This window comes from Streptomyces sp. NPDC002463, assembly GCF_042889835.1.
In the GTDB taxonomy this organism is placed as follows: Bacteria; Actinomycetota; Actinomycetes; order Streptomycetales; family Streptomycetaceae; genus Streptomyces; species Streptomyces nymphaeiformis.
This window is the reverse complement of the sequence record NZ_JBIARL010000004.1, coordinates 113519-168452: the sequence shown is the minus strand read 5'-3', so window position 1 is coordinate 168452 and position 54934 is coordinate 113519. Positions and strand designations below refer to the sequence as shown.

At 71.3% G+C, this 54934-nt stretch carries 55 protein-coding genes, 1 tRNA gene and 5 pseudogenes (1 of these 61 only partly in view); 37 read left to right on the top strand and 24 right to left on the bottom strand.

Going from position 1 to position 54934, the window contains the following annotated elements; genetic code table 11:
• A protein-coding gene (locus ACFYX3_RS10980) for an MFS transporter (RefSeq protein WP_389010945.1) crosses the window boundary here: on the top strand, window positions 1–275 show its final stretch. The gene continues 997 nt to the left of window position 1, outside the view; 275 of the gene's 1272 nt are visible here — the last part of the coding sequence; its start codon lies beyond the left edge, outside the window; it ends in the stop codon at window positions 273–275.
• Between the two features lie 51 nt (window positions 276–326).
• On the opposite strand, the gene ACFYX3_RS10975 is transcribed toward ACFYX3_RS10980, so the two are convergent.
• Complete coding sequence (locus ACFYX3_RS10975; RefSeq protein WP_389010942.1) at window positions 327–1079, bottom strand: alpha/beta fold hydrolase; 753 nt, start codon at window positions 1077–1079, stop codon at window positions 327–329.
• A gap of 87 nt (window positions 1080–1166) precedes the next feature.
• On the opposite strand from ACFYX3_RS10975, the gene ACFYX3_RS10970 reads away from it, so the two are divergent.
• Complete coding sequence (locus tag ACFYX3_RS10970) at window positions 1167–1703, top strand: PadR family transcriptional regulator (RefSeq protein WP_389010939.1); 537 nt, start codon at window positions 1167–1169, stop codon at window positions 1701–1703.
• 7 nt (window positions 1704–1710) lie between these two features.
• On the opposite strand, the gene ACFYX3_RS10965 is transcribed toward ACFYX3_RS10970, so the two are convergent.
• Window positions 1711–2544: a hypothetical protein gene (locus tag ACFYX3_RS10965; RefSeq protein WP_389010936.1), complete on the bottom strand. Its 834-nt coding sequence runs from the start codon at window positions 2542–2544 to the stop codon at window positions 1711–1713.
• Between the two features lie 109 nt (window positions 2545–2653).
• On the opposite strand from ACFYX3_RS10965, the gene ACFYX3_RS10960 reads away from it, so the two are divergent.
• A tRNA-Trp gene (locus tag ACFYX3_RS10960) sits at window positions 2654–2727 on the top strand.
• Between the two features lie 14 nt (window positions 2728–2741).
• On the opposite strand, the gene ACFYX3_RS10955 is transcribed toward ACFYX3_RS10960, so the two are convergent.
• Together ACFYX3_RS10955 and ACFYX3_RS10950 are read right to left on the bottom strand one after the other, a co-directional pair.
• Window positions 2742–3866: a MerR family DNA-binding transcriptional regulator gene (locus ACFYX3_RS10955; RefSeq protein WP_389010933.1), complete on the bottom strand. Its 1125-nt coding sequence runs from the start codon at window positions 3864–3866 to the stop codon at window positions 2742–2744.
• Window positions 3867–3939: 73 nt separating this feature from the next.
• Window positions 3940–4719 carry an NAD(P)H-dependent oxidoreductase gene (locus ACFYX3_RS10950; RefSeq protein WP_389010930.1) on the bottom strand — a complete coding sequence of 260 codons (780 nt, stop codon included), beginning with the start codon at window positions 4717–4719 and terminating at the stop codon, window positions 3940–3942.
• Window positions 4720–4874: 155 nt separating this feature from the next.
• Between ACFYX3_RS10950 and ACFYX3_RS10945 the strand changes: the two genes are divergently transcribed.
• Entirely contained in the window at window positions 4875–5717 is an 843-nt protein-coding gene (locus ACFYX3_RS10945) for a helix-turn-helix transcriptional regulator (protein WP_389010926.1), read from the top strand.
• 75 nt (window positions 5718–5792) lie between these two features.
• Window positions 5793–6413: a phosphoribosylanthranilate isomerase gene (locus tag ACFYX3_RS10940; RefSeq protein WP_389010923.1), complete on the top strand. Its 621-nt coding sequence runs from the start codon at window positions 5793–5795 to the stop codon at window positions 6411–6413.
• 94 nt (window positions 6414–6507) lie between these two features.
• Here ACFYX3_RS10940 and ACFYX3_RS10935 read toward each other — a convergent pair whose 3' ends face one another.
• Window positions 6508–7017 carry a hypothetical protein gene (locus ACFYX3_RS10935; protein ID WP_389010920.1) on the bottom strand — a complete coding sequence of 170 codons (510 nt, stop codon included), beginning with the start codon at window positions 7015–7017 and terminating at the stop codon, window positions 6508–6510.
• Entirely contained in the window at window positions 7017–7262 is a 246-nt protein-coding gene (locus tag ACFYX3_RS10930; protein ID WP_376583977.1) for a helix-turn-helix transcriptional regulator, read from the bottom strand. The genes ACFYX3_RS10935 and ACFYX3_RS10930 overlap by 1 nt, the downstream gene beginning before the upstream one ends.
• Window positions 7263–7653: 391 nt before the next feature.
• Between ACFYX3_RS10930 and ACFYX3_RS10925 the strand changes: the two genes are divergently transcribed.
• Window positions 7654–8520, top strand: a complete 867-nt coding sequence (locus ACFYX3_RS10925) for a D-alanyl-D-alanine carboxypeptidase family protein (RefSeq protein WP_389011521.1) — start codon at window positions 7654–7656, stop codon at window positions 8518–8520.
• A 251-nt stretch (window positions 8521–8771) separates the two neighbouring features.
• Here the strand turns inward: ACFYX3_RS10925 and ACFYX3_RS10920 are convergent, their stop codons facing one another.
• Window positions 8772–9320, bottom strand: coding sequence for a GNAT family N-acetyltransferase (locus ACFYX3_RS10920; RefSeq protein WP_389010915.1), 549 nt, complete (start codon window positions 9318–9320; stop codon window positions 8772–8774).
• A gap of 144 nt (window positions 9321–9464) precedes the next feature.
• On the opposite strand from ACFYX3_RS10920, the gene ACFYX3_RS10915 reads away from it, so the two are divergent.
• The 7 genes from ACFYX3_RS10915 to ACFYX3_RS10885 all read left to right on the top strand — a co-directional run bounded on the left by ACFYX3_RS10915 (window position 9465) and on the right by ACFYX3_RS10885 (window position 18164).
• A complete protein-coding gene (locus ACFYX3_RS10915) occupies window positions 9465–9929 on the top strand; it encodes a GNAT family N-acetyltransferase (protein ID WP_389010912.1) in 465 nt (154 codons plus the stop codon).
• A gap of 359 nt (window positions 9930–10288) precedes the next feature.
• Complete coding sequence (locus ACFYX3_RS10910; RefSeq protein WP_376586758.1) at window positions 10289–10540, top strand: hypothetical protein; 252 nt, start codon at window positions 10289–10291, stop codon at window positions 10538–10540.
• Window positions 10541–10692: 152 nt separating this feature from the next.
• Window positions 10693–11499, top strand: a complete 807-nt coding sequence (locus ACFYX3_RS10905; RefSeq protein WP_389010909.1) for an HlyD family efflux transporter periplasmic adaptor subunit — start codon at window positions 10693–10695, stop codon at window positions 11497–11499.
• Complete coding sequence (locus ACFYX3_RS10900) at window positions 11496–13754, top strand: NHLP family bacteriocin export ABC transporter peptidase/permease/ATPase subunit (protein ID WP_389010906.1); 2259 nt, start codon at window positions 11496–11498, stop codon at window positions 13752–13754. Before ACFYX3_RS10905 ends, ACFYX3_RS10900 begins: the two co-directional genes overlap by 4 nt.
• A 1-nt stretch (window position 13755) precedes the next feature.
• Window positions 13756–16680: an NHLP bacteriocin export ABC transporter permease/ATPase subunit gene (locus ACFYX3_RS10895; RefSeq protein WP_389010903.1), complete on the top strand. Its 2925-nt coding sequence runs from the start codon at window positions 13756–13758 to the stop codon at window positions 16678–16680.
• Between the two features lie 99 nt (window positions 16681–16779).
• Window positions 16780–17709 carry a class A beta-lactamase gene (gene bla / locus ACFYX3_RS10890; protein WP_389010900.1) on the top strand — a complete coding sequence of 310 codons (930 nt, stop codon included), beginning with the start codon at window positions 16780–16782 and terminating at the stop codon, window positions 17707–17709.
• Between the two features lie 44 nt (window positions 17710–17753).
• Window positions 17754–18164, top strand: coding sequence for an SRPBCC family protein (locus ACFYX3_RS10885; protein ID WP_389010897.1), 411 nt, complete (start codon window positions 17754–17756; stop codon window positions 18162–18164).
• Between the two features lie 128 nt (window positions 18165–18292).
• On the opposite strand, the gene ACFYX3_RS10880 is transcribed toward ACFYX3_RS10885, so the two are convergent.
• Window positions 18293–18949 carry a TetR/AcrR family transcriptional regulator gene (locus ACFYX3_RS10880; RefSeq protein ID WP_389010894.1) on the bottom strand — a complete coding sequence of 219 codons (657 nt, stop codon included), beginning with the start codon at window positions 18947–18949 and terminating at the stop codon, window positions 18293–18295.
• A gap of 148 nt (window positions 18950–19097) precedes the next feature.
• Between ACFYX3_RS10880 and ACFYX3_RS10875 the strand changes: the two genes are divergently transcribed.
• A complete protein-coding gene (locus ACFYX3_RS10875) occupies window positions 19098–20108 on the top strand; it encodes a hypothetical protein (protein WP_389011518.1) in 1011 nt (336 codons plus the stop codon).
• Window positions 20109–20272: 164 nt separating this feature from the next.
• Here the strand turns inward: ACFYX3_RS10875 and ACFYX3_RS10870 are convergent, their stop codons facing one another.
• The gene (locus ACFYX3_RS10870) at window positions 20273–20956 is read right to left on the bottom strand and encodes a class I SAM-dependent methyltransferase (RefSeq protein WP_389010891.1); all 684 of its coding nucleotides are present in this window, start codon (window positions 20954–20956) and stop codon (window positions 20273–20275) included.
• A 153-nt stretch (window positions 20957–21109) separates the two neighbouring features.
• On the opposite strand from ACFYX3_RS10870, the gene ACFYX3_RS10865 reads away from it, so the two are divergent.
• From ACFYX3_RS10865 to ACFYX3_RS10850, 4 genes are all read left to right on the top strand, one after another.
• Window positions 21110–22504, top strand: a complete 1395-nt coding sequence (locus ACFYX3_RS10865; RefSeq protein ID WP_389010888.1) for a rhodanese-like domain-containing protein — start codon at window positions 21110–21112, stop codon at window positions 22502–22504.
• Between the two features lie 113 nt (window positions 22505–22617).
• Complete coding sequence (locus ACFYX3_RS10860) at window positions 22618–23202, top strand: rhodanese-like domain-containing protein (RefSeq protein WP_389010885.1); 585 nt, start codon at window positions 22618–22620, stop codon at window positions 23200–23202.
• Window positions 23199–24077 carry a sulfite exporter TauE/SafE family protein gene (locus ACFYX3_RS10855; protein WP_389010882.1) on the top strand — a complete coding sequence of 293 codons (879 nt, stop codon included), beginning with the start codon at window positions 23199–23201 and terminating at the stop codon, window positions 24075–24077. The genes ACFYX3_RS10860 and ACFYX3_RS10855 overlap by 4 nt, the downstream gene beginning before the upstream one ends.
• Before the next feature lie 69 nt (window positions 24078–24146).
• The gene (locus ACFYX3_RS10850) at window positions 24147–24389 is read left to right on the top strand and encodes a metal-sensitive transcriptional regulator (protein ID WP_220378607.1); all 243 of its coding nucleotides are present in this window, start codon (window positions 24147–24149) and stop codon (window positions 24387–24389) included.
• 69 nt (window positions 24390–24458) lie between these two features.
• Here the strand turns inward: ACFYX3_RS10850 and ACFYX3_RS10845 are convergent, their stop codons facing one another.
• Window positions 24459–24890, bottom strand: a complete 432-nt coding sequence (locus ACFYX3_RS10845) for a hypothetical protein (RefSeq protein WP_389010879.1) — start codon at window positions 24888–24890, stop codon at window positions 24459–24461.
• A 121-nt stretch (window positions 24891–25011) separates the two neighbouring features.
• On the opposite strand from ACFYX3_RS10845, the gene ACFYX3_RS10840 reads away from it, so the two are divergent.
• Window positions 25012–25779 (top strand): helix-turn-helix transcriptional regulator, encoded by a 768-nt coding sequence (locus ACFYX3_RS10840; RefSeq protein ID WP_389011515.1) that lies wholly within the window; start codon window positions 25012–25014, stop codon window positions 25777–25779.
• On the opposite strand, the gene ACFYX3_RS10835 is transcribed toward ACFYX3_RS10840, so the two are convergent.
• From ACFYX3_RS10835 to ACFYX3_RS10825, 3 genes and pseudogenes are all read right to left on the bottom strand, one after another.
• Window positions 25769–26458, bottom strand: a complete 690-nt coding sequence (locus ACFYX3_RS10835; protein ID WP_382661380.1) for a DUF4232 domain-containing protein — start codon at window positions 26456–26458, stop codon at window positions 25769–25771. The genes ACFYX3_RS10840 and ACFYX3_RS10835 overlap by 11 nt on opposite strands.
• Before the next feature lie 558 nt (window positions 26459–27016).
• Window positions 27017–27382: a hypothetical protein gene (locus ACFYX3_RS10830; RefSeq protein ID WP_389010875.1), complete on the bottom strand. Its 366-nt coding sequence runs from the start codon at window positions 27380–27382 to the stop codon at window positions 27017–27019.
• A 31-nt stretch (window positions 27383–27413) separates the two neighbouring features.
• Window positions 27414–27566: pseudogene (locus ACFYX3_RS10825) on the bottom strand (cation transporter); the annotation flags it as partial.
• Here ACFYX3_RS10825 and ACFYX3_RS10820 point away from each other — a divergent pair.
• Entirely contained in the window at window positions 27510–27791 is a 282-nt protein-coding gene (locus ACFYX3_RS10820; RefSeq protein WP_389010872.1) for a hypothetical protein, read from the top strand. The pseudogene ACFYX3_RS10825 and the gene ACFYX3_RS10820 sit on opposite strands and share 57 nt — an antisense overlap.
• Here ACFYX3_RS10820 and ACFYX3_RS10815 read toward each other — a convergent pair.
• Window positions 27698–30073 carry a helix-turn-helix domain-containing protein gene (locus ACFYX3_RS10815; RefSeq protein ID WP_389010869.1) on the bottom strand — a complete coding sequence of 792 codons (2376 nt, stop codon included), beginning with the start codon at window positions 30071–30073 and terminating at the stop codon, window positions 27698–27700. The two genes, ACFYX3_RS10820 and ACFYX3_RS10815, sit on opposite strands and share 94 nt — an antisense overlap.
• A 123-nt stretch (window positions 30074–30196) precedes the next feature.
• Here ACFYX3_RS10815 and ACFYX3_RS10810 point away from each other — a divergent pair, with 123 nt between their 5' ends.
• Window positions 30197–30394, top strand: a complete 198-nt coding sequence (locus ACFYX3_RS10810) for a hypothetical protein (RefSeq protein ID WP_389010866.1) — start codon at window positions 30197–30199, stop codon at window positions 30392–30394.
• A 490-nt stretch (window positions 30395–30884) separates the two neighbouring features.
• On the top strand, window positions 30885–31136 hold the full coding sequence (locus ACFYX3_RS10805; RefSeq protein WP_389010863.1) for a hypothetical protein: 252 nt from the start codon (window positions 30885–30887) through the stop codon (window positions 31134–31136).
• Between the two features lie 166 nt (window positions 31137–31302).
• Here the strand turns inward: ACFYX3_RS10805 and ACFYX3_RS10800 are convergent, their stop codons facing one another.
• The 3 genes from ACFYX3_RS10800 to ACFYX3_RS10790 form a co-directional block, all read right to left on the bottom strand.
• Window positions 31303–31698, bottom strand: a complete 396-nt coding sequence (locus tag ACFYX3_RS10800; protein ID WP_389010860.1) for a hypothetical protein — start codon at window positions 31696–31698, stop codon at window positions 31303–31305.
• 83 nt (window positions 31699–31781) lie between these two features.
• Entirely contained in the window at window positions 31782–32168 is a 387-nt protein-coding gene (locus tag ACFYX3_RS10795; protein WP_389010857.1) for a hypothetical protein, read from the bottom strand.
• Between the two features lie 9 nt (window positions 32169–32177).
• Complete coding sequence (locus ACFYX3_RS10790; protein WP_389010854.1) at window positions 32178–32321, bottom strand: hypothetical protein; 144 nt, start codon at window positions 32319–32321, stop codon at window positions 32178–32180.
• A gap of 309 nt (window positions 32322–32630) precedes the next feature.
• On the opposite strand from ACFYX3_RS10790, the gene ACFYX3_RS10785 reads away from it, so the two are divergent.
• Entirely contained in the window at window positions 32631–32942 is a 312-nt protein-coding gene (locus ACFYX3_RS10785) for a hypothetical protein (RefSeq protein ID WP_389010851.1), read from the top strand.
• 61 nt (window positions 32943–33003) lie between these two features.
• Here the strand turns inward: ACFYX3_RS10785 and ACFYX3_RS10780 are convergent, their stop codons facing one another.
• The gene (locus ACFYX3_RS10780) at window positions 33004–33801 is read right to left on the bottom strand and encodes an IS5 family transposase (RefSeq protein WP_389010848.1); all 798 of its coding nucleotides are present in this window, start codon (window positions 33799–33801) and stop codon (window positions 33004–33006) included.
• 110 nt (window positions 33802–33911) lie between these two features.
• Between ACFYX3_RS10780 and ACFYX3_RS10775 the strand changes: the two genes are divergently transcribed.
• The 6 genes and pseudogenes from ACFYX3_RS10775 to ACFYX3_RS10750 all read left to right on the top strand — a co-directional run bounded on the left by ACFYX3_RS10775 (window position 33912) and on the right by ACFYX3_RS10750 (window position 45018).
• Window positions 33912–35363, top strand: coding sequence for a hypothetical protein (locus ACFYX3_RS10775; RefSeq protein WP_389010845.1), 1452 nt, complete (start codon window positions 33912–33914; stop codon window positions 35361–35363).
• A gap of 452 nt (window positions 35364–35815) precedes the next feature.
• Window positions 35816–36319 (top strand): CU044_2847 family protein, encoded by a 504-nt coding sequence (locus tag ACFYX3_RS10770; RefSeq protein WP_389010842.1) that lies wholly within the window; start codon window positions 35816–35818, stop codon window positions 36317–36319.
• Between the two features lie 16 nt (window positions 36320–36335).
• A complete protein-coding gene (locus ACFYX3_RS10765) occupies window positions 36336–38501 on the top strand; it encodes a serine protease (protein ID WP_389010839.1) in 2166 nt (721 codons plus the stop codon).
• A gap of 125 nt (window positions 38502–38626) precedes the next feature.
• The gene (locus tag ACFYX3_RS10760; protein WP_389010836.1) at window positions 38627–39637 is read left to right on the top strand and encodes an AAA family ATPase; all 1011 of its coding nucleotides are present in this window, start codon (window positions 38627–38629) and stop codon (window positions 39635–39637) included.
• Window positions 39634–41958: pseudogene (locus tag ACFYX3_RS10755) on the top strand (SAV_2336 N-terminal domain-related protein); the annotation flags it as partial. The gene ACFYX3_RS10760 and the pseudogene ACFYX3_RS10755, both read left to right, overlap by 4 nt.
• Window positions 41959–42015: 57 nt before the next feature.
• Window positions 42016–45018: a BTAD domain-containing putative transcriptional regulator gene (locus ACFYX3_RS10750; protein ID WP_389011512.1), complete on the top strand. Its 3003-nt coding sequence runs from the start codon at window positions 42016–42018 to the stop codon at window positions 45016–45018.
• A gap of 59 nt (window positions 45019–45077) precedes the next feature.
• On the opposite strand, the gene ACFYX3_RS10745 is transcribed toward ACFYX3_RS10750, so the two are convergent.
• Together ACFYX3_RS10745 and ACFYX3_RS10740 are read right to left on the bottom strand one after the other, a co-directional pair.
• The gene (locus ACFYX3_RS10745; protein WP_389010833.1) at window positions 45078–45425 is read right to left on the bottom strand and encodes a VOC family protein; all 348 of its coding nucleotides are present in this window, start codon (window positions 45423–45425) and stop codon (window positions 45078–45080) included.
• Window positions 45426–45613: 188 nt separating this feature from the next.
• Window positions 45614–46192, bottom strand: coding sequence for a YybH family protein (locus tag ACFYX3_RS10740; protein ID WP_389010830.1), 579 nt, complete (start codon window positions 46190–46192; stop codon window positions 45614–45616).
• A gap of 51 nt (window positions 46193–46243) precedes the next feature.
• On the opposite strand from ACFYX3_RS10740, the gene ACFYX3_RS10735 reads away from it, so the two are divergent.
• On the top strand, window positions 46244–46534 hold the full coding sequence (locus ACFYX3_RS10735; RefSeq protein ID WP_389010827.1) for a hypothetical protein: 291 nt from the start codon (window positions 46244–46246) through the stop codon (window positions 46532–46534).
• A 13-nt stretch (window positions 46535–46547) separates the two neighbouring features.
• Here the strand turns inward: ACFYX3_RS10735 and ACFYX3_RS10730 are convergent, their stop codons facing one another.
• From ACFYX3_RS10730 to ACFYX3_RS10720, 3 genes are all read right to left on the bottom strand, one after another.
• The gene (locus ACFYX3_RS10730; RefSeq protein ID WP_389010824.1) at window positions 46548–46928 is read right to left on the bottom strand and encodes a nuclear transport factor 2 family protein; all 381 of its coding nucleotides are present in this window, start codon (window positions 46926–46928) and stop codon (window positions 46548–46550) included.
• A 118-nt stretch (window positions 46929–47046) separates the two neighbouring features.
• Window positions 47047–47178, bottom strand: a complete 132-nt coding sequence (locus ACFYX3_RS10725) for a hypothetical protein (RefSeq protein ID WP_389010821.1) — start codon at window positions 47176–47178, stop codon at window positions 47047–47049.
• Entirely contained in the window at window positions 47171–47449 is a 279-nt protein-coding gene (locus ACFYX3_RS10720) for a MarR family transcriptional regulator (protein WP_389010818.1), read from the bottom strand. Before ACFYX3_RS10720 ends, ACFYX3_RS10725 begins: the two co-directional genes overlap by 8 nt.
• Before the next feature lie 6 nt (window positions 47450–47455).
• Between ACFYX3_RS10720 and ACFYX3_RS10715 the strand changes: the two are divergent.
• The 5 genes and pseudogenes from ACFYX3_RS10715 to ACFYX3_RS10695 all read left to right on the top strand — a co-directional run.
• Window positions 47456–47613, top strand: a pseudogene (locus tag ACFYX3_RS10715) (12-oxophytodienoate reductase); the annotation flags it as partial.
• Window positions 47614–47636: 23 nt separating this feature from the next.
• Window positions 47637–48491, top strand: a pseudogene (locus tag ACFYX3_RS10710) (sigma factor); the annotation flags it as partial.
• Between the two features lie 242 nt (window positions 48492–48733).
• Window positions 48734–49042 (top strand): hypothetical protein, encoded by a 309-nt coding sequence (locus tag ACFYX3_RS10705; RefSeq protein ID WP_389011571.1) that lies wholly within the window; start codon window positions 48734–48736, stop codon window positions 49040–49042.
• Window positions 49043–49644: 602 nt separating this feature from the next.
• The gene (locus ACFYX3_RS10700) at window positions 49645–50121 is read left to right on the top strand and encodes a transposase (protein ID WP_389010815.1); all 477 of its coding nucleotides are present in this window, start codon (window positions 49645–49647) and stop codon (window positions 50119–50121) included.
• A gap of 216 nt (window positions 50122–50337) precedes the next feature.
• A complete protein-coding gene (locus ACFYX3_RS10695; RefSeq protein ID WP_389010812.1) occupies window positions 50338–51180 on the top strand; it encodes an IS5 family transposase in 843 nt (280 codons plus the stop codon).
• An 18-nt stretch (window positions 51181–51198) separates the two neighbouring features.
• On the opposite strand, the gene ACFYX3_RS10690 is transcribed toward ACFYX3_RS10695, so the two are convergent.
• Window positions 51199–51963 (bottom strand): maleylpyruvate isomerase family mycothiol-dependent enzyme, encoded by a 765-nt coding sequence (locus tag ACFYX3_RS10690; RefSeq protein WP_389010809.1) that lies wholly within the window; start codon window positions 51961–51963, stop codon window positions 51199–51201.
• Between the two features lie 239 nt (window positions 51964–52202).
• Here ACFYX3_RS10690 and ACFYX3_RS10685 point away from each other — a divergent pair.
• A pseudogene (locus tag ACFYX3_RS10685) lies at window positions 52203–52886 on the top strand (SPFH domain-containing protein); the annotation flags it as partial.
• A complete protein-coding gene (locus ACFYX3_RS10680) occupies window positions 52863–53846 on the top strand; it encodes a serine/threonine-protein kinase (RefSeq protein WP_389011509.1) in 984 nt (327 codons plus the stop codon). The pseudogene ACFYX3_RS10685 and the gene ACFYX3_RS10680, both read left to right, overlap by 24 nt.
• Window positions 53847–54934: the final 1088 nt, after the last annotated feature.

Genomic DNA, 54934 nt, shown 5'->3' with positions numbered 1-54934 from the left:
TCCGGCAGACGATCGTCCCCGCCCACCTGATGGGCCGGGTGGCCTCCACCTCCCGCATGCTCGCCATGTGCGCCGCCCCGTTCGGCGCCTTCCTCGGCGGCTGGCTGGCCACCACCTACGACGTGCGCACCCCGCTCTACACCGCCGCCGGCCTCCTCCTCACCATGACCGCCGTCACCGCGACCATGACCAGCAACCGCAGGGTCGAGGCGGCGCTGCGAGCGGCCGCCCCGGCTTCGGAAACCCGGGATCCCGTCCAGGAGCCTGCTCTCTAGGGCTCCGCAAGGTCGTCGAGACAGTGCTCCGACGGGTGGCGCGGGCTGCCGCTAGCCGGCCACCGCAGCGGCGAAGGCGTCGGGGTTGTCGAACATGATGTTGTGGCCGGCGCCGGGGACGTTCACGACGTCCACGCCGGCCTCCCGGAGCCCGTCCGCACCCGGCAGTTCGCCGCTCAGTTCGCCCTGCAGGTACACCCGCGGAACGGAAGAGCGGATCAGCATCTCCCGCATCACGGGATCGGTGCCCTGTACCAGGTGCACGGCGGACCGGTGCAGCGCGAGCGGGTCGGCGAGACGCATGGTGGCCGCCCAGGTGGGGCCGACGCGCTCCAGGACACGGGCGAAGCCCCCGCCCCGTACGAACTCCTCCTCCGTGTACGACGCGATCCCGCTGCTGCCCGCCGTGGGCGCCGGGAACGGGTCGAGGTTGCCCTCGGTGACGACGAGCCGCCCCACCAGGTCGGGCCTGCGGTGGGCGAGCACGATGGCGACCGCACCGCCCATGCTGTGCCCGGCGATCACTCCGCCGCGCACCCCGGCCGCGTCGAGCGCGGCGGCGAGGGCGTCCGCGTGGTCCTCGAGGCGGTAGGCGAAGTCGTCGGGCCGATCGCTGATGCCGTGTCCCGGCAGGTCGACGAAGAGAACCTGCCGGCCGGCGAGTTCGGGCCGGGCCGCGATGTGCGCGTGGTACACGGTCGACGCGGCGCCCAGGCCGTGCACGAACACCACGGCGGGCCCTTCGCCGGCCGCCTCGGTCCATCGGATGACACTGCCCCGCTCGTCGAATCGCGCCTCGCGCACAGTCCACTCCCCTCTCGAATACATCGGCATCACAGTACTACGTCACCGTAGTACTACGGCAGCGTCATCGTGGGAGAGAATGCGGGGATGCTGGAACTGTCGATCCTCGGTTTCCTCTACGAGACCCCGCTGCACGGCTACGAGCTGCGCAAACGCATCACCGCCCTCACCGGCCACGTACGCCCGGTCGGCGAGTCCACGCTGTACCCGGCGATCAAGCGCCTGGAGAAGGCCGGCCTGCTGGTCCGCGAGACCCGGCCCGGCCCGGCCGCCGCCCCCCGCCAGGTCCTCACCCTGACCCCCGCCGGCCGGGACGAACTCCGGCGCCGCCTCGCCGACGCCGAAGGCCCCGACGTGACCGACGAGAACCGCTGGTTCACCCTCCTGGCCTTCCTGCGCCACCTGGACGACCCCACCGCCCAGGCCACCGTCCTGCGCCGCCGCCTCACCTTCCTCGAAGAACCCACCAGCTTCTTCTACGCCGGCGAACACCCCCTGCGCGCCGAGGACCTGGACGACCCGTTCCGCCAGGGCGTCCTGACCATCGCCCGCGCCACCACCCGCACGGAACTCACCTGGCTCCGCACCACGCTCACCGACCTGGAGAACCACCTGGTGCCGTGACTCGGATTCACATGCCGTTCGTCCGGGCCGAGCGGGGTCGCGTGCGCAGGGTCGGCAGTCGCGCGTGGTCCTCGGCCCCTGCCAGGCCCTCGCCCAGGGCCAGGAGCGAGAGCAGCTGCACCGGGCGGCCCGTGGTGGCCGCGGCCTCCAGTTTGTGGTGGCCGTCGAGGAGGAAGTGCGTCAGGCCCCAGTGGCGGTAGTGGTCGGCCGACCGGGCGGAAGCGGGTTCGCACACGTCAAGCGTCGAGACCGCCACCGCCGTCGGGACGGTTCCCCGGGCCATGAGTTCGGCGTACTCGTCGACACGCCGCCTGTCGTTCCACGTCGGGGGCACCATGGGCACGACGAACTCGTAGAGGTGCGCCGATGCGTCCACTGCCGTCTCGAAGGTTCGGTAGTACGGCGTGTGCGGGTACTGCGGGAGGCCCCAGAAGTCGTCGAGTCCCCACGTGGCCACCTGCTCGCCGCTGAAGTAGTCGCCTTCCTTGCCGGGAACGACCGGTCGCGGCTCGATGCGGAGCAGCACAGGGAGGTACTCCCCCGCCGGCAGCAACGCACCGAACGCGTCGATCACGCCTCCCGCGTCCGGATCGTCCAGCGTGCCGGCGAGCTGCTCCTGCACGCCTGCCGACGACAGCGTCTGCGTGGCGGTCTCCAGCCGGGAGAACAGGAACGCGCACGTGCCGCACCAGGCACTGAGTTCGAAGGCCGGTTCGCCGTCGACGACGAGCAAGCGGCGCCCCGGGCCGCCACCCGCTTCCTGCCGCTCCGCCGCGAAGCGCAACCGCGCCTCGGCGTCCGGAACACCGAGCCTGCGCGGCTCGCCCCATGTGATCACCATGGACCGACCGTAGAGGACGTCAGGGAACACGGCACGTGGCCCGTGCGCCGGAGCGCGGCGAAAACGGGTGGCGCACGCATCCGGCACCGTGCCAAGCTGCACGCACCGAAGGGGTGTAGCTCAGCTGGCCAGAGCGCCGGTCTCCAAAACCGGATGCCGCAGGTTCGAATCCTGTCGCCCCTGCTGTCGACGTCCTGTCAGGCTCTCCAGGCCACGAGCAGGCGGAGGCCCAGCTCCGCTGCGTCGAGGCCGGCGAGTTCCGGGTTTCGTTCGGACCATCGGCCTGAGGCAAGGTCCTCGCGCAGGCTGTTCACCGCGCGGTGCTCGGCCTGGGCTCCGACCCTGGTCCATACCGAGACCGCGCGGCGTACATGGTCGTCCAGGTACGCCTCGGGTCGGCGCCAGTAGGCCTCGAAGAAGCCGTCGGCGCAGTCCCACGGGATGAGGACCGGCTCCAGGCGGGCCCCGATCGCGCCGGCCAGCTGGTCCACCGAGGGCCGGCCGGCGACCAGGCCGGCGACCTCGGGGAGGTAGTCCCGGGTGAGCCAGAAGCGGTGACGCCAACCGGTGTCGCCGGCGTCGTGCGTGAACACCACCACGCGCTTGGCCACCCGCCGCATCTCCCGCAGCCCGGCGATCGGGTCCTGCCAGTGGTGAACGGTGCTGAACGCCATCGCGGCGTCGAAGGACCGGTCCTCGAACGGCAGGCTCTCCGCGGCGGCCGCCACGCACGGCGCCGCGCCCGCGGGACGCTGGGCCCGCATCACCGCCGACGGCTCGACCGCCGTCACATCGCGGTCCGGGGGCTCGTACGAGCCGGTTCCTGCACCCACGTTCAGTACCGTCCGCGCGTCCCCGAGCGCCTCCCAGACCCTCTCGGCGATCCGCGGCTCGGTGCGCCGCGTCGCCGGGTACGCGGCGCCGATGGTCTCGTACAACTGCGTTTCGAACAGCTTGAGTTGTTCCTCGGGCGTCGTACGGATCCCCATTGCCCGTGCCTCCAGTTCCCTGTCGATGGCCGTCACCATGGCGGCAGCGCGGTCGCGCTGGTCGAGCAGCAGGCCGCGCAGCCGGTGCAGGTGCGCGACCGCGTCGGTGGTCGGGTCGTCGACGAGATCCGCGATCTCGCGCAGTCCGAAGCCCAGCCGCCGGTAGGCGAGCACCTCCCGCAGGCGTTCCACGTCGCCCGCCGCGTAGGCCCGATATCCGGCCGAGGTGCGCGCGGACGGCTGTACGAGGCCGATCTCGTCGTAGTGATGCAGGGTGCGGACGCTCACACCGGCCAGTTCGGCGACGCGTCCCACGGTCAGGTGCTCTTCCACGCCGCCGACTATGTGGCATCACGTCACGTGAGGGTCAAGCGTCATCCCCGGGGGGCAGCGGACCGCGCCGGTGTCAGTCGCGGACGTGCAGGGCGAATCCCGTGCGGCCGTTCGGCTCCAGCCCCTCCTTCAGGTGCAGCGAGGGGATCTCGTAGTCGCCGAAGTTCTGCCGGCGGAAGGGGATCGGCTCCGTCGACTCCAGCGTGAGCAGGCGCTGCCGCCAGGCCTTCGCGACGCCCCGGTAGTCCTCGTCGGTCATCCGGTCGCTGCCGTACTGGACGAACGGCGGCAGCGGCTCGATGCCGGGGTAGTAGAGGATGCCGTGGTGGATCGGGAACAGCAGGTCGTCGATGGGACCGTTGATCCCGCGTGCGGCGTAGTGCGACTGCGGGCCGCCGACGGTCACCGACAGCAGCGCCTTCTTGCCCGCGAGGGTGCCTTCGCCGAAGCGCTCGCCGTACTTGGTGTCGCTGTGCTCGCCGACTCCGTAGGCGAAGTGGTAGGTGAACACCCGGTCCACCCAGCCCTTGAGGATCGCGGGCATCGTGTACCACCAGAGCGGGAACTGGAAGATGATCGTGTCGGCCCACAGGAGCTTCTCCTGCTCGGCCGCGACGTCCGGGGTGAGCGTCCCGGCGTCGAAGGCCCGGCCGGAGTCGAGCGCGACCTTCAGCGGGCTGGAGGCGGCGGGGCCGTAGTCGGCGGCGTCCACGACGGCCTTCCAGTTCATCGCGTACAGATCGCTCACCCGTACCTCGTGCCCCGCGGACTCCAGGGTGGACACGGCGAGGTCCTTCAGCGAGCTGTTGAGCGACTTGGGCTCCGGGTGGGCGTGGACGATCAGCGTCTTCATGGGGGACTCCTTCGGATCGGATGACTTCGATGCGGACGTCTTCGATCCTGGGCGCCGCGGCGGCCGGTGTTCAGGGACGCTTCTTCCGTCGGACCGCGCTTCCTGGTAACGGCAGGGCCACCTTCGCGGGAGCCGCCGCGGCCATACTGGGGGGCATGGACGATCTTGCGGGCTTCCTGCGGACCAGGCGTTCCCGTATCGACCCCGCCGCCGTCGGCATCCCGACCGACAGCCGCCGCCGGGTCGAGGGGCTGCGCCGCGAGGAGGTCGCGCACCTGTCGGGGGTCAGCGTCGACTACTACGTACGCCTGGAGCAGGGCCGCGCGACCCAGCCGTCGGCCCAGGTGCTCGACGCGCTCGCCCGTGTCCTGGGCCTCGACGAGACCGAGCGCGGGCACCTCCACCGGCTCGCCGGGCAGCGCCGCCGCCCGGTGAAGGCGCCGGCGGGGCGCCTGAGGCCCGAGGTGCTGCGCGTCCTGGACCTGGTGGGCGGCGCACCCGCGCTGATCATGAACCACCGCCTGGACATCCTCGCCGGCAACCGCCTCGCCAAGCTCCTCTACGGCCGGCCGATCCCCGGCCTGAACACCGCCCGGCACATCTTCCTGGAGGAGGCCGAGCGCGGTCTCTACGCGGACTGGGAGACGTGCACCCTCGACGTCGTCGGGCATCTGCGCCTGGCCGCCGGCAAGCACCCCGACGACCCGCGTCTCGCCTCCCTCGTCGGCGAGCTCGCCATGGGCAGCGAACGCTTCCGCCGCCTCTGGGCGCGTGCCGACGTGCGCGCCCGCACCCATGGGCGCAAGGCGTACCGGCATCCGCTCGTCGGCCTGCTCGAACTGCACCACGAGAACTTCGCGCTGCCGGACGAGTCCGGCATGGAGCTGTTGGTGCTGTCCGCGGCCCCCGGCAGCTCCGCCGAGGACGGGCTGCGCCTCCTGGCGGGCCTGGACACGGACGGCGCCGACGCGCGGACCGGGGGCGACGTCCAGGTCTGAGCCCTGCGGTTTCGGCTGGTGCGCGGAGGTTGAGTAGGCTCGGGGTGCCGCGCCGGGCCAGCAGAGGAGAGACACGTGTTCGTGAAGGTGTGCGGGCTCAAGACGCCCGCCGACATCGATGCGGCGGTCGCGGCCGGGGCGGATGCCGTCGGTCTGGTGATCAGCGGGACCAGCGTCCGCGGACTCGACCGGGACCACGCGGCACGGCTCGCCGCCCACGTGCCGGAGAGCGTCCTCTCCGTCCTGGTGGTCAACGACACCCCTGCCGCCGAAGCCGCCCGCATCGCGAGTGAGCTCGGCTTCGGGGCCCTCCAGCTGCACGGGAAGGCGTACGGCGAGGAGGACTTCGCGGCCGCCGTCGGGATCTTCCCGCGACTGTGGCGTGCCACGTCCTTGAGCGACCGGCCCGATACGCGGGTCGGCGCCTACGGCGAGGAGGTCCTCCTCCTCGACTCGCCGCGGGCGGGTTCCGGCGAGCCGTGGGACCTGTCCCTGCTGGAGACGGCCCGGCCCGACGGGACCTGGCTGCTCGCCGGCGGGCTCGCGCCGCACAACGTCGGCGAGGCGATCGGCCGTGCCCGCCCCTGGGGCGTCGACGTGTCCAGCGGCGTCGAGTCCGCCCCGGGCGTCAAGGACCACGATCTGATCCGTACGTTCGTCACGGCGGCGAAGTCGACCGCCCCGCACGGGGCCTGAGCTCCGCACGGGGCCTGAGCCCCGCAAGGGGCCTGAGCCCCGCAAGGGGCCTGAGCTCCACGCGGGCCTGAGCCCCGCCCCGGAGCGGCCGGTGTCAGTCCTCGTCGTCGCCCAGGTCGTCCTGGACCCGCAGCCCCGCCACCCACAGCGGCATCATCCAGTGCGCGGCGAGCACGCCGACGAGGACCGGGGCCACGGCGGACTGGAGGGGTGCGTCCGCCAGGACGCCGTAGGCCCCGACGCCGAACGCCGTGGCGACGAGCAGCCACAGGGTGATGCGGTGGGCCAGGGCGCGCACCCGGTCGCGTTCGACCAGCTGGCGCTCGTCGAGCATCCGGCCGCGCAGCTCCAGGAGTCCGCGCGTCGAGCCGTTGAGCAGGCCGGTGAGCAGCATCCAGGGGAGCAGTACCGCGGCGACCAAGGCCAACAACCCGTATCCGGACCCGAACACCGTGCCGATCCAGGCGCCCACTCCGGTGACGGTGAGGGCGATGTGCGCCCCCACGATCAGTCGTCGCCTGGGCACGGTGGCATAGGCCGCGGCCGCCCGGCGGTCGTTCATCACGGCGTACATCCGTCGGTCGTAGCGCGTCGTCGCGGTCATCACTGCTTCCTCCCGTAGACCTCGTCGGTGAGCGGCTGGAACGGCTCCAGGGAGAACAGCGCCTCCACCGGCAGTCCGAAGTACCGGGCCACTTTCAGGGCCAGGTCGAGGCTGGGGTTGTACTGGCCGCGTTCGATGTAGCCGATGGTCTGGTAGTGGACACCCACTGCCTCGGCGAGTGCCTGTCGCGACACTTTCCGCTCTGCCCTGACAACCGCCAGCCTGTTGTGCACCTGCTCGCTCATGTATAAGAAGTACTACATTCGAGCACAGGAGCACAACATCACGGCGGGCCGTCGACGGCTTGACCACTCGCCTGGCGCGCACCGCACGCAGCCACCGCTTCGACTCTCGTCGCGGCGACTTTTCGGACTTTCCCTGCCTATGCAGCCCTGAGCGCTGATTAGCGACCGACCCCGAGTCAAACGAAGAAGAGCATCGGAGTGCTCGACTCCGACGGCGACCTGCGCATCGCCGATCTCAGCGGCCTTCCCGGACGGTCCCGGAGGCGTGTCGGGGAGCGCGAGAAAGATCACGGCCTCTTCAGTGCATCCTTGGAGCCCTTTCGTACGTCTCCCACGGGAAGACGTCCATCTCTACCAAGGACAGAAGACTTTGCTGACTCCGACACTCGGCCTGCGCAGCGCCGTGACCGTCTCGCTGACGGCCTCGGCCGTGCTGGCCGGCGGCTTCTTCGCCGGCCAGGCGCAAGCCGCCACGCCCGCCCCGTCGATCACCGCACCGGGCGGGTTCGTCATGAACAACGGGACGGGTACGACCCTGTACGGGAAGGCCGCGGACACCCGCCGGTCGACCGGGTCCACCACGAAGATCATGACCGCGAAGGTCGTGCTCTCCCAGCCGAACCTCAACCTCGACGCCAAGGTCACGATCCAGAAGGCCTACAGCGACTACATCGTCGCCAAGAACGCCTCCTCCGCCCGGCTCATCGTCGGGGACAAGGTGACCGTCCGCCAGCTCCTCTACGGCCTCATGCTGCCCTCGGGCTGCGACGCCGCGTACGCGCTGGCCGACAAGTTCGGCACCGGCACCACGCGGGACGCCCGGGTCAAGTCGTTCATCGGGAAGATGAACGACGAGGCGCGGCGGCTCGGCCTGCGCAACACCCACTTCGACTCGTTCGACGGAATAGGGAGTGGGCAGAACTACTCGACCCCGCGTGATCTGACGAAGATCGCCAGCAGCGCGATGAAGAACTCCACGTTCCGCACCGTCGTCAAGACGAAGTCCACGCAGCAGAAGGTGACCACCAAGAGCGGTGGTTACCGGTACATGTCGTGGACCAACACGAACAAGCTCCTGAGCACGTACAGCGGCGCGATCGGCGTGAAGACCGGTTCGGGTCCGCAGGCCAAGTACTGCCTCGTCTTCGCCGCCACCCGTGGCACGAAGACGGTCATCGGCACGGTGCTCGCCTCGCCGTCCGAGGCGAACAGGGCGGCCGACGTCAAGAAGCTCCTGGACTACGGCTTCGCGAGGTAACCATCCCGGTACGCCCCCGGCCGTCTCCCGTCTCCGGCGGGAGACGGCCGGGGGCTTCCGCGTTCCCGGAGGTGAACGGCTGCGGCGGGCGGGGGCGTTGGGACGGACTTCGGACCGGGGCGTCGTGCCGGACGCCTGCGGACGAGGGGATCTCGCCGAGCGAGGCGCTCAGGGAGCCGGCCGCGACAGCCTCGCGATCACGCGGCGCGGCATGCCGGACGACGACCCGCCGTCGGACCGACCGCCCAGGATCAGCCCGCCGGCGTCCCCGCCGACCACACCCCGAACCACTGCTCCGCGCCGTACTCCTCGAACCGCTCCACCTCGGTGAAGCCAAGCTTCGCCGCGAGGCGCATGGCGCGGGTGTTGGCGGTCCGGGTGGAGAGGACCACCGGCTCGCCGGGGTGTGCGTCGGCGAACCAGGTGAGTGCCGCCGCGCACGCCTCGGCGGCGTACCCGCGCCCCCAGGCCTCCGGCAGGAACATGTAGCCGAGCTCGGCCTCTTCGGCTTCCGGACGGACGTGCCCCCGGCGGTCCGCGCCGCGCCGGTCCAGCGTGACCATGCCGATCATCGCTCCGTCGAGTTCGATCACGAAGAGGCGGGGGCGCCGCCCGGGCACCTCGGGCATCGCGCGGTCGACTTCGTCGCCGGGACGGTGGCCGCCGACGTAGGTGCCCACCTCCGGCGACGAGAAGAGTGCGACGAACGCCGCGCGGTCCCGGGCCTCGGACTCTCGGAGCACGAGCCGTTCGGTCTTCATCGGGGCGGGTGGCCAAGCGGCCGGGCCGAGTTGAGTCATGGTCGGGAACCTATCGCACGCCCGTGCGAGTGCCCTCCGGGAGAAGCCCGCCGTGGCGGCGCCCGGACCGAACTCCGCAGGTCATCCCCTGCGTGATCCACTTGGTCCGCACCGCAGGGAGCGGTGCGTGAGGAGCGTGAAGACATGTCCGACACCGCCGCCGTCTCGATCCGTCCGGTCCGGGAGGGCGACTTCGACCAGTGGTGTGCCCTCTACCGGGGCTACGCCGACTTCTACCGGGTGGAGCAGACCGAGGAGGCCGCGCGGCTCGTCTGGTCCTGGATCCACGACCCGGGCCACGAGGTCGAGGGGCTCGTGGCCGAGGCCGCCGACGGACGGCTCGTCGGGCTCGCGCACTTCCGGCCCTTCGCCCGCCCGCTGTCCGCGACCGTCGGCGGCTGGCTCGACGACCTCTTCGTGGATCCGGCCGAACGCGGCTCCGGCGTGGCGGACCTGCTGCTCGGTGCCCTGCGCGGGATCGGGGCCGAGCGCGGCTGGAGCGTCGTCCGCTGGATCACCGCCGACGACAACCACCGCGCCCGGTCCAAGTACGACCAGGTGGCCACGCGCACGATGTGGGTCACGTACGACATGGCTCCCGAGGCCTGAGTCCGGCCGGAGCGTCCCGGGGAGGGGCGCCGCGCCTGCCGGAAACCTGCACAACGTGTGCGTGTCGGGGAGCGGCGCCTTCACCGTTCCCCGACAGCCAGGGGCACCGGGCCGCCCGGACGGAACCCTTCTGTCCGTTTAAGTTCCTCGCGCGAGGCGGGGGTGCCGAATCTGTTACTCGGTTCCGAGGAGAAGGTGTCGCCATTCGGTGAATGTGGGTGCACGGCCGCTTCCCGCAGTGCAGAAACACCCGCGCGGAAACGCCGACCGAATTTCTCCGGCCAACCGTTCACGTGATTTGATCAATCCCGCTGCGGCCGCAGAAGACGGATTCCCCCCATGAACGAAGGGTGCGCATCATGCGTCACGACCTTGAGACCGTTGAGATCTCCGACGCCGACCTCGACGCCGTCTCCGGCGGCCTCGTCACCATCTCCGGCGGTCTTGCCGGCGCTGTGACCAGCGACGTCACCAACCTCCTCGGCACCGTCGGCTCCCTGCAGACGGTCCAGGGCGTCGAGGGCCTCGTCGCCGGCGTCCCGGGCCTGGCCTCCGGCATCACCGGCGTCTCGGTGAACACCGCGGGCGTCACCGGTATCGCCGGTATCTGATTCGGCAACCGGATCGGTATCTGATTCGGTATCCGGCAGAACACTGTCCGTGAACCCCGGAACCTCTCCGGTTCCGGGGTTCACGGACGCCCGAAAAAGGCCCCGACGGCCCGACAGTGACAATCGAGAGAATGCAGCCGAAGGAATAGTCCGTGCAGTTCCGCCGCAATGCGCTTTCCAAGCTGCAATCGCCCGAAGAACTCGACGTCCCCGTGCGTTTCGCGCGCCCCCAGGGCCGTCTCGTGCTCGCCGTCACCGTCGTCGTCATGGCCGCCGCGGGCTTCTGGGCCCTCACCGGCACGGTGACGTCCAAGGTGAACGCGCCCGGCCTCCTCACCCACGCCGAGGGCACCTACCTGCTGCAGAGCCCGGTCGCCGGGCAGGTCACCGAGGTCCTCGTCGAGGAGGGGCGGCCCGTCGCCCCCGGCACGCCGCTGCTGACCGTCCGCACGGAACAGGGCGACCGGCCCGTCCGTGCCGTGGCCGGCGGTCGCGTCACCACGCTGTACGCCAGGCTGGGTTCGGTCGTCACCACCGGCGCCGATGTGGCGACCGTCGAGCGCGTGACCGACCGGGACGCCCCGTTGAGGGCCGTCCTGTACCTGCCGGGGGACACCGCCGCCGCGCTCCGCGTGGGCGCCCCCGTCGACCTGGGCGTCCAGTCCGTCCCGCGCGACCGGTACGGCGTGCTCCGCGGCCGTGTCGCCGCCGTCGGCCGCACCCCGCAGACGCAGGCGCAACTCGGTGCCTTCCTCGGCGACGCCGGGCTCGCCGCGCGGTTCTCCCGCGCGGGCGATCCGGTCGCCGTCCTGGTGGCCCTGGACCGCTCCCCCGCCACCGCCTCCGGATACGCCTGGTCGTCCTCGGACGGGCCGCCGCACGCCCCCGAGTCCGGCACGCCCGTCACCGGCGCCGTCCACCTGTCCGCGCAGCGCCCCGTCGACTGGCTGCTGCCGTGAGCGCGGCACGGGCGGCCGCCCCGTCCCGGGCCAGGTCCACGGACCGCCGGCTCCCACCGGCGGGCCGTTCCCGGCGCCGTACACCCGCCGCCAAGGGCCGACGGCCCCGTACCGTCCGTACCCCCACCGTGCTCCAGATGGAGGCGGTCGAGTGCGGCGCCGCCGCGCTCGCGATGGTCCTCGGACACCACGGCCGGTTCGTCCCGCTGGAAGAGCTCCGGATCGCCTGCGGCGTCTCCCGTGACGGGTCCCGGGCCGGCAACCTCCTGAAGGCGGCGCGCGGTTACGGCCTCCAGGCCAAGGGCATGCAGATGGACCTGGCCGCGCTCGCCGAGGTGACCGCTCCGGCCGTGCTCTTCTGGGAGTTCAACCACTACGTCGTGTACGAGGGCACGGGGCGCCGCCTCGGCCGGCCAGGGGTGTACGTCAACGACCCCGGCAGCGGGCGCCGTTTCGTCCCCATGGACCAGTTCGACACCAGCTTCACCGGCATCGTGCTGACCTTCGAACCGGGCGCCGGCTTCCGTCGCGGCGGCACCCGGCCCGGTGTCCTCGCCGCCCTGCCCGCCCGGCTGCGCGGTACTTCGGGCACGATGGCCGCAGCGGTCGTCGCGAGCCTCCTCCTGGTGGCCGTCGGCGCGTGGGTGCCCGCCCTGAGCCGTACGTACATCGACATGTTCCTGATCGGGAACCAGACGTCCCTGCTCGGTGTGGTCTTCGCGGCGATGGCGACCGCCCTCGTCCTCACCGCGACCCTCACCGCCCTCCAGCAGGCCAATCTGCTGCGCGGGCGGATCATCGCCTCCACCCTGGGCAGCGCCCGTTTCCTGCGGCATCTGCTCCGGCTCCCGCTCGCCTTCTACGCCCAGCGGAACCCGGCCGACCTCGTCCAACGCCTGCAGACGAACGACGCCGTCGCCGAGACCCTCGCCCGCGACCTGGCCGCGGCGGCCGTCGACGCCGTCGTCGTCCTGCTCTACGCCGTGCTGCTCTGGACGTACGACCCCCAACTCACCGTCGTCGGCGTGCTGATCGCCCTGCTCAACGTCGTCGCCCTCCGGATCGTCGTCCACCTGCGGGCCACCGGCACGCAGAAGCTGCGCGCCGAGAGCGCCCGGCTCACCAACACCGCGTACAGCGGACTCCAGCTCATCGAGACGATGAAGGCGACCGGCGGCGAGGACGGCTTCTTCCGGCGCTGGGCAGGACAGCACGCCACCACCCTCGACGTTCAGCAGCGGCTCGGCGTGCCCAGCGCCTGGCTCGCTGTCGTCGCACCCACCCTCGCCGCGCTCAACAGCGCGCTCATCCTCATGATCGGCGGCATGCGGGCGGTGGAGGGGCATCTCACCGTCGGCCTGCTCGTCGCCTTCCAGGCCCTCGTGACCGGCTTCACCGCGCCGATCACCCGGCTCAACGGCGTGGCGGGCCGCGTCCAGGACTTCGCCGCCGACATCGCCCGCCTCCGCGACGTCGAGAACTTCCCCGTCGACCCGGTCCACACCCGGCGCGCCCCGGGCGCCGCCACCCGCCGCCTCACCGGCCACGTCGAACTGGAGGGCGTCACCTTCGGTTACAGCCCTCTCGACGCCCCGCTGCTCAAGGACTTCCGGCTCACCGTCGGACCCGGGCAGCAGGTCGCCCTGGTCGGCGGCTCCGGCAGCGGCAAGTCCACCGTGTCACGGCTGATGTCCGGGCTCTACACGCCGTGGGAGGGCGCGATCCGCATCGACGGGATGCGCCTGGAGGACATCCCGCGCAGTGCCCTCGCCGCCTCCGTCTCCTTCGTCGACCAGGACGTCTTCCTCTTCGAGGGCACGGTCCGAGACAACGTGGCGCTCTGGGACCCGTCCGTCCCCGACGAGGCCGTCGTCGCCGCCCTCCAGGACGCCGCCGTGTACGACGAGGTGGCCCGCCGCCCCGGCGGGATCCGCTCCCGCGTCGAGCAGGACGGCCGCAACTTCTCCGGCGGCCAGCGGCAGCGCCTGGAGATCGCCCGCGCGCTGGTGCGCCGCCCGAGCGTCCTGATCCTCGACGAGGTGACCAGCGCGCTCGACGCGGCGACCGAGCAGATCGTCATCGACAACCTGCGGCGTCGCGGCTGCGCCTGCGTGGTCATCGCCCACCGGCTGAGCACCGTGCGCGACAGCGACGAGATCGTCGTGCTCGACCGGGGCACGGTCGTGGAACGCGGGCGCCATGAAGAACTCCTCGCCGCGCGGGGCACGTACGCCGGTCTGGTCAAGGAGCACTGAGGTGAACGTCCCCCATCCGCCCATCGGCGGGCACGACGGCCTCGCCCCGGACCCGGTCGTCGCCGCCCTCGGAGCCCTCGGCACCGCGGTCGACTGCGCCGGCCTGCGCAGCTTCGCCCTGGAAGGCCCGCACGTCCTCTGGCTCGTCGTCGGGGGTGCGCTCGACCTGTTCGCCGTCGACGCGGCGCGGCTCGGCCCCTGGCACTTCCTGGGCCGCCTCGAACCGGGCGCGCTGCTGCTCGGCCCGGTCGACGGGCCCACGCGCACCCTGATCGGCCGTCCCGCACAGGGCTGCCGGCTGCGCCGCGTCGAGCTGAGCGAACTGCCTTACGCGGTCGGCCAGTCGTACGGGGAGCAGGGATTCGGCGGCCAGTGGTACGAGGATCAGAGCGGGTACGGCATGGGGACCGAGGTCCCGCTCAGCCCCCTGGAGCACGCCTTCAGCCTCGGCATCGGCCGCGGGCTGCGCGTCCTGTACCAGGCGGTCCTGGACGGCAGCCCCGGCGACGCCCCCGGCGCGGCCGACGACGACGTCCTCTGGATGCGGATCACTCCCGGCAGCATCGCGTACGGAGCCGCCTACGCGACGGGTCACCAGGGCCACGCGGCGTACGACGGCTACGGAACGTACGACAGTGGCCATGGCGCCGGGACCCTTCTCGTCGACCCCGCGACCTGGCAGGGCATGGTCGACCAGCAGTACCGGCTGCTGTACGCCCTGGACGACCGGATCGAGCAGCTCGAACGCGACCACGAGGACCGCGCGGCCGCCGGGATCGAGGCCGGGCACGCCGCCCGTACGCGCGCCGACCACACGCTGCTCGCCTCCATCGGCCGCTCCGGCGGCGTCCCCCGGGACCGTGCCGACGACACGACCTACGCCGTGTGCCGGGCCGTCGCCCGCGACGCGCGCATCACCCTCGCCGAGCCCGGCGGCATGGCCGCGGACCCCGGACACCCCGACCCCGTCGAACGCATCGCGCTCGCCTCCCGGATCCGCACCCGGGGCGTCCGGCTCGGCGACCGGTGGTGGCGCGAGGACAGCGGGCCCCTGGTGGGCCACCGCGCGGAGGACGGGACGCCCGTCGCGCTGCTGTGGCGACGTGGCCGGTACACGGCCTTCGACCCCGCCACCGGTGAGCGGGAGCGCGTCGACCGGACCGGCGCCGCCGCGTTCGCGCCGCGCGCCGTCATGTTCTACCGGCCGCTGCCCGACCGCCCCCTGGGCCTGCTGCGGCTGCTCCGGTTCAGCGCCCGGGGCACGCGGGCGGAGCTCCGCGACCTGCTCCTCGGAGGGCTGGTCGCGGTCGCCCTCGGCGCGCTCGTCCCCGTCGCCACCGGCAAGGTGCTCGGCGCGTACGTACCCGCGGCCGAGACCGGGCTCATCGTCCAGGCCGGCTCCGCGATCATCGCGACCAGCATCGTGTCGGCCGCCTTCATGCTGCTGCAGAACACCGCGATCCTCCGCATGGAGGGCCGCATCGAGGCCACTCTCCAGCCGGCCGTCTGGGACCGGCTGCTTCGCCTGCCGACGACGTTCTTCGCCGGGCGGTCCACCGGTGAACTGGCCAGTGCGGCCATGGGCATCAGCGCCATCCGCCGGGTGCTGTCCGGCATCGGCCCGGTGGTCGTCCAGGCGGGCACCGTCGGCACGGTGAACCTGGTGCTGCTCCTCGTCTACAGCGTGCCCCTGGCCCTGGTCGCGCTCGCCCTGCTGCTCGCCACCGCCGTGGTCTTCCTGGGCCTGGGCCTCTGGCAGCTGCGGTACCAGCGACAGCTGATACGGCTCGGCAACAAGCTCGACAACCAGGCCTTCCAGACCCTGCGCGGTCTGCCCAAGCTACGCGTCGCGGCGGCCGAGAGCTTCGCGTACGCCGCGTGGGCGGGGCAGTTCGCGCGGACCCGGGGGCTGCACCGGCGCATCGGGAGGATCAAGAACGTCCTCGCGGTCCTCGGCGCGGTCTGTCTGCCGCTGTGCACCCTCGTGATGTTCGCGCTCCTGGCCGGCCCGGCCCGGGGCACCCTGTCCGCGAGTGAGTTCCTCACCTTCAGCACCGGCGTCACGATGATGCTGTCCTCGGTGACGCAGCTGACCGGCGCGCTCCTCTCGGCGGCCGCCGTACAGCCCATGTTCGAACAGATCAGGCCGGTGTTCCGGGAGACGCCCGAGGTACGCGCCTCCAGCGCCCCGCCGGGTGAGCTGACCGGGGCGATCGAGGCCGAGGATCTGTCCTACCGCTACACCGAGGACGGCCCGCTCGTCCTCGACGGGGTCAGGCTCCGGGTGCGTCCGGGCGAGTTCGTCGCGATCGTCGGGGCCAGCGGGTGTGGCAAGTCCACGCTCCTGCGGCTGCTCATCGGCTTCGACCGGCCGTCCTCCGGCACCGTGCGGTACGACGGTCAGGACCTCGCGGCCCTCGACCAGGCGGCGGTGCGCCGCCAGTGCGGTGTCGTCCTCCAGAACGCCCAGCCGTTCTCCGGTTCCGTCCTCGACTGCATCCGGGGCGCCGGATCGTATCCGCTGGAGGACGCGTGGGCCGCAGCCGCGATGGCAGGCCTGGCGGAGGACATCAAGGCGATGCCCATGGGCATGCACACGATGCTGTCGGACGGCGGAGGCAGCGTCTCGGGCGGCCAGCGCCAGCGGCTGATGATCGCTCAGGCGCTCATCCGCAGGCCTCGTGTCCTCTTCTTCGACGAGGCGACGAGCGCTCTCGACAACGAGGCGCAGCGGACGGTGATCGAGTCGACCCGCGCGCTGAACGCGACCCGTGTCGTGATCGCCCACCGTCTGTCCACCATCATGGACGCGGACCGGGTGATCGCCCTGGCGGACGGCCGCGTCGTCCAGGAGGGCACGCCTGCCGAGCTTCTCGCGGACACGAGCGGGCTCTTCCATGAGCTGGTCCGGCGCCAACTGGGCTGACACGTCTGTTCCCTGTGCCGTGCCGGCCCGCGTGGCTGAGGCTGCCGGGGCGTCGGGCGGTGTACACGTACGACAGTGGTCACTGCGGAAGGGAACACCGTGCACGCCGACGTACCCGACCTGTCCCGCCGTTCCGCGCTGGCCCTGGGTGCCGGTACGGCGCTCACGGCCGCGCTCGCCGTGGGCGGCGGCACCGCCCAGGCCTCGTCGCAGGGGACGGGCGGAGTCGTGGCGGGGCTGCGACGGCTTGAGCGCGAACACAGCGCACGGCTCGGCGTGTTCGCGCGCGACATGCGCTCGGGCAGGACCGTGGCGTACCGGGCGAACGAGTGCTTCCCCATGGCCTCGGTGTTCAAGATGCTCGCCGTCGCGGCCGTGCTGCGTGACGTCGACCACGACGGGGAGTTCCTCGCCCGGCGCGTCCGCTACTCGACGGCGTACGTCGCGAGGTCGGGCTACTCGCCGATCACCGGGCGCGCCGAGAACGTCACGGGCGGCATGACCGTCTCCGCCCTCTGCGACGCCGCGCTCCGCTTCAGCGACAACACCGCCGCCAACCTGCTCCTCGGGGAGCTCGGCGGCCCCACCGGCGTCACCCGCTTCTGCCGCTCGATCGGAGACCGTGTCACGCGGCTCGACCGGTGGGAGCCCGAGCTCAACTCGGCGGAGCCCTGGCGGGTCACCGACACCACCACTCCGTACGCCATCGGCGTCGGCTGCGCGCGTCTCGTGCTCGGTGACGCGCTGGAGCGCCACGACCGGGAACGGCTCACCGGCTGGCTGCTCCGCAACACGACCAGCGCCGAGCGGTTCCGGCGCGGACTGCCCGCCGGCTGGCTCCTCGCCGACAAGACCGGATCGGGGCGCCACGGCGGCGCCAACGACGTGGGCGTGGCCTGGCGGCCGGACGGCACGCCGATCGTCCTCGCGGTCCTCACCACCAAGGCCGAGGAGGACGCCCCCGCCGACGATCCGCTGGTGGCCGGGACGACTGCCCTGCTGGCCGGGGAACTCGGCACCGATGTCTGATTCGTTCAAGCGGAAGGCCACGCCCGGCCACTAGCGTCGACACCATGAACGTCACCGACAAGGAATCACGCCACGTCAGCATCTCCATCGACCGCTCCGTCGCCGACGTCTACGCCTACGCGTCGGATCCGGTGAACCTTCCCGCCTGGGCCCATGGCCTGGGGAAATCCATCGAGAAGGTCGGCGACGAATGGGTCGCGGACTCCTCCCCGCTGGGGCGTGTCACGGTCAGGTTCGTGCCGCGCAACGACCTGGGCGTGCTCGACCACGACGTCACGCTCCCCTCCGGACAGACCTTCTACAACCCGGTCCGGGTGATCGCCGACGAGACGGGGAGCGAGGTGGTGTTCACCCTCCGCCGCCGGCCGGAGATGAGCGACGCCGAGTTCGAGCGTGACGCCGACACGGTCGCCGCCGACCTGACCCGGCTCAAGGGGCTGCTGGAGTCCGCCTAGTACTCCGGCCATGGCTCACGACCCGGCGTGGCGTCATCTCCGGTGGATCGGCCACCGAGGACGGTGGCCGATCCAGCGGCGTGTTCCGGATCTGCTGTCCGTCCAGCGGACGCACCGGTCGGGTCGGTTCACGGCTGGGTGTGCTGCTGGGCGGCGTCGAACGCGGGCGCGAGCGGGGCCAGCGCCGTGCGGAGCTGGTCGGGCAACGAGCCGGAGGGCACGACCAGTCCTCCGGCGGCGAGACCGTCGGCGGCCTCCGCGTTCCCCGCCGGCCGGAGCCAGCCCTCCAACGCGATGCGCACCGCCGCGGCCACGCTCGCCGCGAGAACTCGGGCTGTGTGCGCTCCGGCGTCACCCACGCGTTCGGCGATCACCGCCGTGAGGGGAAGCTCGATACCGGCGGCGGTATCGAGGAACGCGTCACGCAGTGCCGTCTGGGTGGTGATCAGCAGCAGCGCCTTGTGTTCACGCTCGCCGGTGTTCGTGTACTGCTCGACCACCGCTTCGGTGACGGCGTCCGCCAGGCGCACTCCTGCGGGCCGGGCCGCGACCGCCGCCGCGATGCGCGCCTCCCGGTCCTCGGTGACAGCGGAGACGATCGCCTGCTCGCGGCTGGCGAAGTAGTTGTTGTAGGTGCGCGGCGAGACCCCGGCCGCCGCAGCGATGTCCTCGACCCGCACCTGGTCGGGTCCGCGCTCCACGGCCAGACGCAGGGCCGCCTCGCGTAGCGCCTCGCGCGTGGCCTGCTTCTTCCGCTCCCGCAGCCCTGATGGTGGTGTCGTCACGGTGTCAGCGTTCCACACAGGGCTGCGTACGCACAAAGTTGCGGTAGCGCAAAATTACTTTCACGCAAACTTGCGTGCACGCACTTTTCCTGTCAGCCTCGACCCGGCCGAGACCGACAGAGAGGACATCGCCATGCGAGCAAGAGGAATGACCTACGACACCGGATTCGTCGTGCACGGCCGGCTGTCCCGCGAGCTCTTCGACCCCGCGGTGGTCCGGCGCGAGCTCGCCATCATCCGCGACGACCTGCACTGCAACGCGGTCCAGATCATCGGCGGCGACCCGGACCGACTGGAACTGGCCGCCGGCGCCGCCGCCGAGCTCGGCATGGAGGTCTGGTTCTCGCCCTATCCGCTGGAACTGGACCCGGAGCAGATCCTCACGCTCTTCCGCGACTGCGCCGAGCGCGCGGAACGACTCCGGCAGCAGGGGGCCACAGTCGTGTTCGTCGCAGGGGTCGAGCTGAGCGTGATGAACCGCGGGTTCCTGCCCGGCGAGAGCCCCGAGGAGCGGGTCGAGCAGCTGATGAGCCCACCCGAGCGGCGGGGCGAAGCGATGCGCGAGCTCGGCGTGCGCATCAACGCATTCCTCCGCGAGGCCGCGGCCACGGTCCGCGAGCACTTCCAGGGCAGGCTCACCTACGCGTCCATCCAGTTCGAGCAGGTCGACTGGACCCCCTTCGACATCGTGACGTTCGAGCTGATCCGCTCCGCCGAGGTCGCCGACCGGTTCCGGGACGCGGTGCGCACCCTGGCCCGAGGCCCGAAGCCGCTCGCCATCACCGGGTTCGGCACCGCGGCCTACCGCGGCGCGGGAGACCGCGGCGGGCGGGTGCTGGAAGTGGTCGAGTACGACCCGGAGACCAAGGCTCCCGTACGACTGGACGGCACGTACGAGCGCGACGAGGCCGGCCAGGCCGCATATCTGAGCGAACTGCTGGAGATCTTCGAGACCGAGGGCGTGGACAGCGCGTTCGTGTTCTTGTTCGCCCTGCCCGGCTATCCGCACCGCCCGGACGGCGACCCCAGGAACGACTTGGACCGGGCCGGCCTGGGCATCGTCAAACTCCTCGAAGGCCGCCGGGGACAGACCTACCCCGACATGGAATGGGAACCCAAGGCCGCCTTCGCGGCAGTGGCGCAGCGGTACCGGAGCTGACAGGCCCCGCGCACGGTGACCACGGCCCGGGATCCGCACTGCGCCTCGGTGCAGCCCGCCGACACCACTACCGGGCCCGACTCACCCTCGATGAATGACACTGCGTCAGGTCGCGGTCCACGACCGGGGCACCGGGGCCCCGGCCGGGAAACAGGCTTCGGCCTTCAGCGCAGTCGGCGGGCGCGGAGCACCACGTCGTGGGTGTGGTGCGCACCGGCTCCGCCCTCGGGGATCACGCGGGCTCGTTCCTCGTCGACCTCCACCGTCCAGCCGTCGTCGAGCAGGGCCGCGACCATCGAGGGCCAGACGTAGTCGGCCGGGTCGAAGTCACCCTCGTCCGCCTGCCGGGTCTCCATCCCCGCGTGGTGGACGAGCAGCAGTACGCCGCCGGGCGCGACGGCCGAGATCAGCGCACGTTCGGCGGCGGCGTCGGGGGTGCGCAGCAGCGCCGGGTACTGGGCGGAGACCAGGTCGAAGGAGGCCGGCGGGAGCGCCGCCTCCGCCAGGCCGGCGTGGACCCAGCGGACGGTGACGCCGGCGTCCCGGGCATGCCCGGTCGCCCGTTCAAGGGCCACCCCCGACACTTCGAGCGCGGTCACGTCCCAGCCGCCGCGGGCGAGCCAGACGGCGTCCGCGCCCTCGCCACAGCCGACGTCGAGCACCCGGCCGGGTGCGAGTCCGGCGGTCTCGGCCACCAGGGCGCCGTTCGGCCGGCCGCTCCACAGCTGCTCGCGGTCGGCGTACACGTCGTCCCACTTCGCCCGCACCGCGGGGTCTCCGACGTATCCGTCGGCGGGCGGGGGCGTACGGATGGAGGCGGGCGTTCCCGCCGCGATGTCGTCAGTCACGCAGGCACCGTCGCCCACCGCACCCCGGTCACGCCATCGCTGTTGCCGGTCCGGCAAAAAATCCCGGATACCCAGGGGGGTATTTGACTTCGCTGCGGGAGCCCCCTTACGGTCGAGTGCATAAATACCCATGGGGGTATCGAAGGGATGGCCGTGTTCTTCACCCAGTACTACCTGGACTGCCTCTCCCAGGCGTCCTACATGATCGCCGACGAGCGCACCGGCCAGGCTGTGGTCGTCGACCCCCGCCGGGACGTCTCCGAGTACCTCGCCGATGCGGCCGCGCACGGCTTCGACGTCGTCGGCGTGATCAACACCCACTTCCACGCCGACTTCGTCGCCGGCCACCTCGAGATGGCGGACGAGACGGGCGCCTGGATCGGTTACGGTCGGCGCGCCGAGACCGAGTACCCGATCCGCAAGCTCGCCGAGGGCGAGCGGATCTCCCTCGGCGACGTCACGCTGGAGATCCTGGAGACGCCCGGGCACACCCCGGAGTCGATCAGCGTCCTCGTGTACGAGCAGGCCGAGGACGAGGTGCCGTACGGCGTCCTGACCGGCGACGCGCTGTTCATCGGCGACGTCGGCCGCCCGGACCTGCTCGCCTCGGTGGGCGTGACCGCCGAGGAGCTCGGCGCGATGCTCCACGACAGCGTGCAGAACAAGCTGATGGGGCTGCCGGACGAGGTGCGGGTCTTCCCCGCGCACGGCGCCGGATCGGCCTGCGGCAAGAACCTGTCGACGGAGAAGCAGTCGACGATCGGCGAGCAGCGGGCGACCAACTACGCCTGCGCCCCGATGGGCCGCGAGGAGTTCGTCGCACTCGTGACCGCCGGCCAGTCGGCCGCGCCCGGCTATTTCGCGTACGACGCCGAGCTGAACCGCAAGGACCGGGCCCGCTACGACGCGTCCGCCCCTCGCCCGCTGGCGCTCGCCGAGTTCAGCGAGCTGCGGGCCGGCGGTGCGCTCGTGGTGGACGCGCGCGACCCGCAGGAGTTCGCGGGCGGGCATCTGCGCGGCGCGGTGAACGTGCCCGCCGACGGCCGCTTCGCCGAGCAGGCCGGCACCGTGCTCCACCCGGCCGCCGAGCTGGTCGTCATGGCCCCGCAGAACCGGGAGGAGGAGGTCGTCACCCGCCTCGCCCGGATCGGCTTCGACCGGGTCGTCGGTTACCTGCGCAACCCCGAGGACGCCCTGGAGGCGCTGGCCGGCGAGGTCACCCCCGCGAGCCGGGTCACCGCCGCGCATCTCCGTACGGCCCTCACGGGCGAGCAGCCGCCGGTCGTCGTGGACGTGCGCACCTGCGGCGAGCGCGCGGCGAACGGCTTCATCGATTCCGCGCTCCACATCCCGCTCAGCGAACTCCCCCACCGCGCGTCCGAGTTGCCCGCCGACCGGCCTCTCGTCCTGCACTGCGCCGGCGGCCACCGCTCCTCCATCGCCGCGAGCCTGCTGCGGCAGCGCGGCTTCCGGGACGTCTCCGACATCCTCGGCGGATACGCCGCCTGGGCCCTGACGGAGCCGGCGGCCGAGCCCGCCGACGCCTGACCCTCACCCCCCGCTTCTCCCCACTCCCCCCGGGGTCTCGTCGCCCGCCGGGGCCCCTCACACCCTCTTATATACCCCCCTGGGTATAACGGACCGACCCGAAGTGGAAGCCCATGAGCACCACCCCCGCACCCGCCACCTCCCTCACCCCCGCCGCACTGCACCGGCTCGTCCAGGACGGGAGCGCCCCGCGCCTGCTCGACGTGCGTACGCCGGGTGAGTTCCGTACGGCGCACATCCCCGGCTCGTACAACGTGCCCCTGGACACCCTGCGCGAGCACCGCGCCGAGCTCCTGAACCACCTCGACGAGGACGTCGTCCTGGTCTGTCGTTCCGGCCAGCGCGCCGGCCAGGCCGAGAAGGCCCTGGCCGAGGCCGGACTGCCGAACCTCCGCGTCCTGGAGGGCGGCATCGTCGCCTGGGAGGCGGCGGGCGCGCCCGTCAACCGCGGCCCCGAGCGGTGGGACATGGAGCGCCAGGTCCGGCTGGTGGCCGGCTCGATCGTCCTGGCCACCGGCCTGGTCGGAGTGTTCGTCCCGGGCGCCCACCTGATCGGCACCGCTGTCGGCGCGGGCCTGACCTACGCGGCCGTCAGCAACTCCTGCGCCATGGGCGTCCTGCTGTCCAAGCTGCCGTACAACCGCGGGCCGCGGACCGACATCCGCACGGTGATCACGGAGCTGCGGAGCGCTTCGTGACCGCCCTGGTCGTCGCGGCATCCCTGCTCGTCGGCCTCAGCCTCGGCGCCCTCGGGGGCGGCGGCTCGATCCTGACCGTGCCGATCCTGATCTACCTGGCCGGGCAGGACACCAAGGAGGCGATCGCGACCTCGCTGTTCGTGGTCGGCGTGACCAGCCTCGCCGCGCTGGTCCCGCACGCCCGGGCCCGCCGGGTCCGCTGGCGGACCGGCCTGCTCTTCGGCGGGTTCAGCATGGCCGGCGCGTACGGCGGCGGCAGGGTCGCCGAGTACGTCCCGGGTACGGCCCTGCTCGTCGCCTTCGCGCTGATGATGCTGGCGACGGCGGTCGCGATGCTCCGCAAGCCCCGGCGCGGCCGGGAGGCGGCGCCGCGGATCCACGCCGAGCTGCCCGTGCGGCAGATCGCGGCGGAGGGTCTCGCCGTCGGCGCGGTGACGGGCCTGGTCGGTTCGGGCGGCGGTTTCCTCGTCGTCCCGGCGCTCGCCCTGCTCGGCGGGCTGCCGATGGGCATGGCGGTCGGCACCTCGCTCCTCGTGATCGGGATGAACTCCTTCGCCGGGCTCGCCGGGCACCTCTCCGGCGTCGGGATCGACTGGGGTCTGGCGCTGACCGTGACCGCCGCGGCGGTGGTCGGCAGCCTCGTGGGCGGCCGCCTCGCCGGCCGCATACCGCAGGACGCACTGCGGACGGCGTTCGGCTGGTTCGTCGTGGTCATGGGCGTCTTCGTGCTCTCGCAGCAGATCGACACCGCCGTGTGGGCCCACCCGGCCACGTGGGCGGTCCTCGGGGCCGTACTGGTCGGCGCGGTCGCCTACCGGTGGTGGCGGACGGCCCGACCGACAGGGGGACACCGGGAACACCCGGCAAAGTCCTGATTCATACCCCATGGGGTATCCTGGCCGGAGGGGGTGAAGGAGGTTTCCGTGCAAGTGGACGACGAAGCGATGCGCCCCGTCCTGAACCGTCTGCGGCGCGCCCAGGGGCAGCTGGCCGCCGTGATCTCGATGGTCGAGTCGGGCCGCGACTGCAAGGACGTCGTGACCCAGCTGGCCGCCGTCTCCCGGGCCCTCGACCGGGCCGGTTTCAAGATCGTGGCGAGCGGGATGCGGCAGTGCCTCGACGACGACTCCGACACCCCGCCCATGACGCAGGAGGAGCTGGAGAAGCTCTTCCTCGCGCTCGCCTGACCCCGGCCACCCCCTCCGGGGCGGCGGTGCGAGCGGGTGATGCCGTGAGGCATCACCCGCTTTCCCGTGTCAGACCCGCTCGGCGTGGTGCTTCTGCGCGAGCCGGGCGAGCGCGACGGCACCGAGGAGCAGTCCGAAGTCGCGCAGCGCGATGTCGTAGTACCCCGGGACGGTCAGCAGGTTCACGATGATCCCGGCCAGCCAGCCGGCCACGAGCCAGCCGCCGAAGCGGGGGGCGAGGGCCACGGCGATCCCGGCCACGATCTCGATCACGCCGACCACGTACATGGCCGTCTGGGCGCTGCCGGGGACGATGTCATCGATCCACGGCGCGAGGTAGGCGGGCCAGTCCACGAGCAGGTTCGCGAACTTGTCGAGACCGAAGAGGATCGGCGCGACCGTGAATCCCGTACGGAGGATCACGAACGCCTGATAGCCGGGGTCGGAGAGCGCCGCTCGCCGGCGGACGGCCGAGCTGCTGCTGGTGGTGACGGAGGACATGGCCCCTCCTTCTATCGGCAAGGTTCATTTCCCATAGAAGACCTCCTTCTCTCTTTAGTCAATGGGAGTGGGTTTTACACTGGTGTCCGTGGACACCCCGAAGGACGTACGCGAGCCCGACGTGCGACAGTCCGACGTGCGACAGCCCGGCGTACGCGAGCCCGGCCCGCGCGACGCCGACGTCTCCGCCGTCGCGGCCCTCGACGAGCCGACCCGCCGGAGGCTGTACGACCACGTGGTGCGCGAGTCGGTCCCGGTGAGCCGGGACGAGGCCGCCGCCGCTCTCGGGCTCGCCCGCAAGACCGCCGCCTTCCACCTGGACCGGCTGGCGGACGAGTCCCTGCTCGACGTCGTCTACGAGCGCCGCAGCGGACGCTCGGGACCCGGTGCGGGACGGCCGGCGAAGCTCTACCGGCGCTCGGCGAAGCAGGTCACCGTCAATCTCCCGGACCGCCGCTACGAGCTGGCGGGGCGGCTCCTCGCCCAGGCGGTGGAGGAGTCCGACGCGACGGGCGAGCCCGTACGGAGGGTGCTGCACCGCAAGGCCGAGGAGCTCGGCACCCGGCTGGGCGAGCAGAACCAGACCGACGTCTTCGAACTCCTGGAGCGGTACGGCTACGAGCCGCACCGCGAGGACGGGGCCATCACCCTCGCCAACTGCCCCTTCCACGCGCTCGCACAGGACCACACCGAGACGGTCTGCGGCATGAACCTGCACCTGCTGCGCGGGGTGCTCACGGGCATCGCCGAGACCGGGTTCGAGGCGTGCCCGGCAGCCGGCCCCGGACGATGCTGCGTACGGCTGCGGCCGCCGGCGGAGGAAACGCCGCAGCCGGCAGCGGAGCAACCTCCGCGGCCGGCTGCGGAAAAACCCACGACTACAGGCTGAGCGCGTCCTCGGCGTTGTCCATCCACGCGGTGACGGAGCTGTCCGGGGAGACGTTGAAGCCAGGCGTCGAGGCCTTGAGCGGCACCTGCTTCAGGTCGGACTCGGTGTTCATGGTCATCGCGATCGAGGAGACCGTCTTGCTCGTGGTCCCCTTCAGGCCGCCCATGAGCCCCGCGTAGGCGGACTCGCCCGGGGCGAGCCGGATGGCGTCCTCGATGCCGGGGGCGGCGCCGCGCTCCTTCGCCTGCCCGTCCAGGTCGCCGAAGGTCACGATCGGGTGGCCGAGCACCCGGCACGGCTTGCCGGACTTGTTGGTGATCTTCAGCAGGTAGCTGCTGGTCGTGGACTCCGCCAGACTCGCCGTGAACGTCACGTCGTACGTGCTGCACGGGAAGACGTCGTAGTCGGGATCGGTCGACGGCGAGCCCGGCTTGGCGGGCGTCGACGGCTTGACCGGCTTCGACGGCGTGGCGGGCCCCGACGGCTCCGCCGACCCGGCGGGCTTCGTGGGCTTCGTGGGCGTCGGCTTCACCGGCGTGGACGGGGCGGTGGAAGCGGGGGGCGTCGCGCTGGGCGCACCGCTGCCGCCCGCGGCTCCGTCCTCGGAAGGCCCACAGGCGGTCAGGGCCAGCGCGGACACGGCGACCAGGACGGCGGCGGCTCTGCGAACGGAACTCATGGTGGTACTCCCCCCGATGGCAGCGCACGTGCTGCGCTGTGGTGAACACCAGGATCACGCGCCCGCTTCACGGTTCTGTGACGGAGCCTTTCCGAATTCACCACGGTTCGCCCCGGGGGCCCCACACCCGGTCCGGGAAAAACAGTTCGATCAGCGGTGCCTCCTCCTAGGGGCGGAGACGTGGCAACGAAACTCAAATGTCTCACTGATCCGGAGAAGAGGTCAGAGAGGGCGAGGGGCGACTGTGCGGGCCGGGTGTCGGGGACCGAGGAAGGCGGCGTGGCCGGCTCGCCCGGGTGCGGGATGGGTGGCCTGGGTCCAGCCCTGCCGCTCGTTGAAGGCGACGGCGGTAATTGCGGCGACCGAGGTCAGCAGCGGCCGTCGGCCCGGTCGGCGGTGGCCGCGTCCAGCAAACGGAATTCCCCACCCCTGCGGCCACGATTCCCCAGAGGGAAGGCGGTCGTGGACGTGCGCCGGAGGTGCCCGGCGTCGCTGCCGGGCGCAAGGATCGCCCCGGACTGCGGCAGAGGGGAGATCTCACACCGTCGTTGGCGTGGCTCACAGGGCGCCGAGCAACGCGGCCAGGTAGCGATGCGCGGTGTCGATCCGGTCTGCGGGAGCGCTGCCGTGCACGTCTACGGCGTAGGCGATGCCGCACATGAGCGGGACCAGATCGGCTGCGGCCAGGTCGGGACGGACCGCCCCGGCCGCGCGGGCCCGGTCGAGGAGTGTGGTGCCTGTCGACCACAGGGACTCCTTGAGTTCCGTGGTGCGCGGCAGGGCGTCGACGGAAGCGGCGGCGACCGGCGCCAGAGAGGCGTCGGTGACCTGCGCCTCGACGGTGCGGGTCAGGAAGCTCTCCAGCGCCCGCCAGGCGTCGGTGTCGGCCAGCGCCTGCCTGCCGTGGGCGGTCAGGGCCTCCAAGGGGACAGGCTCCGGCCGAGGTGAATGCAGGGACCAGGACAAGTAGCAGCACGGCTGACAGGTACGTGCATGGAAGGGGCTGATTGGGGTCCGCAACGGCGGAGGCGAAGCCGAGTTCCCGCACGGCGTGGCGCTGGGCGGCGGACAGGAACGGCATGATCGCCAGCCACAGGGCGTCGAATACGACGTCAGGGATCGCACCGCGCAGCTTGTCGTGACCGTTGCTGTCATCCTCCTCACCGCCGCCTTCGTCTTCGTCGTCGCGTTGTTGGCCGGCACCGCCGCGGGCAAGCTCGCCCGCATGGACGGCGCCACCTACCCCACCGCCCTCACCCGCGCAGCCACCAGCTTCGCCGCGGTCATCACCCTCGCCACCGTCATCGCCACGGCCCTTAGGGCCCTGCTCTGAGCCGCCTGCTGTCGGTTGGGACAGGCTGGCACCGAGACTGGCCATGGAGGTGTCGGCGTACCGTCAGGGTTCAGGCCGTATGGCCAGAGCCTGTTGAGCGCATTGGGGAGCTGGGCGAGGCAGACCAGGTCGTTAGTGACGCCGTACTCGGCGGCCTGACGGGCCAAGGCCTCGGCGACTTCCCGGTTCATGGCCGCCCCCCGCATCACAAGGAGGCGGACCAGGGTGTGGGTGCTGCCATGGTCGACGGCCTGGCGCGCCAGAGCCCCGGCGCTGTCCCAGTCCCCGGCCGCTCCCCGCATCACAGCCAGGCAGAAGAGGGCGCTGGTGCTGCCGTGGTAGGCGGCTTGGCGGGCCAAGGCCTCGGCGCCATCCCAGTCCCCGGATGCCCCCTTCATCACCACCCACTCATCCAGGTAGTGGGTGTCTTCATCGGCGGCAACGTACGCCAATTCGGCATCGCCCCACTCCCCGAACACCTCGTGCATATACGCCGCGTGGAGAAAGGCTTTGGCGCTACCGCGGTCGGCGGCCAAGCGGAGAAGGCTCAGTGCACTGTCCCAGTCGCCGGTCGCCTCCCGCATCCCGGCCAGGCGGACCAGGGCATCGGTGTAGCCGCGGTCAGCGGCCTGCCGGGCCCAAGCCATGGCGCCGTCCCGGCCCCCGGCCGTCTCCCGCATGTCGGCAAGGTGGATCAGGGCATCGGCGTCGCCGCGGTCGGCGGCCCGCCGCAGTTGGCTCACGGCGCCGTCCCGATCCCCGGCCTCTTCCCGCTCCACCGCCAAGCGGTACAGGGCATTAGTGCTGCCGCGGTCCGCGGAGCGGTGGCGGAGATGGTGGGCCCATTGCAGACGGTACCTGTCCTCGGCGGCTTGGGTGAGGTTGTGCAGGTCGTCAGGGTAGGTGAGGTGGGCGTGGGCGGCGTGCCAGAAGGAGTCGGGTGGGCACAGGGGCCGGCGAGTGGTGCGACCGTGTTGTTCGAGGTAATCGGCAAGCCGGAACACCGGTTCTGCAAACGGCAGTTTGGCGGTGTTGACGACAGTGGAAGGGATAGGAGGGCGTAGTGAGGGCCGTGGGGTGGTGCGGCGTAGGAGGGCCTGCTTGCCGTGCACCGGTTCGGCGAGTTCGGCATAGGCTGCTTCCGCCCAGTCGTCGGTGAGCTGGTCGTAGTCACTCTGGCTGAGGTAGTCGGAGGCAGCGTCGGTCAGAAAGACCTGCGGAAGGTGAAGACCGACACCGAGGCGGCGGGCGTCTATCGCCGCGTCCAGCAGCGCTCTGGCGCCCGGGGTGGCCTGCTCGTAGCGGCGCAGGAGCTCGGGGGCTCCGGCCAGGTCCTGGGTGACCTTTCCGCCGTATTGGGTGCGGGTGAGGGCGTCGGCCAGAAGTTGGTCGCCTTGTGCGGCGAAGGCGGCGGCCTTGGCCATGTCATGAGCATCGAAGGCATCCGGGACGGTCTGGGTGCGGCCGGCCAGCAGTTCCCGCACCCGGCTGTGCGGATCCTCCTCGCCCAGTTTGGGCAGGGCGGTGTACCGGTGGGCGTACTCGGGCCACAGCGTGCCCAGCACCAAGACCGGCCCGCGCTTGTCGTTGACCAGCAATTGGTGCACGGCCGCCGCAATCCGTTCACCGGCCACCCGGTCGCCGAAGTAGTGCTGCGCCTCGTTCAGCCACACCACTGTCCGCGGCCCGATCTGGCCCAGCTGCGTCAGCGCGGCCTCCGCGCGGGTCGGGTGAAAGGGGTGCCACAACCGCCACCCCTGCTGCGCGAGCGGCTGGACGGCCTCCCAGCACGCCCGGGTCTTCCCCGTCGAGGAGGTGCCCACGAGCACCACCATCCGGCTGCGGCCAGCCGCCGCATCGCGTACAGCATCGGCCAGCACCCGGTCGTGCGCGCGCGGCACGTAGCCGGGCAGCGGCCGGGCCCCGGGGGCGGCAGCCTCACTGGGCCCGGCGGGGTGGACTTCCAGCTCATGCGGCGCCCACCGACCGATCGGCCTACCCGGCCCCACCCGATCTGCTTCGGCGGTGCCCCGCTCTTCCGCTGTCCGCCGCAACGCCAGCAGCTCGTCCACCGGCAGCTTCAACCCGTCGGCCAGCGCTGCAACTGTCGCCTCCGACGGCACCGGCCCGTTGGCCGAGAGCGCCTGCGACACAGTCGTCCGCGCAAGGTCCACGCTGCGGGCAAGCTGCGTCTGGTTCAGCCGGGCCCGGGCCAGCCCATCCTTGAGCCGCGCACGCAGCTCGGCAAGGGCCGGGTTGTGACCGTTCTCCTCATTGTGCACGCGCTTCCCCCCGAGACCAGTGACGTGTTCGCCACTGTTCATCCTTGTCCACGCGAACCACGGCGAACACCGATTCGGCAACCGTCGACCACGTCAACACCCCACTAGCACAGGGAGCTTGTCGTGACCGTCGCTGTCATCCTCCTCACCGCCGCCTTCGTCTTCGTCGTCGCGTTGTTGGCCGGCACCGCCGCGGGCAAGCTCGCCCGCATGGACGGCGCCACCTATCCCACCGCCCTCACCCGCGCAGCCACCACCTTCGCCACCGTCATCACCCTCGCCACCGTCATCGCCACCGCCCTCTCCGACCTGCTCGGCTGAACCAGGGCCCGTACACAACCACAGCTGTGACCGTGCACGGTAGGTGGCCCGGCAGGACAACTGCGATGCTCAGCCAGAACGCCCCCACCTGGCGCCTCCCGGCGAAGAACAACGCCGCGTCAGCCGTCACCGAGACGACGCCCATCCCGCTGCCCGTCGTATGGCGGCCTCGGGACCAACGGAACAGTGAGCTCTTTCAACCCGGCCACCGATCGGATGACATGGGTGGCTGACACAGAGTTCCGAGGACGCCCGAAGGCCGTGGTCCTGGTCGCGTCAGCTTGAGCAGCACCATCACCCTTCCGAGGTCCAGCTGAAGAAGCTCAGTGGCTGAAGTCGTCCAGCACCCAGCAGCGTGATCGCAATGCCTCAGGGAGCCACGACCAAGCCTGAGACCCTCGTGGCCAAAGGGCCGTGGTGCAACTCCTCGGGGTTACGGGACCCTTAGTCTCTGCGAAAGGGCGCACCTGGCGCCGCAGAGGAGGGGACCATGGCTGACGGCACGCCGCGGGTACTACGCGTCTCGTTCGAATTCCACGTCGACCGCGAGCTCAAGAAGAACATTCAGTGGGGCCGCATCGAGCGGGCCCTCGAAGCGATCACACAGCGAGTCATCGGCATGGCCGAGACGGTCTTCCCATGGGCCTGGAAGGTGACAGTCCGCAAGCAGTGGGTCTACAACTGGGCCGACGACACGGAGAGCCACATCCTTCCGTCGACGAGCGACAACACGCCTACGTGACTCAGACGGGGGGGATCCGGGGCCCGCACCTCGGGGCCACCCCGATACCACTCGAACGGCGGCCACGACTCCGCGAGGTCTACGGCAGGCCAGCGCGCACCCTGTCAGTCGCCCGGTGCAACAAATGCTGGGCACTGGGAGCGAAGTTGACGTGCCCGCGACCTGATCAAGCAGTCGCCTTGCGGCACTCCTGCTCAACCGTCCGAATGAGACTTTCCCCGTTCAACCGTTCGATCGCAGCGCGGGCAGCGTCTCGCTCTTCCTGGGGCAGTGTCTCGTCGCTCGCGATGGCCGCCTGCTTGAGGAACTCCTGACTGTCCGTCATGGCGTTGGACAACCGGTCCCACCGGCTGTCCTTCCGGGCAGCCAATGCGGCCTCGTCAGCAACTGAGTCATCGGCGCCCAGCTTCCGGTATTCGTCCACTGTCGTCTCACGCTCAGAGCCGTCGCTGGACTCGCGACCGTAACCGTAGTCCGCACACGCCTTGGCTGCATGCGCCCGCGCTTCCTCCTGCGAGGACGCGCAGGAGACCACCAGGCTCCCCGCCACCAACGCCAGCATGGCCAACCGTCTCATGAACACCCCACCCGCTCGCTGGTACCTCCCGCGCCATGACGGGGTAACTGTAGTGGTGAGGCGTCCTGCTAGACCGACCACTCCAGGGCAACACTCAGCCCCCAAGGGAAGGCGACGCTGACGGTCAGCCCCGAGGCTCCGAGGCGCGTCACAACATCCATCAACCGCGCTCGCAGCATGGCCGCGATCCGTTGGAGAACGAGAGCAACGATCCGCACCCACCCGGCATACCTCATGGGTGACTGCGGCGCGTACGTCCGTGCAACCACGTACGACGTTAGTGCGGCCCAGCCCTCTGCGGCGGCCAGCGCCTCGCTCGGCTCTTCGTAGGGTGACGCGGGTGGCTGCTTCTCCAGCTCAGCAGCCACCCACTGCAAGCTGTTGGCGCAGTCGTCCTCAGTCTCGTACGGCTGAGACTGGAGATCCTCGCGGAGCAGATCGCTGGGGTAGTCCATGGTGCGCCCTTACCTTTCCTGGCCTGAATCGGGCGGCTCCGGGGTCCACACCTCGGGGCCGCCGCCGCGCCACTTGAGCGGCGGCCGCGTCTCGGTGTCGAGCCAGCCGGCGCGACGGAGGAACTCCACGACGTCCGTCAGGCTGTGGGCCATTCCGGAGATCTCTCCGTCGACCCTGACTCGCCGTCCGCCCTAGCCATCAAGCGGGTACACAACGACGTGCGGCTGCTCCTCGGTCACGCGATCCACCCTGGATCCGGACGGTCCGGACTGCATCCGGACTGGGCCGGACAGCGGAATCCCTGATGAGCGCCCGCCTCCCATCCCCCGAGAGGCGGGCGCTCACCGCGCCCGGACAGCCAACGGCAGATCTGGAAGGGGGACGGTACCTCAGACAAACGCCGTCCCTTGTCGTACGCTCGGCACAAGGCGCGGGGCCGTAAATCTCCTCTTGGAGGAAGCATGTCCTATCGCGCCTCTTCGGCAGCGCCATTCATCAGCCGCAAACTCGACGAGCCGTACGAGAAGCTCCTCGGCGGCGAGGCCGCCCACCGCTGCCTCGCCACCAGCTACGCCGACGCCTTGTACCCGCTGGAGACGCGGTTCTCCTGGGATGACCTTTACAGCGCGTTGGACGTCCTGCCGCTCACGCTCAAGGCCGAGAACGTCCTGATGTTGATCGAGCACATCACAGGGTCGGCGCCGCGCCTGGTCGAAGCCGGGCAGCTGGCCAGGCGGATCACCAATCTGACAGGACAGCTCGGCCTGCACTGATCGAGCCTGCTATCGAAGGCGACGGCCCCCGCTAAGGGCTTGTAGATCTTTAGACGTCGTTTCATTTGGTGAGCCGGCGGTGGCAGATGAGGGCTGCGGCTATGCGCACGAACGCGAGGAAATGTTCGGCCTTGCGTTCGTATCGGCGGTGAAGTCGGCGGCAGCCGGCGAGCCAGGACACGGTCCGTTCGACGACCCAGCGGTGACGGCCGAGCCGTTGTGAGGACTCGATGCCACGGCGGGCGATGCGGTGGCGGATGCCGCGTTTGCGGAGCCAGCGGCGCAGGTGGTCGTAGTCGTAGCCTTTGTCGGCGTGGAGCTTGCCGGGGCGCCGTCGGCGAGGTCCACGCCGGGATCGGATCGGCGGGATGCCCCGCACGAGCGGTTCCAGACCGAGGCTGTCGTGCATGTTCGCGCCCGAGATGCCGAGCGAGAGCGGCAGTCCGTTCCGGTCGGTGATCAAGTGGATTTTCGATCCGGGCTTGCCACGGTCGGTCGGATTCGGTCCCGTCAGAGGCCCCCCCTTTGCGGCCCGCATGCTGACGGAGTCGATCGCGCATCGCGACCAGTCCAGTTCCCCACGGGCTCCGAGTTCGTCGAGGATGACGCGGTGGAGCCGGGCCCGGCTCCACTGGGCGAAACGTCGATAGACCGTCTGCCAACTCGGGCCGAACACCGGCGGGAGCTGCCGCCAGGTGCAACCCGAGGTCGCCACGAAGATGACCGCGGCCAAGGCTTCGCGGTCACCCGCACGACGCCGGCCGCCGCCCTGCGGCCGTATGACCTCCGTCGGCGGTACCACCCGCCGGAACAGCACCCACAACTCGTCCGGCACCAGCCGCTCAACCAGATCCGTCATGCACCGTTCAACGAACGATCACGCCAGAAGAAGCGACCTCTAAGCGCCCCATCCCCACCCAAGCCGTTCCATCTGCCCCCCGCGCACCAGCGTTGGTACAGTCCGCGATCATGGCGAGAAACACCTGGCTGACCAGGATTTCGGGCGGGGGAGCGCTGCTGTTCGCAGTGCTGGCGATCTGGACACTGTTCCTGCGGGCGGGCATGTCCGTGTACCGGCCGGACGTGGCCGTACTCGGCGCACTGTCCCTGCTCCTGGGCGCCGTATGGGCGTGGTCGGGCTCCCGCCCCCTCCACCCCGCGGCCCCCCGGCAGACCGATCCCACCCCACCGCCCACCCGCCTGCCCTTCGCATCCCTGTGGCCCCGCCGCATCACACCCTGGCTGCTGGGCGTGGCCGTGATCCTGCCCGCCCTGCCCGTGGCGGCGGAGCTGGCGCTCCGGGCGGACGGCGACGACCTCAGGCGCATCGCCGCGATACAGAAGGCCGGCGCCGAAACCGCCGAGGGCACGATCGTCGCCACTCACCGGCTGACGAGGGACGACCCGAAAGTCGACATGTTCAGCGGTGACGTGACGGTCGAAGTCCCCGTCCTCGCCCCGGACGGCCACCGGATCACCGGGCGGGTCGAGGTGCGCAACGGCCACTACCCGATGCAGGGAGGGAGCAGGCGCAGCAAACCCAGACCCACGATCGTCCTGTACGCCCCCTCGGCACCCGAACTCGGCGGCGTGATCGACTACACCGGCCAGCTCGGCCGGTACGCGAAGACGGACTCCCCGTTCGCGTTCTCCCTGCCGCCTTACGGCACGGTGGCCGCCTTCATTCCCGGCGGCCTCCTGCTCTTCATCTGGGGGCTGCGCGTGACCTGGCACGCCCCGAAGGCCGACGCTGCCGCCCGTTCCCTCCGCGAGGACGCGGCCGGCGGATCGGCCCTGCCCGCCGTCCGTGCACGGATCACCTCGGCCCGGCGCGGCGACCACGTGTCGCTCGGAGACGTCGACGGCACCGTCCGCGTGACCTCGGACCACAAGCTGCGCTTCGCACTGGAGGACGGCTCCGAGGTACTGGCCGCCAACCGCGGCGGCCCGCCCCACGGGCTCGCCCTGCTCGCGGCCACCATGGGCGAACGGCCGGGTTGGCTGTGCGGCGCCCGTAACTGGCGCCTGATCAGGAACAATCAGCCGGTCGTCTTCGTCACTGACGAAGGCGAGGTGGCGTGGCTGGAGCTGGACCGCGCCGACTTCGAGCGAGTCCTCGCCCCCGCGCCCCCCGTACAGCCCGACCCGAACCGCAGTACCGTCCTCGCTCCCACCCCCACCACCGTGCTGCCGGGCGCCCACTGGCCCTGGCTCGGCGGCCTGCTGCTGTCCTATGCCCTCGCCACCTACGTCCTGATGGTCCCGATGTCCTGGGGCGCCGCACTGTCCACGACCGCAGCCGCCGCAACCACCGCCGTCGCCGCCTTCGTCTTCCTGGCCCGCCGCCGAGCGGCCCTCACGGACCGCCTGGGCCACTGGGAAGTCCACGAAACCCGCGACCCGGAACTGGGCCCGGCCTAGTACTGCAACTGCGGTTGTGGTGACGAGGTCGCAGCTTCATGGGCTGTGGCCTCGTTGCTTGTAATGGCTCTGGCGGGCCTGATGTTGTTGGCACCCCCTCACCAAATGAAACGACGTCCGAGTAGGTTGCACAGGCCCACTCTCGTGGCACCGACCCGGTCAATCCAGCGTTCCTCGGTCCGCAGAACACGAGACGGAACAGCGGACAGCCTCTGACCTGCGGAGATGATCCTCCGGCATTCTCTGAGCATCGACAGGCAGAGCCGCCGTACGGACACCCGAGCACGCCCCGGTCAGTCCCACCGCACGGTGGCCACCGAGCCCGCCAATCGGACTCCGGTCCAGCGGCGAACCACCCACGGGGACATCCTGACACCCGGGTTCCGCAGGTCGTCGGAGATGATCGGCGAACATTGGGGCGGAACAGCGTGTGACGTGCGAGACTCTGCCCCATGGGGGACGTGAGACTCACTTTTGACGACGGTTCCGTCGTACGCCTGCACCTCGCTTCCGAGGGCGGCGCGACGGAGGTGCCCACCGGTGTGGGAGCAGGGCCGGAGGACGACCTCGACCTGCCCGCGGGGTTCGGGTCGGCTCGGCCGGTCAGCGCCGACGGCCGCGCCGCGCAGGCCCTGACCCGGGGCGGCGAGGCGCTCACCCAGGCGCTGCGCCCGCTGGGCGGCGTACTCGGCGGGATCCACCGCAGCTTCTCGCAGTTCGCCCAGCGGCCGGACGAGGTCACCGTCGAGTTCGGCGTCACGCTCGGCAGCGATCTGAGCCTCGGTGTCTTCTCGGGGAGCGGCGAGGCGAGCTTCACCGTGTCCGCCACCTGGAACCTGGTGGACCGCGCCGGAGCCGCCGGCGCGGGCGGCTCCGACCAGCCCGCCACCACCCCCGTAACCGGCTCCGACCAGCCCGCCGCCCTCCACGTGCCCGGCCCGGTGAACGGCTCCTGACATCGTGCGGCCTCAGGTGAATCCCGCCCTGGCCGACGAGCCGCTGAACCGGGCGTTCGTGTCGGTGCGGGGTCGGTCCGGGCCGGTCGGGGCCGCCGTACTGATCACCCCACGGCTGGTGCTGACCTGCGCGCACGTCGTCAACAGCGCGCGGGGACGCGATCGGTTCGACCCGTCCCTGCCCTCGCGCGCCGAGGAGTTCACGCTCCGGATGCCCCATCTCGACCGGGAGCGCGTCCTGGTCGGCCGGGTCATCCCGGAGATGTGGCGGCCGCCGCGCTCCCGCCCCGAGCAGGACCGTCCCCTGCCGCCGGCCGCCGGCTCGCTGCCGTACTACGGCGACCTGGCGGTGCTCGAACTCGACACCGAGGCCCCCTCGGGCGCCGAGCCCGCCCCCTTCCTCCCGCACCGGGAGGGCAACGAGGTTGTGGCCCAGTGGGCCAGCGGCCACACCCTGCCCACGCTGCGCGCCATGCCCCGCGCCGCCGGTCATCCATGGCTCGCCCTCGACGTGCTCGGCGGGTCGGTGGCGGACGGGTTCAGCGGCGGACCGCTCTGGGACCGGGACCGCCAGGCCGTCGTCGGCCTCGTCGTCGCCGCCCACGAGGCCGCCGGCCGCCCCGCGCAGGCGGCGGGCGCTCACGGTCCGCCCGCCGCCATGTACGCGATCGGCCTGTCTTCCATCGAGTCCGAACTGCCGGACCTGCCGCCCGTGGCGGTCCCAGCGGCGGGCCGCGGCCGCCAGCAACTCCTCGCGTTCCTGGAGCAGTTGCTCACCACCCGGCAAGAGGTCCGGGACTGCGAGGAACGACTCGCCGCGCGGCTCGGGAGGCGCACGGCCGGGGCAGCCGCGGACGTTGAGCGGCTCGCGGGCCTGGCCATGGGCGTGCGCCGGGGCGTGCCCGAGCTCCTCGACCTCGTCTACGAGATCCTCGCCGAGCGCCGTCCGGGCGGACCCGCGGAGACGGATGACTGGCAACAGCTCCTGCGGATCGCCCGCGTCGTCAGCCCGCGCGAACGGCTCTCCGTGGGACGCCGGCGCAACCTCGCCGCCCTCCTCCCCCATTGCCGCGCCGTCGAGCCCGGATCGCTGCTGCGCACCGTACTGCCGTACGCCGAGGGCACCCTGGCGCCCGTCGACCTCGTGGACGCCACCGACATCCTGGAGGGGTACGACCCCCATCCCGGTCAGCCGATGCCCCCGCTGCTGCAGGGGCTCGTCCACATCGGCGTCCGCGAGCGGGCCGCCGGCGGAGAGCTTGCGGACGATCTGGACGCCTGGGTCCGCAGCGCGGCGCCCCGGCTGGGTGTGGCTCCGGCCGCCGTCGACCAGTTCCGGGCCGACGCCACCACCGCTCACGCCGCGGCGGCCGCCGCGGCCCGGCCCGCCGCCGTCGCGCCGCCCCGGGTCCAGGTCGAGCTCCTGCCCGCGCCGCCCGGTCACCTCTTCACGTTCCAGATCTGGGTGTGGAGCGGCGACGGCCGGCACGAGGTCGTGCTGACGCAGGACACCGAGGTCGCCAGCGACCGCGTGGTGGAGGCGATCCGGCAGGTCCTGCGTACCGAGGTGCGGGAGCATCCCGAGACCGCTCTCCTCGAGTTCTTCGTGTCGCCCGCCTGGCTCCGGCTCGACGTGGACACCTGGGAGTTCGCCGGTGACGCCGACGGCGGCGGCTTCTACCCCGGGATCGCCCGGCGCGTGGTGCTGCGCAGTTCGGAGCGGACACGGGAATCGTACGCTTCCTGGAAGCGCCGCAGCAGCGCGCTGCCGACCTCGCCCCGGCTGCTCCTCGACGAGCGCTGCACGGACCCGGCCGTTGCCCGTGCCCGGCTCGAAGTCAGCCCGGAGGCCGGGATCGTCGTCGTCAGCTGCGACCGGAAGCAGCAGGGGCGTGTCCTGCGCCAGTGCATCGAGGCCGGCGTGCACACGGTGCTCTGGCACCGCGAGGACCACGGCGGGCACATCTCCACGGACCTGCTGGCCTTGGTCGAGGGCATCGACCACAACCAGATCCCCGAGGTCGTACGGCTGGAGCGGGCCAAGGCCATGGCCGACCCGGACTGTCCGGCCCATCATGGCCGCCGGCTCTCGCTGCTGCACGACGGCCCCGACCACAGACCCCCGCCGCTGGCGCCCGATCCCTGGACGCTCACCCAGCCGTACCAGGCCTCCCCGCCGTGACCCGCCCCGCCAGCACCTGGCCGTCCCGGACCACCCCGCCGTGGCCAACCCCACCGTGAGCCCACCCCGCGCCCCCACCACCGTCCAGAGCCCCGCCCCGCTGTCCCACCGAGGAGACCGCCACCGTGCCGCAGCAGCCCGCCACCCCGCCCGGCGCCGCCGGTCCTTCCCCCGAGCCCTGGTGGGTGTTCCGCGGGACCGCCGACCTTCCCGAGCCCCCGCCCTGGCGCCGTTTCCCCGCCTCCCGCCGGCTTCCCCAGGCGCAGCGGCACCTCATGAGCGACGACGAGATCTCCGTCGTCAACGCCGCGCTCCACCTGCGGCGTCCCCTCCTGGTCACGGGCCGCCCGGGCACCGGCAAGAGTTCGCTGGCGCGGGCCGTCGCCGAGGACCTCGGCCTCGGCGAGGTCCTGCGCTGGTCGGTCAACAGCCGATCCACCCTCGCGGACGCCCTCTACCGCTACGATGCCGTCGGCCGCCTGCGCGAGGCCTCGCTGCAGCGGGAACGCCAGGCGCCGCGCAGACAGGCGCACAGGCTCAGGAGGCGCGCCGGGCAGGGCTCGGACATCGGGAACTACCTGCGCCTCGGCCCGCTCGGCACCGCGCTCGCCGCCGCCGACCGCCCCCGCGTCCTGCTCATCGACGAGCTCGACAAGTCCGACATCGACCTGCCCAACGACCTGCTGGTGGTCCTGGAAGAGGGCGAGTTCGAGATCCCGGAACTGTCCCGCCTGCCCGAGCAGCAGCAGACCGTCGACGTCCTCGCCACCGGCACCAGGGAACGCGTCCGGGTCCACCGCGGCCTGGTCTCCTGCGCCCACTTCCCCGTCGTCGTGATGACCAGCAACGGCGAGCGGGAGTTTCCGCCCGCCTTCCTGCGCCGCTGCGTGCGGCTGGACCTGCGCGACCCCGACGAGGCGAAGCTGCGTGACATCGTCCGGCAGAACCTGGGAGACGAGGCCCTCACCCACGCCGACGACCTCATCGAGGTGTTCCTCAACCGGGCGGCCGTGCAGAGCCTGGCGACCGACCAGTTGCTCGCCGCGGTCCATCTGCGGGTCACTGGGGCAGATCTGAGCCGCGACGAACTGCTCGCGGCGGTCATGCACCGGTTGGACGAGGCGTTCCCCGCATGATCGAGCGGCTGCGCCGGATCCTGGAAGGCATCGGGTACGAACTCGGTGGCCTCGAGCTGCTCGACGTCCTGTGGCTGGCACGGGCCATCGGCGGCGGCGCGGACCGGAACGCCGACGCCGTGCCCGGCACGGCCGAGGCCGAGCGGGAGGAACCTGCCGGGCCGGTGGAGCTCCTCCCTTCCCGGGGCGGCCGCGCCCGGCCCGGCCCCCGCCCCGGCGGCGCCCCGGCCACGCACGCTCGCCCGGCCGCCCCCGATCCCGCCGTCCCGGCCGAGGACACCGCCCGGCAGCACCAGCTCTTCACCGCCCACCACGCGGACCCCGGCACGGAGACCGGCGCCCCGGCCCGTGCCATCCACGCGCCGGGACCGCGCGCGCTCCCCGGTGCACATGGCCTCGCCCGGGCGCTGCGTCCTCTGCGCGGACACCGTGACCACCGGCACCGCACGGTCGCCGACATCGAGGCCACCGTCCGGGTCACAGCCGAGTCCGGTGTGCTCGACGTGATCGACCGGCCCAAGCAGGAACTGCGGCATACCGCAGTCCTGCTCGTCGACGAGTCGGCCTCCATGCGGGTCTGGCAGCCGCTCGTACGGGAGGTCAGACGGCTCCTCGAGCGTGGCGGGGTCTTCCGCTCGGTCCGCGTCCACCGGTTCGACCTGCGGGAGGACCACCGGCCGGGCACCGCACCCCGGACGGATTCGCCCGTCGTCTTCGTACTGACGGACGGGGTGGACGAGGCGTGGCGCGGTCCGGCCGCGCGGCGCTTCCTCGGCGCCTGGGAACGCTCCGGCCCCCTGATAGTCGTCCCACCGCTACCGCGACGCCTTTGGCGCGGCACCGCCTTCGACGCCCGGCCCCGGCTCCTGGTCGCGGAGAGCCAATGCGCCACCAACCGGGAGCTCGACGTCATCGACCCGCTCGGCGGGGGTCCCGTCGAGGGTCTCGGGGACCGGCTGCCGGTCCCGGTCGTACCGCTCACGCCCGCCACGCTGCACACGTGGGCGAGGCTGCTGACGCGGCCGCGGGTGCCGCAGCTGGTGGACACCGTCCTGGTGGCTCCGGACGCCGGTGGCGGCACCGGCGGCGACCCGCTGCCGCCCACCCCCGAGAAGCGGCTCGAGCGCTTCCGCGCCTCGTTCTCCCCGGAGGCGTACCGGCTGGCCGTCCGGCTCTCCACGATCCGGCCGCTGAGCATGCCCGTCATCCAGCTGATGCGCATCGCGACGATGCCCGACTCCACGTCGGCCGTCGTCTCCGAGGTGCTGCTCGGGGACGTTCTGCAGCCCCTGGGGGACAGGCAGACGAGCGCCGGGAGGCTGCCGGCGGCGATGACAGGCGGCGTCGGTGAGGTCCTGTACGACTTCCAACCGGGCGTACGGGACCTTTTGGCGAGCGGGCTCGACACCGAACAGTCCCTCGAGGTCATCGAGGCGGTCGGCCGGGCCCTCGAACCGCACCTCGGCCGCATGCCGGACTTCGCGGCGCTGCTCGCCGACCCGGGCGGGAGCGCACGGCTGTCGCCGGGCACAGCCGCGTTCGCGGTGCTCGTGAGCCCGGTCCTCGACCGGCTGTACGGGGGGCCGCGGGCGATCGAGGGTGAGGCGGTGGAGCCGACCGGTCACGGCCGCGCCACCTCGCTGCAGTTCACGGCGTTCGGTCCGGAGCCGGCCTGGTGGGGCGACGAGCCCGTCTCCATGGGAACGGCCGAAGAGCAGGCCGTCCTGGCGGTCCTGTTGCTGAGGGAGCGCCCCTTCGTCACCCCCGTCGACCTGGTGTACACGACCGCGGACTCAGACAGGCGCCATCCAGCCGACGCGATCGAGCTGGATGCCATGCGGGACCGCGTCGCCCGGCTGCGCGAGATCCTTGCACCGATGGGCGTCGTCATCGACAGCGAAGCGGACGGATTCCTTCTCCGGTCCGACAGTGGCGATACCGTGGCCCCTTGGGACCTGTCCGAGGCTGAGCGGCTGCACACCGAGGCCAAGGCGGCTTACGCGTCCGACGACTCCGGCACCGCCCGGCGACTGCTCGGCGAGGCGGTACGCGGCCTCGTCGGCACACCCCTGGACGGCGTGCCGGGACTCCACGCCGAGACGCAGCGCACCCGTCTGACCGAATGGCGTCTCATGCTCGTCGAGAGCAGGATCCACCTCGATCTGGAACTCGGCGAACACGAGGGCGTCATCCCGGAACTCGAGGAGCTGATCGCCGCCTATCCGCTGCGCGAGCACCTGCGCGCGCAGCTGATGGTTGCCCTGTACTGCTCCGGCCGCCAGAACGAGTCACTGGCCGTGTATGCGGACACGCGGCGCCTGTTGGCCCACGAACTCGGCGTCGACCCCGGCCCCGAACTCCGCGAGCTCCAGGACCGCATGCGGCGCGGCGAACCGCCCGAGCGGATGCGCGCCCTTCGCTACGCGCCCCTCACTGCCCCCACCACGAGCACCGATCCGACCTGGCCGCCGGCCGAGGGCCTCTCGTTCGGCCTCCTGGGTCCGGTCCGGGCGTGGCGCGACGCGGACCCCGTGGCTACCGGATCGCCCCAACAACGTGCCCTCCTGGCCTGTCTGTTGCTCCGAGGTGGCCGCACCGCGACGGCCGCCGAACTGATCGACGCCATCTGGGGCGCCGAGCCGCCCAGCCAGGCGCTTGCCGCGGTGCGCACGTACGCCTCAAGGCTGCGCAAGCTCCTCGGTCCCGAGACACTGCTGAGCAAGAACGGCGGCTACGCCCTCCGTCTCTCACCCGGCATGCTCGACCTCCACGCAGCACGCGACCTGGTGTCGGAGTCGGAACAAGCCCAGGACCGGGGCGACCTCCGACGGGCGCGCGAGCTCCTCACCCAGTCACTCGTGCTGTGGGCAGGCGAAGCGCTGACCGGACTGCCGGGGCCGTACGCCGAGACGGAGCGAGTCCAGCTGGAGGAGTGGCGACTGCAACTCCTCGAGAGGCGCCTGGACATGGATCTCCAGGAAGGTGCCCACGCGGAAGTGGTGCCGGAGCTCACGACACACACGGCGGCGCATCCCCTCCGGGAACGACTCCGCGAGCTCCTGATGCTGGCGCTGTACCGGTCGGGCAGGCAGGCGGAGGCGCTGGCCGTGTACGCGGACACGCGACGGGTCCTCGCCGACGAGCTGGGCATCGATCCCTCCCCGGCCCTCCAGCAGCTGCAAGAACGCATCCTCACCGCCGAAGACTCTCTGCTCGCCGTTCCGTCGTCGCGCCCCGAACCGCCACCCGCAACCCCCGTCCGCCCATCCCAACTTCCGGCAACGGTGCCGGACTTCACTGGCCGCGCGGCGCTCGTACGGGAATTGGGTCACACACTCACCCACGCTGATGACCCCGCCGTGGCCGTCGCAGCGCTCGCGGGCATCGGTGGTGTCGGCAAGACGACGCTGGCCGTGCACGTGGCGCACGAGGTGCGCCCGCACTTTCCGGACGGGCAGCTCTACGTCGACCTGCAGGGCGCCGGTCCCGGCCCCACCGATCCCCCAGCCGTCCTCGGCGCGTTCCTCAGGGCACTCGGCACTCCCGACTCCGCGATCGCCTCCGACGTGGCCGAGCGAGCGGCGCAGTTCCGCGCCGCGCTCGACGGGCGGCGGATCCTCGTGCTGCTGGACAACGCCCGGGACGCGGCGCAGGTGCGGCCGCTGCTGCCGGGCACGCCGGGCTGCGCGGCGCTGGTGACCAGCCGCGGTCGCATGGCAGACCTCCCGGGCACGCACCTGGTGGACCTGGACGCGATGTCCCCCGAGGAGGCACTGCTCCTTTTCACGCGGATCGCCGGCAAGGAGCGGATCTCCACCGAGCGGGCGGCGGCGCTCGAGGTCGTCGCCGCCTGTGGGTTCCTGCCGCTGGCGATCCGTATCGCCGCCTCCCGCCTGGCGGCCCACCGCACCTGGACAGTCACGACCCTGGCAGCGAAGCTGGCCGACGAGCACCGTCGCCTGGACGAGCTCCAGGCCGGCGATCTCGCGGTCAAGGCGGCGTTCGAGCTCGGCTACGGCCAGCTGGAAGCGGACCAGGCGCGTGCCTTCCGGCTCCTCTCCCTCGCCGACGGCCCGGACATCTCCCTGACCGCCGCCGCCGCCGTCCTCGACCTCGCGCCGCACCGGACGGACGACCTCCTCGAAGCCCTCGTCGACACGTCGCTGCTCGAGTCCGCGTCACCCGGCCGGTACCGCTACCACAATCTCGTACGCCTCTTCGCGCGCGCCTGCGTCGAGCGCGACGAACGACCTTCGGCGACCGGGGAGATGGCGCTCTCACGTCTGCTGGACTTCTATCTGTCGACGGCGGCCCTGGCGTACTCGACGGAGCGACCGGGTGACCGCCTGGTCGACCATCTGGAGGCCACCGCGTACCGGGGGCTCACGTTCGCCGACTCCGGGGCGGCGCAGAACTGGCTCTACACCGAGGCCGACTGCCTCCTCGCCTGCGTACGTCAGTCGGCCGAAGCAAGCCGTCTGAGCCGAGCCGTCGACCTCCTCTGGGTGGCCCAGGACCTGAGCGAATCCGGTACGCACTCCGGGCCGTACGCCTCGGCCGCCGAGGCCCTCCGCACCGCGGCCGCGACCGCCGGCGATCTCCGCACCATGGCCCGGACCGCTCTGATCCAGGCAGAGGCGGAGATGCCCCTGGGCCGCTTCGCCATGGCCCGGGACGGGGCGGAGCAGGCACTGCGGTGGGCGTCCAGGGACACTCCCGTCGAGTGCCGGGCTGCGAGCCTCCTCGGTGTGATCGCCCTCTACCAGAGCCGGTACGACGACGCGGACCGGCATCTCACCGACGCCCTCCACGCCTTCCGGTCGGCCTCCGACCGCCCGGGGGAGGCGAGCGCCCTGGGCAACCTGTCCCGCGTCCGCGCGGCCCAGGGAGACAGCGCCGGGGCCATCACCCTCGCTCAGGAGGCCATGGACATCTACGACAGCCTCGGACTCTCGCTGCGCGGCGCCAACGCGCGCTACGCGCTGGGCCTCGCCCTCACACAGGCGGGCCGGCACGAGGAGGCGAACGCGGCCCTCTACGAAGCGCGGAACGTCTTCCGGACCAGTCACCAGCCGCTGTGGGAGGGCATGGCGCTCTTCCGGTCGGCAGAGGCCGATCTCGCGGCGGGGCACCCCCGGCATGCAGCGGCCCACGCCGAGGAGTCACTCGAACGCATCGGCGAATCCGGCGGGCAGTGGCGCCGGGGCAACATCCTGGTCGTACTGGGACGCGCCCTCCACGCCATGGAACAGACGGCGCGCGCCCGCACTTGCTGGGAGGAGGCGCTGAGCATCTTCGAGGAGCTCGGTTCGAACGAGGCCGAGCAGGTCCGCGACCTGCTCGGGGACACGGTGACGTCCTCCCACAACGGATCCGACTGAGCGCTCCGTCGGCCCCCGATACACGGACGGCGAGCGCCTGAGGCGGGCACCGAACGTACTCAGGGGCCCACGTACTCGCACACGCCTCCGTGGGAGTGCCGCAGTACCGCTCGGTGACCATGGGGAGTCAATTGCACCGGCGCCACCACGACGGCACCGGCCGAAACCGCTTGCTCGACGGCAGTGGCCAGGTCCTCGACGGCCACAGTGGTGCTCACGCCGGCGATCTTCTGCACGGCCTCGTCCGGGCCGCAACACAGCAGGAAGGTACCGACAGCCGCAAGCCGCACTCCCGCGAAGTCGAAGCGTTCGGCCGTCTGACCGGTGAGCCGCTCATAGAAGGGAACGGCCGCTTCCAGGTCGTCGACGCGCTGTCGTGCGATGACCGAGGCGATCTTCACTGCCATGCTGTGGTACCTCTCCTCCGTTGATCAGACGGCGTTGTCAGCCTGGACGATACGGTGACCGCGACGGCATCGGGCGGGCAAACCCCGGCAACTCCGATCGGCGGCACAGGCGTTGGCCGACCCGGCGACGCGTGTACGGTCGGCCGGGCGGGGACACTCACCTGCGCCGCCCGCTCGGCCCGCCGGCGTCACGGTTCGAGGTCGACGACTCCCTTGCCGCCCAGAATGTCCAGGGGCACGGAGACCTGGTCGTGCGTGATCAGCCATTCGCCGTCGATCTTCCGAAAGTAGAAGGTGACCCGGACCCACATGCCGCCCATCGCCGTCCCGTCGCGCAGCGTGCCGCCGAGGCGACCGAAGCCGTGGATGAATGCCACGTCATTACCCACCGCAGGCGTCAGGTCACGCATCTCGTACGTCACCTCCTGGAAGAGCGTGAACACGTTCACCCAGTTCTTCAGTTTGGCGTCGAGCCCCACGTGCTGGAGCGGCGGATCGATGTCGAAGGACACGACGTCCGTAGAGTAGAGCCGCCGCAGCCCCTCAAGGTCCTTGGACTTGATCGCATCGATGATCCCGTCGACGCGGCGGCGGATCGCGGCCTCGTCCGTCTCACGCTGTGTGGGCGTGGCCGCCCCGCCTTCCGTGCTGCGGGCCACGACGCGGTCCAGCAGCGCGTCCAGGGCGCTGACGTGGCCGGCGCCCGGCGTGAGTGTCGCGCGGTCTTCGAAGTCGGTGTGTAGGGACAGCGACACCTGTGGGGTCACGGCCCCATCTGGAGGAGCTCGCACAGGGTCCGCAGCTGCCGGGCCGCACGGGTGCCTCTCCTCGCGCCCTGCGCCACGTTCACGGCGGACGGCGGCGGGGTCGCTGCCGCGCTCCACCCGATCGAGGGCCGCGATGGGATCGCGCGCTCCCTCACTGACCTCACCGGCCGGGCGTCCGGCAGCCTGACGGCCCTGGAGCGCACGGTAAACGGCCGGGCGGGGCTGGTGATCGAGCACGAAGACGTCACCGTGGCGGTGTACGCGTCCGACGTCGCGGACGACCGGATCACGCGCATCTGGGCGGTACGCAAACCCGACAAACTCCGCCCCTGGAGTCGGTGAGTCCGAAGCCCGCTCAGAACATGGTGTTGTCGTTCTGGGACGTGGGCGGGATGACCTGGAGGACGTCCCAGTGTTCGACGATCTTGCCATCGGCGTCGAAGCGGAAGATGTCGATGCCGGCGTACTCCTCGTCGGGCCAGATCTGGTGGCAGTGCAGGATGACGTGGTCGCCCTCGGCGAAGGCGCGCTTGTACTCGACGCGTTTGCCGGGATACTCGGCGGCCATGCGCTCGAAGTAGTCGATGAACGCCTGCTTGCCGTCGCCGACGTGCGGGTTGTGCTGGATGTAGGTGGCGCCGGCGTACTGGTCGATGGCCTCAGCGGGACGACTCTCGTTGAACATCAGGTCGTAGAACGCTTTGGCCGTGGCCTTGTTCTTCTCCGGGTCGCTCATGAGGCCACCGTAGGTCCGGCGGCCAGGCGCAGCGCGGTGAGCGAGCCGAGCAGGTGCGGGCGCCCGAAGCACCGTTGTCGCCCCCCGCGCGTGCGGGGAGACAGGGTCAGGTGGCGGCTCAGGAGACGAAGACGCGCTCAAGAAGGGTGGCCAGGGCGTCCCGTTCCTGCTGGTCGAGCCGGTCCAGGCCTTCCTGCGTGGTGCGCATCTTCGCGCCGAGCCCGTCGGTGACGCGCTCGCCCTCAGCCATGAGGTCTTGACGCACTGGTCTGAGGCGCTGGGCTCGCGGCGCGGCGCACCAGGCCGCGCTTCTCCAGCCGGTCGATGATCCCGATCATGTTGGAGGCGTCACGAGTCATGGTCTCGGCCAGGGCCCGCATCGCGGCGGGTCCCCGGCGCAGCACGGTCAGGGCCTTGCCCCGGTTCGCCGTGAGGTTCTCGCTCGCTGCCGCGACGGTGAAGTCGCCGTAGTAGACGCCGAGCCACACGGAGAGCAGCTCCATGTGCCGCAGCTGTGGCACATCGGCATGGTGCGCGAGCAGGGCCGGGCCCCTACCCCGAGGCCCCGGCCATGGGCCCCTCCAGCATCCGCACCGACGGCACCGAGGGCACGGGCAGGGCCATGACCCAGAGCGACCTGGACGACGTCCTCGGCGCCTTCGCCGAGGCCGCCGTGGGCGACGAGCCGAACGAGGGAGCCGGACGATCATGACGTCCCATTCGACCGCTCCGCTGGACTGCCGACTCGACCCGATGTCGAGCGCACTCACGGGTGAGCGCCGCCGGCTGATCAGCCTCGCCTACCGGACACTGGGCTCCCTCGCCGAGGCCGAGGACGTCGTTCAGGAGACGTACGCCCGCTGGTGCGCCATGACCCGGCGGCAGCAGGAGGCGGTGGCGTCCCCCGCGGGGTGGCTGACTAAGGTCGCCAGCCGTATCTGCCTCGACGTGCTCCGCTCGGCGAAGACGCGGCGCGAGCGGTACGTGGGGAATGGGTCCCCGAGCTGCTGCCCGCGCGCACCGAGTGGCCTGCCGGTGCGGGGGACGACGGCACGGCTGATCCGGCCGAACGCGTGGCGTTCGTCCTGCACGACGTCTTCCGCTACCCCTTCTCCAAAGTGGCCGATATCGTCGGCCGCACTCCGGCGGCCTGCCGCCAACTGGCGTACTCGGCCCGCCGACGCATCGACGCCGCCCGGGCTCCCCTGGCGCCCACGGCCCAGCAGACCCGTGTCGTCGGGAAGTTCAGGCTGGCGTGGCAGGCCAAGGACATCAGCGCCCTCATCGGTCTGCTCGTCCCTGACCCCACCGCCGTCGGGGACGGCGGCGGAGTCGTCACGGCGCTGGTCCACCCGATCGAGGGCGCCGAGCAGATCGCCCGCTTCTTCGCGGACCGGGTACGACCGGACGCTGGCGGTCCGGGAGTGCACAGTCAACGGCCAGCTGGGACTGGCGGCCCACCTGGACGGCGCCATCCTGTCGGTGTACGCGTTCGAAATCACGGACGGAAGGATCCGGCGGATCTGGGCCGTACTGAACCCCGAGAAGCTCCGGCCGTGGAGGGGGCCTCGTAGTGCGGGTGGTCTCGTCATACGGAAGGCCTCGACATGCGGAAGCGCCGGGGGCTCGGTTGGGGTCACTGACGTTGGCGACACCCAAGGAGATCGCGTTGCCCCAGGAGTTGCCGCCCCCGCGGTTGGGGAAGTACCGCAGGTACGCGCCGACCTTCTGGATCAGGTCGGCAATGCGTCTCACCCCTGCCGAACAGAACCACTACGACTCTCCGATAGCGGCACGATCGGCGCGTGCATACGACGCCCTGGAGCGGGCCGATCAAGCGCGACCTACAGGACGAACCGTGGGTGGCTAGACTGGCCGATCAACTGCACCACACGGGGCGCGGGATGGTGACCGGCATCGCTGCTTCCATGGCCGAGCCGGTGGTCGTGGCCTACGACGGACGCGAGGGGATCGATCTTCCGTGGCCTGCCCAGTACCTCCTCTGGGCCCAATATCCATGCGGTGCCCGCCAAGCCGGCCCCAGCCGACACCGCCTGACGGCAGTCCCCCGGCTCTTCACCCTCCTCGACGGCTTCTCGCGCCGCTCCCTGTGAGTGATCGACGACGCCGAACGGCACGACTCGTCCGCCGTGTACCAGAAGCCATCAACAACGTCCCCAAGGCCGCGTTCTCGCCCGACACCCACTGCTGGTGGACACCCAGGCAGCCGGGCGCCTCTCCCGCCTCTGTCCATGGCATGCGCAGACGCCGCCTCCGCACAACAACAGGCACAGCGCGTCCAGGCACCTTGGCGATAGGACGACCACAGCCTCGGGTCCGGCCGGCGAGCGCACGGGACATGCAGGACATGGATGGCTCCCAGAACTTCCCATCCCACGCCAGCCTCTCCGCCTGGGATCCACCAGGACCAAGATCCGGACCATTTCCGGACCAGCCCCCACCAGAGAGCCCCGCCTGCCGTGATTTCCGCAGGTCAGAATGGGTGTGGCTGCTGTACCACCAGCAGACGAAGAACCTGCTGGTCAGCTACTCGCCGAAGAAGCTTGGCTTCTTCTGACCATCCCCGCCAAGGCGGGCCGGGAGGCACTGGGTGGGGCGACCGAGTCCTTGAGCCACGAAGTGGTCCTGCAGTGGAGAGCAGGTGATGCCTCCTCGCGCCTCCAGCGGTCCCGGCGGCGGAACGGAACACAGCCCTGTGACGACGCCGTGGACCGCGCCGACGCGCGGCAACACCAACGACTGCACCCGGTTCACTACCGTGATGGAAGCGATCCGGTTGCCCCGCATCGGACCCGGACGCCCTCGCATCCGACCCGATCACGTCCTGGACGACAAGGGCTACGGCTCGAACGCGATCCGCGCCTGGCTCCGCCGCCGGGGCATCCCGCACACGATTCCCGATCGGGCCGACCGGGTCGGCAACCGCGCCCGGCGCGGCGGCCACGCACGTCGGCCGCCGGCCTTCGACCGCGCGGTCTCCAAGCACCACAATGTCGTGGAACGGTGCTTCAACCACCTAAAGCAGTGGCGCGGCAGCGCCACCCGATACGACAAAGCAGCCGAATCCTACGAAGCAGCCGTCTTCCTCGCCTCACTCCTGATGGGCGTGACATTGGACGACAGAACCTGGGTCCAGCCTGAAGCGAATCACGCGATTCTCGAACGTTACTGAACGGCCACGTTGCGCTCTGGAACATAGACGCCTGCCGCACCCCTGCCTGGAGCTCCGTCGCGGGCTCCCAGTCACCCCCTATATCCGGTATCTCGATCATCTCGGAGCGCCCGGCAGTAGGCGTGCTGGGCATGCCCAGCACGCCCCCGGATACCGAGCAGGCACGAGCCCAGGTGATCATGGAGTTCTCTACGCTCAGTGATCACCTGAGGGCTCGTGCCTGTCCTGCCATCCTGCCTGCTCGGACCCCTGTGTGATCAGTTCGTGGCTCTGCTGCCCGAACACGTCGACGCGCACCCGCTTGGCTGCCACAACCCGCGCATCCCGGACCGGACCGTCTTCGAGCACGTGATCGCTGCGCTGGTCCACGGCTCCGGCTACGAGCGCATCGCCGCTCCGGGCTGCTCCGACCGTACGATCAGACGCCGCGTCAACTACTGGGCCCAGATGGGGATAGCTGAGAAGATCCACGCGCTCGCCCTACAGGCGTACGACCGCATGATCGGCCTGCAACTCGACGAACTCTCCGTGGATGGCTGCATCACCAAGGCACCTGGCGGCGGGGAGAGCACCGACCGCTCCCCGGTGGACCGAGGCAAACAGGGCCTGAGGCGTTCGGTGGCCACCGAAGCCACCGGCGTCCCGCTCGGCATCGTCTCGGCCGGGGCCAACCGGCACGATTCCCCGCTGCTCGTGCCCACCCTGAAGGTCGCCGAGGAACAGGTCCGCGAGCTGCCCGACCGGGGCAACGTGAACCTGGACCGCGGCTACGACAGCGACAAGACCCGAGCTGCGCTTGGCGAGTTGGGCTTCACTGGCGAGATCGCCCGCAAAGGCATCCCCGCCCCGATCCAGGCCGGCAAGAGGTGGGTGGTGAAGCGGAGCCGCGCACGGATGAACGGCTTCGGCAAGTTGCGGCGCCGTACCGAGAAGCGCAGCCGCGTCGTGGACTTCTACCTCTATCTGTCCGCAGCGATCGTCACGCTGCGTATGCTCATCCGCCGCGCGACCCCGCGCTACCGCCGCGACGGCCGCCCCACCACCCGACGCCTCAAGTGATCCATCTGCCGGTCGGCCTCAGCCCCAGTCCTGCATCTGCTGAAGCAGGTCGGCGTCGCCCTCCATCCGCAGCGAGCCGGCCGGGATGCGCATGTACATGAGCAGGGCCATCTCGCTCGCCGTGCCGTAGATGGCGGCGGTGGGCTTGCTCTCGGCGGCCTCCGCCGCGGTGAGGCGGGTGAAGCGGGAACCGGCGGCGTCCACCGTCTGGCGCCAGGAGCCGGCCTCGGCTGCGTGGTAGTCCATGGTGGCGGGCTCGCCCGGCCACGGGACCGTGACGGTGCAGACGGTGGCGAGGAACTCCTCGATGGCGTCGACCGCCTCGGTCGTCGGCAGCTCCTGCGGGGTACCGGAGGCCAACTGGGCGTCGTAGGTGTGGATCAGCGACTCCGGGACGCGGCGGCGGGCCACGGCGGCCACCGTGTGCGGCGAGGCCAGCGGCTCCCACCAGGCCCAGCAGCTCCGGTCCGGGCCGGCCTCGCGCAGAGCAGTAAGCAGCTGCTCCGTCGAGTCGGCCAGCCAGGTCATGAGGGCCTTGCGCTCCCTGGGCGCCGCCAGCCCGTCCTTGCTCGGCCGCTCGTCGCCCGGCGCGGTGTTCAGCACGATGTAGGCCCAGAAGCGGTCCCCCTCACTGAGGTGGTTCGCCAGGTCGTACAGCGTCCAGCCCGGGCAGGACGGGACGTCGGCGTCGAGGCTGGGGGCCGCGGCGACGGTGGCGCGGAACGCGGCGGACCGCTCGTCAATCATCCGCAGCAGGGTGGGGAAGTAGGGATGCTCAGGCACGCAGACCTTGTATCACCCGGACCGGGACTCTCGCACTCGATTAAGACCACCCAGCACGCCTACCGCCGGGCGTTCTAAGAGCCAGAGCCTGGCTCTGGCTTCACCCCGGCCCCGCGGATGAGCGCGGGGCCCTCGGCACGCAACTGCTAAGTACGGTACAAGAGTTGTCGGACACCGACACATGAGGGGGGCATGTGCAGATCGCGGCAGAGGGTTCGGCGGCAGACACACTCGACTGGCTGGTCTGGGCGGTACCGGTGGCGGTAGTGCTCGCCGCCGTCGGCCTGTTCCTGCTGACCGTGCGCCGGGTGCCAGAGGCACAGGCAGTGGTCGTCGAACGCAGCGGACGCTTCCGGAGAGTGCTCGGACCCGGGCTCCACGTGCTCTTCCCGCCGCTCGACCGCATCCGCAACCGTATCGACCTGCGCGAACAGGTGGTGCCGTTCCCACCTCAGCCGATCGTCACCCAGGACAACCTGGTCGTCAACATCGACACGGTCGTCTACTACCAGGTGACCGACGTCCGCGCCGCGACCTACGAGGTCTCCAGCTACATCCAGGCGATCGAGCAGCTCACCGTCACCACCCTGCGCAGCATCATCGGCGGCATGGACCTGGAGCGGACCCCCACCTCCCGCAGCGAGATCAACGCCGCCCTGCTCGGAGTCCTCGACGAGGCCACCGGCAGGTGGGGCATCCGCGTCAACCGCGTCGAGCTCAAGGCCATCGAGCCGCCGACCTCCATCCAGGACTCGATGGAGAAGCAGATGCGCGCCGACCGCGACAAGCGCGCCGCGATCCTCACCGCCGAGGGGGCCCGCCAGGCCGCCATCCTGAAGGCCGAGGGTGAGCAGCGGGCGGCGGAACTGCGCGCCGAGAGCGAGCTGAAGATCGAGCGGATGCGCCGGGCCGCGGAGGCCGAGGACACCGCCGCGAGCCCCCGCGGGCCCGGTCGTTCGCGGGCGGTCCCACACCAGGCGCCGCCGTCCCCAGCGACAGTCCGTCACGAGCCCCTGCGCCACGACGACCCCCGCGAGATCGGCCGGTACCGGCTCGTCGCGCGGCTCGGCGAGGGCGGCATGGGCACGGTGTACCTGGGGATGTCGCCGGGAGACCGAAGGGTGGCCGTCAAAGTGGTCCGGGCCGAGCTCGCCGCCGACCCCTCTTTCCGGCGGCGCTTCGCGCGGGAGGTGGAGGCCGTGCGCCGGGTCGGCGGCTTCCACACCGCGCCCGTGGTCGACGCCGGGCCCGACGCCGAACGGCCCTGGCTGGTCACCGAGTACATCCCGGGACCCTCGCTCGCCGACGTGCTGCGCACCCACGGGCCCCTGCCTGCCCGGACCGTCCGCTCCCTGGCCCTCGGTATCGCCGAGGCGCTCGAAGGCATCCACACCTGCGGGATCATCCATCGCGACCTCAAGCCCAGCAACATCGTCGTCGCCGAGAGCGGCCCGCGCGTCATCGACTTCGGCATCGCGCGGGCGGCCGATGGCACCGCGCTGACCCGCACCGACTTCGTCGTCGGCACCCAGGGTTTCCTGGCGCCGGAGCAGTTCAGCGGCGGTCCGCTGACAGCGGCGGTGGACGCGTACGCCTTCGGCATGGTGCTCTGCCATGCCTGCGGCGCGGCTCCGTTCCCGCAGAGTGACGTCCTCGACCGTGCGTCGCGGCTGCTCCCCGGCGACCTGGTCGAGCTGGTCCGGGACTGCCTGCGGCCGGATCCCGGCCGACGGCCCACCGCCGAGGAGATGCTGCGCCGGATCGGCGGCGACGACGAGAGCGGCGACGGCCCGGGCACGGCAGTCGAGGGCTGGCTGCCGCCCCCCGTCCGGACCTTGGTCGACCTGCATCAGGCGTCCACCGCGACCGCGCCGGAGCGGTGAGCGAGGCGAGCGGGACGTGATCGTCTCGTACGGGCCGTGGGTGCCGTCGCGTACAGGAAACCGATCGTCCGCGCGTCCGCGAGGGAGAGACTCACCCGTCCGGATGCCCCGGGTGCCTCGGCGAAGCGCTCCGTCCTGGCCGTCCAACGACGGCGGGGCCGGACAGGATTGCCCTGTCCGGCCCCGGTGGCTACTCCCACGGCCCCTTGATGACGCCCCACAGGGTCTTGACCCAGTCGGGCGGGCCGGCCCAGGAACTCTTCCGTCAGGTGGGCCGTGAGCGTTCGCGACGTGCCCTGGGCAGCGCCTTGGGCGGTGCCTCGGACTATCCCGGCAGGCATGTTGGTGCCGACGGCCGCCTGTTGCACGGCGGGCGCGGGGCCCGCCGGCCGGACCGGTACGGCGGCAGATGGCTGGGCGGGGGCGGAAACGTTGTCCCGGGTCATGATGCGACTCCCTTGAGCGCAGCGAACGAGGACAGCGGGCACCTGCGTGGTGTCGTCCGCGTGGGTAGGGGGTGCCTCGCGGTAGGCGGTCCTTCGGCTCTCTGCGTGAGAGCGTCCCTGTGTGGCGTGAGCCCAGCCCAAGGGTGGCTGCTGCTGCGTCTCCAGCGCAGCGCCGGTCGGCTCGTTTACTGCCCCGGGTGCCTGGTGGGTGGTCATGGGAATGTCCTCAAAGGTGAGTCCGTTTGAGCGAGCGGGACAGTGACAGGTCTCGGGTGCTTACGTGTCGGCCTGGTCGGGGAGGGGCCTCTTCACCCCCTGGAGTCGTCAAGCGGCCTCCAGCAACGGCCGGGAAGGAATTTCCCGAGAGGCATGAAGAAGGCCCGGACCACCCGGCCCGGGCCACACGTCTCTCGTAGACCTGTTAGACGGCCGAACGCCTTGCAGGCACCCGACGGCGACCGATCGCCTGGCGGGAGAGGTCGCCAGGCAGGGGCCGTTCCCTGGCAACCTGGCTCCTGTGGGCGAGGACGGCCCTCCGCTTCTGATCGAGATGGCTGCCCACGTCGATCGCCGTGCTCCCCTGCTCGTCCGGGACACTCAATGTCGTTTTGCCGACCCGCTTCATGAGCGAGCTCGGCGTGC

What these genes read in the sequence shown, in the direction of transcription:
- ACFYX3_RS10970 (WP_389010939.1), top strand. Translation starts at nt 1,167, where the DNA reads ATGCTGGAACTGTCGATCCTCGGTTTCCTCTACGAGACCCCGCTGCAC.
- ACFYX3_RS10965 (WP_389010936.1), bottom strand. Translation starts at nt 2,544, where the DNA reads ATGGTGATCACATGGGGCGAGCCGCGCAGGCTCGGTGTTCCGGACGCC.
- ACFYX3_RS10950 (WP_389010930.1), bottom strand. Translation starts at nt 4,719, where the DNA reads ATGAAGACGCTGATCGTCCACGCCCACCCGGAGCCCAAGTCGCTCAAC.
- ACFYX3_RS10945 (WP_389010926.1), top strand. Translation starts at nt 4,875, where the DNA reads ATGGACGATCTTGCGGGCTTCCTGCGGACCAGGCGTTCCCGTATCGAC.
- ACFYX3_RS10935 (WP_389010920.1), bottom strand. Translation starts at nt 7,017, where the DNA reads ATGACCGCGACGACGCGCTACGACCGACGGATGTACGCCGTGATGAAC.
- ACFYX3_RS10930 (WP_376583977.1), bottom strand. Translation starts at nt 7,262, where the DNA reads ATGAGCGAGCAGGTGCACAACAGGCTGGCGGTTGTCAGGGCAGAGCGG.
- ACFYX3_RS10920 (WP_389010915.1), bottom strand. Translation starts at nt 9,320, where the DNA reads ATGACTCAACTCGGCCCGGCCGCTTGGCCACCCGCCCCGATGAAGACC.
- ACFYX3_RS10915 (WP_389010912.1), top strand. Translation starts at nt 9,465, where the DNA reads ATGTCCGACACCGCCGCCGTCTCGATCCGTCCGGTCCGGGAGGGCGAC.
- ACFYX3_RS10910 (WP_376586758.1), top strand. Translation starts at nt 10,289, where the DNA reads ATGCGTCACGACCTTGAGACCGTTGAGATCTCCGACGCCGACCTCGAC.
- ACFYX3_RS10885 (WP_389010897.1), top strand. Translation starts at nt 17,754, where the DNA reads ATGAACGTCACCGACAAGGAATCACGCCACGTCAGCATCTCCATCGAC.
- ACFYX3_RS10875 (WP_389011518.1), top strand. Translation starts at nt 19,098, where the DNA reads ATGACCTACGACACCGGATTCGTCGTGCACGGCCGGCTGTCCCGCGAG.
- ACFYX3_RS10860 (WP_389010885.1), top strand. Translation starts at nt 22,618, where the DNA reads ATGAGCACCACCCCCGCACCCGCCACCTCCCTCACCCCCGCCGCACTG.
- ACFYX3_RS10850 (WP_220378607.1), top strand. Translation starts at nt 24,147, where the DNA reads ATGCGCCCCGTCCTGAACCGTCTGCGGCGCGCCCAGGGGCAGCTGGCC.
- ACFYX3_RS10845 (WP_389010879.1), bottom strand. Translation starts at nt 24,890, where the DNA reads ATGTCCTCCGTCACCACCAGCAGCAGCTCGGCCGTCCGCCGGCGAGCG.
- ACFYX3_RS10835 (WP_382661380.1), bottom strand. Translation starts at nt 26,458, where the DNA reads ATGAGTTCCGTTCGCAGAGCCGCCGCCGTCCTGGTCGCCGTGTCCGCG.
- ACFYX3_RS10805 (WP_389010863.1), top strand. Translation starts at nt 30,885, where the DNA reads ATGGCTGACGGCACGCCGCGGGTACTACGCGTCTCGTTCGAATTCCAC.
- ACFYX3_RS10800 (WP_389010860.1), bottom strand. Translation starts at nt 31,698, where the DNA reads ATGCTGGCGTTGGTGGCGGGGAGCCTGGTGGTCTCCTGCGCGTCCTCG.
- ACFYX3_RS10795 (WP_389010857.1), bottom strand. Translation starts at nt 32,168, where the DNA reads ATGGACTACCCCAGCGATCTGCTCCGCGAGGATCTCCAGTCTCAGCCG.
- ACFYX3_RS10790 (WP_389010854.1), bottom strand. Translation starts at nt 32,321, where the DNA reads ATGGCCCACAGCCTGACGGACGTCGTGGAGTTCCTCCGTCGCGCCGGC.
- ACFYX3_RS10785 (WP_389010851.1), top strand. Translation starts at nt 32,631, where the DNA reads ATGTCCTATCGCGCCTCTTCGGCAGCGCCATTCATCAGCCGCAAACTC.
- ACFYX3_RS10780 (WP_389010848.1), bottom strand. Translation starts at nt 33,801, where the DNA reads ATGACGGATCTGGTTGAGCGGCTGGTGCCGGACGAGTTGTGGGTGCTG.
- ACFYX3_RS10775 (WP_389010845.1), top strand. Translation starts at nt 33,912, where the DNA reads ATGGCGAGAAACACCTGGCTGACCAGGATTTCGGGCGGGGGAGCGCTG.
- ACFYX3_RS10770 (WP_389010842.1), top strand. Translation starts at nt 35,816, where the DNA reads ATGGGGGACGTGAGACTCACTTTTGACGACGGTTCCGTCGTACGCCTG.
- ACFYX3_RS10750 (WP_389011512.1), top strand. Translation starts at nt 42,016, where the DNA reads ATGCGGCGCGGCGAACCGCCCGAGCGGATGCGCGCCCTTCGCTACGCG.
- ACFYX3_RS10745 (WP_389010833.1), bottom strand. Translation starts at nt 45,425, where the DNA reads ATGGCAGTGAAGATCGCCTCGGTCATCGCACGACAGCGCGTCGACGAC.
- ACFYX3_RS10730 (WP_389010824.1), bottom strand. Translation starts at nt 46,928, where the DNA reads ATGAGCGACCCGGAGAAGAACAAGGCCACGGCCAAAGCGTTCTACGAC.
- ACFYX3_RS10725 (WP_389010821.1), bottom strand. Translation starts at nt 47,178, where the DNA reads ATGGCTGAGGGCGAGCGCGTCACCGACGGGCTCGGCGCGAAGATGCGC.
- ACFYX3_RS10680 (WP_389011509.1), top strand. Translation starts at nt 52,863, where the DNA reads ATGCGCCGGGCCGCGGAGGCCGAGGACACCGCCGCGAGCCCCCGCGGG.